At 68.4% G+C, this 45525-nt stretch carries 42 protein-coding genes, 2 tRNA genes and 1 pseudogene; 22 read left to right on the top strand and 23 right to left on the bottom strand.

The features are described 5' to 3' along the window. A partial coding sequence (locus EON91_RS06810) for a ribonuclease HII (protein ID WP_292092775.1) occupies positions 1 to 549 on the top strand: 549 nt, incomplete at its 5' end. A gap of 154 nt (positions 550 to 703) precedes the next feature. Here the strand turns inward: EON91_RS06810 and EON91_RS06805 are convergent. From EON91_RS06805 to pyk, 3 genes are all read right to left on the bottom strand, one after another. After that, positions 704 to 946, bottom strand: a complete 243-nt coding sequence (locus EON91_RS06805; protein WP_292092774.1) for a hypothetical protein — start codon at positions 944 to 946, stop codon at positions 704 to 706. 61 nt (positions 947 to 1007) lie between these two features. Beyond that, positions 1008 to 2048: a DNA adenine methylase gene (locus EON91_RS06800; RefSeq protein ID WP_292092772.1), complete on the bottom strand. Its 1041-nt coding sequence runs from the start codon at positions 2046 to 2048 to the stop codon at positions 1008 to 1010. A gap of 8 nt (positions 2049 to 2056) precedes the next feature. Further along, complete coding sequence (pyk, locus tag EON91_RS06795) at positions 2057 to 3502, bottom strand: pyruvate kinase (RefSeq protein WP_292092770.1); 1446 nt, start codon at positions 3500 to 3502, stop codon at positions 2057 to 2059. Positions 3503 to 3656: 154 nt separating this feature from the next. Here pyk and EON91_RS06790 point away from each other — a divergent pair, with 154 nt between their 5' ends. Then, on the top strand, positions 3657 to 4358 hold the full coding sequence (locus tag EON91_RS06790; RefSeq protein ID WP_292092769.1) for a VIT family protein: 702 nt from the start codon (positions 3657 to 3659) through the stop codon (positions 4356 to 4358). A 4-nt stretch (positions 4359 to 4362) separates the two neighbouring features. Here the strand turns inward: EON91_RS06790 and EON91_RS06785 are convergent. The 7 genes from EON91_RS06785 to EON91_RS06755 form a co-directional block, all read right to left on the bottom strand. Beyond that, a tRNA-Leu gene (locus EON91_RS06785) sits at positions 4363 to 4447 on the bottom strand. A 25-nt stretch (positions 4448 to 4472) separates the two neighbouring features. Continuing rightward, positions 4473 to 5900, bottom strand: coding sequence for a M20/M25/M40 family metallo-hydrolase (locus EON91_RS06780; protein ID WP_292092768.1), 1428 nt, complete (start codon positions 5898 to 5900; stop codon positions 4473 to 4475). A 66-nt stretch (positions 5901 to 5966) separates the two neighbouring features. Continuing rightward, positions 5967 to 6206 (bottom strand): DUF3297 family protein, encoded by a 240-nt coding sequence (locus tag EON91_RS06775; protein ID WP_292092765.1) that lies wholly within the window; start codon positions 6204 to 6206, stop codon positions 5967 to 5969. Between the two features lie 79 nt (positions 6207 to 6285). Then, a complete protein-coding gene (locus EON91_RS06770; protein WP_292092763.1) occupies positions 6286 to 7212 on the bottom strand; it encodes a hypothetical protein in 927 nt (308 codons plus the stop codon). 127 nt (positions 7213 to 7339) lie between these two features. Next, positions 7340 to 7852 (bottom strand): DUF6468 domain-containing protein, encoded by a 513-nt coding sequence (locus EON91_RS06765; RefSeq protein WP_292092762.1) that lies wholly within the window; start codon positions 7850 to 7852, stop codon positions 7340 to 7342. Next, positions 7849 to 8919 carry a flagellar motor switch protein FliM gene (fliM, locus tag EON91_RS06760; RefSeq protein WP_292092759.1) on the bottom strand — a complete coding sequence of 357 codons (1071 nt, stop codon included), beginning with the start codon at positions 8917 to 8919 and terminating at the stop codon, positions 7849 to 7851. The genes EON91_RS06765 and fliM overlap by 4 nt, the downstream gene beginning before the upstream one ends. Position 8920: 1 nt before the next feature. After that, positions 8921 to 9568 (bottom strand): flagellar basal body-associated FliL family protein, encoded by a 648-nt coding sequence (locus EON91_RS06755; RefSeq protein WP_292092758.1) that lies wholly within the window; start codon positions 9566 to 9568, stop codon positions 8921 to 8923. A gap of 181 nt (positions 9569 to 9749) precedes the next feature. Here EON91_RS06755 and flgF point away from each other — a divergent pair, with 181 nt between their 5' ends. From flgF to EON91_RS06720, 7 genes are all read left to right on the top strand, one after another. Further along, the gene (gene flgF / locus EON91_RS06750; RefSeq protein ID WP_292092754.1) at positions 9750 to 10487 is read left to right on the top strand and encodes a flagellar basal-body rod protein FlgF; all 738 of its coding nucleotides are present in this window, start codon (positions 9750 to 9752) and stop codon (positions 10485 to 10487) included. 14 nt (positions 10488 to 10501) lie between these two features. Continuing rightward, positions 10502 to 11290 (top strand): flagellar basal-body rod protein FlgG, encoded by a 789-nt coding sequence (flgG, locus tag EON91_RS06745; protein WP_292092753.1) that lies wholly within the window; start codon positions 10502 to 10504, stop codon positions 11288 to 11290. Positions 11291 to 11293: 3 nt separating this feature from the next. Then, positions 11294 to 12070: a flagellar basal body P-ring formation chaperone FlgA gene (gene flgA / locus EON91_RS06740; RefSeq protein WP_292092751.1), complete on the top strand. Its 777-nt coding sequence runs from the start codon at positions 11294 to 11296 to the stop codon at positions 12068 to 12070. 11 nt (positions 12071 to 12081) lie between these two features. Next, positions 12082 to 12810 carry a flagellar basal body L-ring protein FlgH gene (gene flgH / locus EON91_RS06735; RefSeq protein WP_292092749.1) on the top strand — a complete coding sequence of 243 codons (729 nt, stop codon included), beginning with the start codon at positions 12082 to 12084 and terminating at the stop codon, positions 12808 to 12810. A 77-nt stretch (positions 12811 to 12887) separates the two neighbouring features. Further along, positions 12888 to 13352: a hypothetical protein gene (locus EON91_RS06730; protein ID WP_292092747.1), complete on the top strand. Its 465-nt coding sequence runs from the start codon at positions 12888 to 12890 to the stop codon at positions 13350 to 13352. A 39-nt stretch (positions 13353 to 13391) separates the two neighbouring features. Next, positions 13392 to 13820: a hypothetical protein gene (locus tag EON91_RS06725; RefSeq protein WP_292092745.1), complete on the top strand. Its 429-nt coding sequence runs from the start codon at positions 13392 to 13394 to the stop codon at positions 13818 to 13820. A gap of 13 nt (positions 13821 to 13833) precedes the next feature. Beyond that, complete coding sequence (locus EON91_RS06720; protein ID WP_292092741.1) at positions 13834 to 14334, top strand: hypothetical protein; 501 nt, start codon at positions 13834 to 13836, stop codon at positions 14332 to 14334. Here EON91_RS06720 and EON91_RS06715 read toward each other — a convergent pair. Then, on the bottom strand, positions 14331 to 14678 hold the full coding sequence (locus tag EON91_RS06715; protein WP_292092738.1) for an MmcQ/YjbR family DNA-binding protein: 348 nt from the start codon (positions 14676 to 14678) through the stop codon (positions 14331 to 14333). The genes EON91_RS06720 and EON91_RS06715 overlap by 4 nt on opposite strands. A 2-nt stretch (positions 14679 to 14680) precedes the next feature. Next, positions 14681 to 15343 carry a peptide-methionine (S)-S-oxide reductase MsrA gene (msrA, locus tag EON91_RS06710; RefSeq protein WP_292092736.1) on the bottom strand — a complete coding sequence of 221 codons (663 nt, stop codon included), beginning with the start codon at positions 15341 to 15343 and terminating at the stop codon, positions 14681 to 14683. A 128-nt stretch (positions 15344 to 15471) separates the two neighbouring features. Between msrA and EON91_RS06705 the strand changes: the two genes are divergently transcribed. After that, positions 15472 to 15561: transfer RNA gene (locus EON91_RS06705), tRNA-Ser, on the top strand. 52 nt (positions 15562 to 15613) lie between these two features. On the opposite strand, the gene EON91_RS06700 is transcribed toward EON91_RS06705, so the two are convergent. Continuing rightward, the gene (locus EON91_RS06700; protein WP_292092735.1) at positions 15614 to 15994 is read right to left on the bottom strand and encodes a hypothetical protein; all 381 of its coding nucleotides are present in this window, start codon (positions 15992 to 15994) and stop codon (positions 15614 to 15616) included. A gap of 149 nt (positions 15995 to 16143) precedes the next feature. Between EON91_RS06700 and EON91_RS06695 the strand changes: the two genes are divergently transcribed. The 6 genes from EON91_RS06695 to mnhG are packed head-to-tail and all read left to right on the top strand — an operon-like array spanning position 16144 to position 22135. Continuing rightward, positions 16144 to 19077: a monovalent cation/H+ antiporter subunit A gene (locus EON91_RS06695; RefSeq protein WP_292092733.1), complete on the top strand. Its 2934-nt coding sequence runs from the start codon at positions 16144 to 16146 to the stop codon at positions 19075 to 19077. Further along, positions 19077 to 19418 carry a Na+/H+ antiporter subunit C gene (locus EON91_RS06690; RefSeq protein ID WP_366250169.1) on the top strand — a complete coding sequence of 114 codons (342 nt, stop codon included), beginning with the start codon at positions 19077 to 19079 and terminating at the stop codon, positions 19416 to 19418. Before EON91_RS06695 ends, EON91_RS06690 begins: the two co-directional genes overlap by 1 nt. Beyond that, positions 19415 to 21010: a monovalent cation/H+ antiporter subunit D gene (locus EON91_RS06685; RefSeq protein WP_292092731.1), complete on the top strand. Its 1596-nt coding sequence runs from the start codon at positions 19415 to 19417 to the stop codon at positions 21008 to 21010. The genes EON91_RS06690 and EON91_RS06685 overlap by 4 nt, the downstream gene beginning before the upstream one ends. Beyond that, a complete protein-coding gene (locus tag EON91_RS06680) occupies positions 21007 to 21492 on the top strand; it encodes a Na+/H+ antiporter subunit E (protein ID WP_292092730.1) in 486 nt (161 codons plus the stop codon). Before EON91_RS06685 ends, EON91_RS06680 begins: the two co-directional genes overlap by 4 nt. Beyond that, entirely contained in the window at positions 21489 to 21770 is a 282-nt protein-coding gene (locus EON91_RS06675) for a K+/H+ antiporter subunit F (RefSeq protein WP_292092727.1), read from the top strand. The genes EON91_RS06680 and EON91_RS06675 overlap by 4 nt, the downstream gene beginning before the upstream one ends. Next, complete coding sequence (mnhG, locus tag EON91_RS06670) at positions 21767 to 22135, top strand: monovalent cation/H(+) antiporter subunit G (RefSeq protein ID WP_292092724.1); 369 nt, start codon at positions 21767 to 21769, stop codon at positions 22133 to 22135. The genes EON91_RS06675 and mnhG overlap by 4 nt, the downstream gene beginning before the upstream one ends. 46 nt (positions 22136 to 22181) lie before the next feature. Here the strand turns inward: mnhG and EON91_RS06665 are convergent, their stop codons facing one another. The 6 genes from EON91_RS06665 to EON91_RS06640 all read right to left on the bottom strand — a co-directional run bounded on the left by EON91_RS06665 (position 22182) and on the right by EON91_RS06640 (position 31057). Beyond that, a complete protein-coding gene (locus EON91_RS06665) occupies positions 22182 to 23849 on the bottom strand; it encodes a carboxylesterase family protein (RefSeq protein WP_292092722.1) in 1668 nt (555 codons plus the stop codon). Then, positions 23846 to 25150 (bottom strand): MFS transporter, encoded by a 1305-nt coding sequence (locus EON91_RS06660; protein ID WP_292092720.1) that lies wholly within the window; start codon positions 25148 to 25150, stop codon positions 23846 to 23848. Before EON91_RS06660 ends, EON91_RS06665 begins: the two co-directional genes overlap by 4 nt. A gap of 36 nt (positions 25151 to 25186) precedes the next feature. Further along, a complete protein-coding gene (locus EON91_RS06655) occupies positions 25187 to 26437 on the bottom strand; it encodes a serine hydrolase domain-containing protein (protein WP_292092719.1) in 1251 nt (416 codons plus the stop codon). Continuing rightward, the gene (locus tag EON91_RS06650; RefSeq protein ID WP_292092777.1) at positions 26430 to 27137 is read right to left on the bottom strand and encodes a TetR/AcrR family transcriptional regulator; all 708 of its coding nucleotides are present in this window, start codon (positions 27135 to 27137) and stop codon (positions 26430 to 26432) included. Before EON91_RS06650 ends, EON91_RS06655 begins: the two co-directional genes overlap by 8 nt. 70 nt (positions 27138 to 27207) lie before the next feature. Further along, positions 27208 to 28797 carry an AMP-binding protein gene (locus EON91_RS06645; protein ID WP_292092718.1) on the bottom strand — a complete coding sequence of 530 codons (1590 nt, stop codon included), beginning with the start codon at positions 28795 to 28797 and terminating at the stop codon, positions 27208 to 27210. A gap of 88 nt (positions 28798 to 28885) precedes the next feature. Beyond that, entirely contained in the window at positions 28886 to 31057 is a 2172-nt protein-coding gene (locus EON91_RS06640; protein WP_292092716.1) for a TonB-dependent receptor, read from the bottom strand. Positions 31058 to 31229: 172 nt separating this feature from the next. Here EON91_RS06640 and EON91_RS06635 point away from each other — a divergent pair, with 172 nt between their 5' ends. Continuing rightward, positions 31230 to 32120, top strand: coding sequence for an SDR family NAD(P)-dependent oxidoreductase (locus EON91_RS06635; RefSeq protein WP_292092715.1), 891 nt, complete (start codon positions 31230 to 31232; stop codon positions 32118 to 32120). 26 nt (positions 32121 to 32146) lie between these two features. Here EON91_RS06635 and nagA read toward each other — a convergent pair whose 3' ends face one another. Genes nagA through EON91_RS06620 form a run of 3 tightly spaced genes read right to left on the bottom strand, consistent with a single transcriptional unit; the run spans position 32147 to position 35054 of the window. After that, the gene (gene nagA / locus EON91_RS06630) at positions 32147 to 33283 is read right to left on the bottom strand and encodes an N-acetylglucosamine-6-phosphate deacetylase (protein WP_292092712.1); all 1137 of its coding nucleotides are present in this window, start codon (positions 33281 to 33283) and stop codon (positions 32147 to 32149) included. Beyond that, positions 33283 to 34314, bottom strand: coding sequence for an SIS domain-containing protein (locus EON91_RS06625; RefSeq protein WP_292092711.1), 1032 nt, complete (start codon positions 34312 to 34314; stop codon positions 33283 to 33285). The genes nagA and EON91_RS06625 overlap by 1 nt, the downstream gene beginning before the upstream one ends. Next, positions 34314 to 35054, bottom strand: coding sequence for a GntR family transcriptional regulator (locus EON91_RS06620; RefSeq protein WP_292092709.1), 741 nt, complete (start codon positions 35052 to 35054; stop codon positions 34314 to 34316). The genes EON91_RS06625 and EON91_RS06620 overlap by 1 nt, the downstream gene beginning before the upstream one ends. 254 nt (positions 35055 to 35308) lie before the next feature. Between EON91_RS06620 and EON91_RS06615 the strand changes: the two genes are divergently transcribed. From EON91_RS06615 to EON91_RS06595, 5 genes are all read left to right on the top strand, one after another. After that, positions 35309 to 38065, top strand: coding sequence for a TonB-dependent receptor (locus EON91_RS06615; protein WP_292092707.1), 2757 nt, complete (start codon positions 35309 to 35311; stop codon positions 38063 to 38065). 128 nt (positions 38066 to 38193) lie between these two features. Continuing rightward, a complete protein-coding gene (locus EON91_RS06610) occupies positions 38194 to 40302 on the top strand; it encodes a family 20 glycosylhydrolase (protein ID WP_292092704.1) in 2109 nt (702 codons plus the stop codon). Beyond that, positions 40299 to 42821, top strand: coding sequence for a phosphoenolpyruvate--protein phosphotransferase (ptsP, locus tag EON91_RS06605; RefSeq protein WP_292092701.1), 2523 nt, complete (start codon positions 40299 to 40301; stop codon positions 42819 to 42821). The genes EON91_RS06610 and ptsP overlap by 4 nt, the downstream gene beginning before the upstream one ends. Next, entirely contained in the window at positions 42818 to 44473 is a 1656-nt protein-coding gene (gene nagE, locus EON91_RS06600) for an N-acetylglucosamine-specific PTS transporter subunit IIBC (protein WP_292092700.1), read from the top strand. Before ptsP ends, nagE begins: the two co-directional genes overlap by 4 nt. Positions 44474 to 44533: 60 nt before the next feature. Beyond that, positions 44534 to 44953, top strand: coding sequence for a hypothetical protein (locus EON91_RS06595; protein WP_292092699.1), 420 nt, complete (start codon positions 44534 to 44536; stop codon positions 44951 to 44953). 31 nt (positions 44954 to 44984) lie between these two features. On the opposite strand, the pseudogene EON91_RS06590 reads toward EON91_RS06595, so the two are convergent. Beyond that, positions 44985 to 45525, bottom strand: a pseudogene (locus EON91_RS06590) (peptidase M56); the annotation flags it as partial.

Below are 45525 nucleotides of genomic sequence, written 5' to 3'. Positions count from 1 at the left end.
GACGAGGCGGGACGGGGGCCGTGGGCGGGGCCGGTGTCGGCGGCGGCGGTGATCCTGAACCCCGACGACCTGCCGGACGGGATCGACGATTCCAAGGTGCTGAACCACGCCCGGCGTGAGGCGCTGGAGATCCAGATCAAGGCGCGGGCCGTCGCCTGGGGCGTCGGCTTCGCCTCGGTCGAGGAGATCGGGGAGCTGAACATCCTGCACGCCACCGGCCTGGCCATGTGCCGAGCGATCGAGGCGTTGTCGGTGACGCCGACGGTGGCGCTGGTGGACGGCAACTATCGGTTCAAGCTGCCGTGCGACGTGACGACGGTGGTCGGGGGCGACGGCCTGTCGCTGTCCATCGCGGCGGCGTCGATCCTGGCCAAGACGGCGCGCGACCGGCTGATGATCGAACTGGACGCGACCTATCCCGGCTACGGCTTCGCCAGCCACAAGGGCTATAACGCCCCGGTCCATCAGCAGGCGCTGAAGACCCTGGGGCCGTGCCCGGCGCATCGTCGCGGATGGAGCCCGATCCGGGCGCTGCTGGAAGAAATGTAGCGCCCTTCTCCCCTCGGGGGAGAAGGTGGCTTGCGGAGCAAGACGGATGAGGGGGCTGGTTGTTTTACCCTCGACCTCAAGCCGTCTGCACGTTGACAGAGCCCCCTCATCCGAGCGCCTCCGGCGCCCACCTTCTCCCCCGAGGGGAGAAGGGTTAGAGGGCCAGGGCTGAGCCGGCGATGACGCCCATCAGCATGGCGACCAGGCAGCCGATGGCGATGACCATCCAGCGCGGCACGGCGCGGTCTTCGGCCGGGGGCGCGGTGACGGTGACGGTGCGGTCGGGTGCGGCGCGCCAGGCCAGGGCGTCGAAGGCGTCGACGGGGCGGGCGCCCCATTGCCCGTAATTTGGGCTGGCGCGGTTCAGCGGGCTCTCATAGGGGGCGTACTGTTCCATGCGGCCGTAACGAAACCGTCATGCAGATCGTTCCGCAGGCGTAAGGATCAGGCCGCCCTGGTCATGCGGCATGGGGCAGGGCCGCCGCGCGATCGCCGACCAGGAACAGATATTCGACGTTGCGCAGTCGCCCGATGGTGCCGACCTTCTCGCCCTTCGGATTGTGGATGCCGATCCGGGCGCCGACATAGCGGGGGCGGGGAATCTCCATCACCCGCACCGGGCCGCGCGCCGACAGCATGGCCACCAGTTCGTCGCGGGACAGATAGCCCTCGTCATTGAACGAGACGATCAGGTTCGGCGCCTTCAGCGCCCCGATCACGGCGGCCAGCGCCGGGCCGATGCCGGGGCGGCTGTTGAACGGGCTTTTACGGGTGCGGCAGTCGATCCGCTTGTTCGCCACGCCATAGGTTTCCGGCTTGTCCCACAGGGTCAGGCTTTCCCAGACGTGGTAGTTCGACAGATAGGAATGCTGATTGTACGGCGGGTCCAGATAGACCAGATCGGCCTCGACCTGGGGGGCGATCTCGACCGCGTCGGCGCGGGTGGCGCGGCAGGGGCCGGCGGCGACGCCGGGCAGCAGGTCGGGACTGCGCAGCTCCAGCGGTTTCAGCGCGCGCGGGGCCCACTGCTTCATATAGGCCATCTGGACCCCGGCGGTGGAATCCACCCGGTCGGCGGCCTGCATCAGGGCGACCAGGACCACGGCCTTCAGCTCAGGCTCCAGCCCCATCGCCTCGATTCGCTCGCGCATGGCGTCGATGCGGGCGCCGTTGTCGGGATGGAAGAAGCGGGCCTGCTCGCAATAGGCGGCGGTGAACCAGCCGGCCCGTGGCGTCACCGTGCGCAGCTCGGCCAACACCGCCTCGGCGCGATCCAACCAGCGCTCGCGGTCGGCCTGGACCATGGCGGTGGCCAGGGTGTGGGCATAGGCGTTGTGATCGTTGGACCAGACCTGAAAGCCCATGGCCTTCAGTTCGCGCCCGACGCGGGCCGAGCCGGAAAACAGGTCGCAGACCCGCCCCCCGTCCGGCAACAGGGCGCTTACCGCCCCGGTCAGCGGCCCCAGCATCCCGCGCTTGGAGCCGATGTATTTGATCATTCCCGCCGTCAGGTTTTCCGGGCGCGTTTCGTCGCCCGCGCCGGAGCATGCGCCAGTCGCAGCAGATTCGCAGCCCCCGGCGCGCCGAAAGGCGTTCCGGCCAGGATCAGCACCCGCTGGCCCGGCTCGGCCAGGCCGAATTTCATCGCGCTTTGCACCGCGTCCTCGGTCACGTCCTCCAGCGAGGCCGGCTCCTTGCCCAACCGCGGCTCCAGCCCCCAGACCAGCGACAGGCGGCGCGCGGTGTCGGGATTGGGCGTCAGGGCCAGCACAGGCTGCAACGGCCGCTCGCGCGACATTCGCCGGGCGGTGCCGCCCAAGGTGGTGAAGACGACCATACAGGCGGTCGACTGGGCCTCGGCCGCCTTGCGCGCGGCGGCGACCAGGGCGTCGACGTCGTCGATGTCCATGCCCGCATGGTCGGCGTCCATCAGGCCGGGCCACAGGGGGTCGCGCTCCACCCGCTCGATGATCCGGTTCATGATCTCGACCGTTTCCAGCGGATAGGCGCCGGACGCCGTCTCGGCCGACAGCATCAGGGCGTCGGCGCCTTCGTACACCGCATTGGCCACGTCCGACGCCTCGGCCCGGGTCGGGGCGGGCGAGGCGGTCATGGATTCCAGCATCTGGGTGGCGACGATGGCGGGCACGCCGCGCTGGCGGGCGGCGCGCAGGATCTTCTTCTGCGCGACCGGCACTTCTTCGGGGTCCAGCTCGACGCCCAGGTCGCCACGCGCGACCATCACGCCGTCGCAGTAGTCCAGGATGCTGTCCAGATCGTTCAGGGCCTGCGGTTTCTCGATCTTGGCCAGACAGGCGGCCTTGCCCCCAACCAGGCGTTTCAGCTCGGCCATGTCCTCGGCCTTCTGGACGAAGCTCAGGGCGACCCAGTCGACGCCGATGCGCAGGGCGAAGGCCAGGTCCTCGCGGTCCTTGGGGGTCAGGGCCGAGACCGGGATGACGGCTTCGGGCACGGCGACGCCCTTGCGGTCCGACAGTTTCGAGCCGCTCTCGACCGTGACGTCGGCCCAGTCGTCGGCGCGCTGGCCGACCCGCAGGCGGATGCGCCCGTCGTCGATCAGCAGCGACATGCCGGTGCGCAGCGCCTTGAAGATTTCCGGATGCGGCATCTGCACCCGCGTCTCGTCGCCGGGGGTCGGGTCCAGATCAAAGCGCATCGTGTGGCCCGGCTTGACCGCGATCTCGACGTCCCTGAACCGGCCCAGCCGCAGCTTGGGCCCCTGCAGGTCGGCCAGCACGCCCAGCGGGCGTTGCAGCGCCAGCTCGGCGCCGCGCACGGCCTTCAGCGCTGCGGCGTGGTCTTCGTGCGTGCCGTGGCTGAAGTTCAGGCGGAAGACGTCAACCCCGGCCTGGGCCAGGGCCTTGACCGTGCCGGGCGCCCGGCTGGCGGGACCAAGGGTGGCGACGATGCGCGCGCGCCGGGCTCTGTTCATGGGGCTCTTCTTCGGGCTTCGCCTGGGGCGTCAGGAGCGTTCGACCCCTTGTGCCAACGATCGCGCGCGGGGGTAAGGGCGCAGCGTCCGTCGAAACATGATGTTATGCTAGGGCCTGGCGGCATCGCCCGTCGCAGCTAAGGGCATCGTTCGGATGACCAGGCTCTCTGTCCATCGTGAAAGTCATCTGGTGCAGCGAGTCGGCTGGATGCGCGCCGCCGTGCTGGGCGCCAATGACGGCATCGTCTCGACCGCCAGTCTGGTGGTCGGCGTCGCCGCCGCCGGATCGTCGAAACAGGCCGTTCTGGTCGCCGGGGTGGCGGGTCTGGTGGCCGGGGCCATGTCCATGGCGGCGGGGGAATACGTCTCGGTCAGCTCCCAGTCGGACACCGAAAAGGCAGACCTGGCGCGCGAGACGGCGGAACTGGCCGGCGATCCCGAGGCGGAGCGGCGCGAACTGGCCGGTATCTATGAAAGCCGGGGGCTGGAGCCGGCCCTGGCCCGTCAGGTGGCCGAGCAGATGATGGCCCATGACGCCCTGGGCGCCCATGCCCGTGACGAGCTGGGCATTTCGGAAGTCATGATGGCGCGGCCGATCCAGGCGGCCGTGACCTCGGCCGCGACCTTTGCGGTCGGCGCGGCCCTGCCACTGGTGGCGGTCGTACTGGCCCCTGTGGGCGTCGTCACCCCGGTGGTCGCCGTGACGACATTGGCGGCGCTGGCGCTGCTGGGCCTGGCCGGCGCGCGGACGGGCGGCGCTGCGGCCCTGAGGCCGGTGGTGCGCGTCGTCTTCTGGGGCGCGGTCGCCCTGGCCGTCACCGCGGGGATCGGCGCCCTGTTCGGGGTCGCGGTCTAGATCGTGGTGCGAGCGGCGGGGGTCGAACCCGCATGACCGAGGTCGAGCGATTTTAAGTCGCTTGCGTCTACCAGTTTCGCCACGCTCGCGGCGGCCGGGCCAGGCTGGCCCGGATCAGTGCGTACCCGTATCCGCCGGACGCATCGACCGGAAGTCCACGTCCGAATTGGCGATCAGCCAGATCAGACCGGCCCAGGCGGCGACGTTCTGGGTCATCTGGGCCGGGTCGATCTTGTCCAGGGTGTCGTCGGCGGTGTGGTGCAGGTCGAAATAGCGGCTGCCGTCCTGAGCCAGGGCGAAGACCGGCACGCCCGCAGCCGCCAGCGGGCCGATGTCGACGCCGCCGTACAGCTCCGGCTCGTTCGACGGCAGGACGCCGATCGGGCGCAGCACGCGCGCGGCGGCGCGGGCGAAGTCGCTGTCCTGGGCGCCCGGCGACAGGCGCAGGGCATAGACGCGGTCGGCGCCGAAATCGCTTTCGCCGGCGACGATATGCTGGGCCACCTTGTCGCCCTGGCCGCGCACATAGGCGCCGCCGCCGTTGCCGGTGTTGGTCGGCTGGGCGACCTCTTCGGAGCCATACAGGACCACGCGGATGGTGCGGTCGGCGCCGCCCTGTTCGGCGATGGCCTTGGCCGCCGCGATGGTGATGGCGCCGCCGGCCGCGTCGTCGATGGCGCCGGTGCCCAGATCCCAGCTGTCCATGTGCGAGCCCAGGACGACGATCTCGTTCGGGCGCGTGCGGCCCGGCAGGTCGGCGATGACGTTCTGGGACTTGGTCTCGTAGGTGCGGGCGGTCGAGGACAGGCGCAGGCGCACCGGCTCCTTCATCCCGACCAGGCGGCGGACCTGATCGGCGTCGGGGGCGCTGAGGGCGAACGACGGGATGGTCGGCCGGCCATCGACGTAGCTGGTGGTGCCGGTGTGCGGCATGCGGTGCTCGTCCGAACCGGCCGAACGCATGACGAAGGCGACGGCGCCGCGCTTGGCGGCCTCGGCCGGGCCACGCCCGCGAATGCGCGACAGCGAGCCGTAGCCCGAGCCGTCCTGCATCCGCACCATCTGGCCGCCATCCACGACCGCGATCTTGCCGGCCAGCGAGCCCTCGGGCGCGGCCAGCAGGGCGTCGAAGCCGTCGAACCAGACAATGTCGCCCTCAACCCCGCCCTGCGGCGTGGCGGGCGAGTGGCCCAGGGCGGCGACGATCAGGTTTTGCGGCCGGGCGCCCAGCAGCTGGGCGCTTTCCTGACCGCGATCCCAGCCGACCAGCGGGAATTCCTCGATGTGGACGTTCTGGAAGCCCAGCCGCTTCAGATAGTCGGCGGCCCAGGCGGCGGCGGCCTGTTCCGACGGCGAACCGGCCGGACGGGCGCCGAAGCGGGTCGTGACCTCGGTGACATAGTCCAGCGCGACGTTCGACTGCAGCGCCTTGTCGCGCACCTGTTCGGCGGCGCGGATGGTCGCGGCGTCCTGGGCGAAGGCAGGAACAGAGGCGACCAGACCCAGGGCCAGGGTGGTGACGGCGAACAGACGATTGGACATCGGACGGCTTTCCAGACTCACGGACGAGGCCCGGACCCTAGCGGCTCAGGTCGCCGTCCGAAAGGCTCAGCCGTGCTGGAAGAAGGGCTCGACCGGGCCTTGCAGCTTGACGGTCAGGGCCTTGCCGCGACGATCGACGCGGTTGCCGACGGCCAGACGGACCCAGCCTTCGGACACGCAATATTCCTCGACGTTTGTCTTTTCCTCGCCCTTGAAGCGAATGCCGATGCCGCGCGCCAGCAGTTCGGCGTCGTGGAAGGGGCTGTCGGGATCGACCGAGAGACGATCGGGCAGGGTGTCGGACATGAGGGATCTCGTGAATGGCGCGGGCCGCTGAATAGCGATCCGGAGCCCCGGCGCCAACCTTTGGCGCAGTGACTTGAGGCTACTGGACCGACTGGCGCGGTGACGCCGGGGCGGCGGCAGGCGCTGCTGCCGGCTGATAGGGGCGGGGGCCGGCCTCGGCCGGAGTCTCCGCCGCGCGTGCCGGTGTGGCGGCGGGGCGCTGGGCCGGACGCGTCGCAGGACGGGCGACGGGACGGCGCGCGGGAGTTGTCGCCGCAGGCGTCGGGGCCGCTGCGGGGGATGTGGCGGCGTCGGCGGACGCCGCCTCTGCGGGCGGCGTGGCCGGGGCGGCGGCCGCGGCGGGCGTGGCGGCCGAAGCGGCGGTGCGCACCGCATTGGCCTTGGCCTCGAAGCGGCGGGCCAGCTTTTCGGTCAGTTCGCGCGCGGCGGCGGGCGGCATCTGGGCCATGATGGCGGCCAGCGAGCGCGGGCGCATGGCGTCGGCGACCGGCAGGCGCACACTGTCGTTCAGCGTGTTGAAGACGGCGGCGGCTTCCTTGGGCCGCATGGCGGAGTAGACGGCGACCAGACGGTCGATCTCGGCCTTCTCGCGCTCGTCCACCTGGCCCAGCAGGCCCTGCAGCTCGGCCTTGAGGGTGGTCAGTTGCTGGACCTTGCCGTCCAGCTTCTGTTCGGCGGCGGCCATCAGGGGCAGCATGGTGGCGAAGTCGGCGTCGCGTGCGTCCAGTTCGGTGCGGCGGGCCGACAGGCTCTGGATCAGGCGCAGTTCGGCGGGCGAGATACCGGCCTGCTGGGCCAGTTGGTCCGGCGACAGGGCGCACACCGCCGGCGCGGGTTTGGACGCTGCGGCCGTGGTGGCGGCGGGCTCTGCGTTCGGATCGACCGCTTCCTCGGCCCAGGCGCGGGCGCCCTGGAACAGATCAGGCGCGATGCCCACGGCCCGCGCGGCGACCACGCCGCCGATGGCGACGGCGATCAGGGGCAGAATACGGGGCAGCTTGCTCATGGCGAACTCAGGTCAGGCGTTAAACTTCGCCCCTCAAGCCGTCCGGCGCTGCGCGCCGAACATAGGGGCCACTAAAACCTCCCCTCAAGTCGCCGGCCGCCGCGCGGTCGGCATAGGGGAATTAAAATCAGGCGGCGAACAGGTCTTCGTCCAGGCTACGACGAGCGCGGTTGAGGCTCTGTTTAGCGGCTTGGTTAGCGGCGATGGCCTGCAGCACGGGCGCGACGCGCTCGGCGGTCGCGGGGCGGACGGCCGGACTGCGCGATTCCTCGCCCAGTCGGGCGGCCAGCGTGGCCAGGCGGCGCTCGCGATCGTCCTCGATGAGGGGTTCAGTGACGGGCGCCGGCGCGGCCGCGGCCGGACGCTGGGGTGCGCGGGCCATCAGCGATTCCAGCTCCTGCTTCAGGGCGCGGGCCTTGACGATGCGGTCGTGCAGCAGGTCCGTCTCCTGACCCGAAGCGCGCAGGTTGGCGAGCGCGGACTCGGCGCGCGAGGCGGCGGTGTTCAGCTCCTTCACCGCGCCGGCGAAGGCCAGCTGCCCTTCGCGCAGGGCGGTCAGCTTGCGTTCCAGCCGCACGCCATAGCCCAGGGCGGCGACCAGCAGCAGCATCAGGACGGCGTCCAGGATAATTCCGGTCATCGGCGGTTTCCTCCGGCCAGGCGGGAAGCGGCTTCGATATTGATCGGGGCTTCGATGCGAATAGCGATGTTCTGGCCTTTGCGGCCCATCTTGCCGGTCGTCAGCGGAATGGAGCCGGCGCGGATCGAGACATCGGAATCGGGCGTGGCGTTGAACATCAGGGTGTCGCCGACCTTGAGGTTCAGCACCTGCGACAACGGGGCCTGATGCTCGTCCAGCACGGCGCGGACCTCGGTTCCCGTGGTCCAGAGTTCGGTGGCCAGGTGGCCTTCCCAGATGTTGTCGCGGCCGAATTTCTCGCCCATGAACTGCTGCAGCAGCATCTTCCGGATGGGCTCCAGCGTCGCATAGGGCAGCAGCAGTTCGATGCGCCCGCCGCGATCTTCCATGTCGATCCGCAGCTTGACCAGGATGGCGGCGTTGGCCGGGCGCGCGATGGCGGCGAAGCGGGGGTTGGTCTCCAGCCGGTCCAGGTTGAAATGGACGGGGGTCAGCGGCTCGAAGGCGGCGCGCGCGTCGTTCAGCACGACCTCGATCATCCGCTGCACCAGCACCCGTTCGATGGTGGTGTAGGGCCGGCCCTCGATCCGCAGCGCCGCCGTGCCGCGACGGCCGCCCAGCAGCACGTCGACGATCGAATAGATCAGGTTGGAATCGACCGTCAGCAGGCCGTAATTGTCCAGCTCCTCAGCCCGGAACACGGCCAGGATGGCCGGCAGGGGAATGGAGTTCAGATAGTCGCCGAACCGGATCGAGCTGATCGTGTCCAGGCTGACCTCGACATTGTCCGAGGTGAAGTTGCGCAGGGATGTCGTCATCAGCCGCACCAGGCGGTCGAAGACGATTTCCAGCATCGGCAGGCGCTCGTACGACACCAGCGCCGAGTTGATGATGGCCCGGATGCCGCTGCGTTCCGAACCGTCATCGTCGCCCAGGTCGAAGCCCAGCAGGCTGTCGATCTCGTCCTGGTTCAGGACCCGTTCGGAGCTCGCGCGCTCGGCCCCCGCGTCCGCATCCAGGGCGGCGAAGGGATCGACCGGTTCGTCGTTGACGGCCGGGTCGCTCATTCTACTGCACCAGCATTTCTTCGATCAGCACGGCGTCGACCTTGGCCGGGGCTGCGATCAGATTGACCCGGCGCAGGATCTCGGTGCGCAGCTGATAGCTGCCGGCCGATCCGGCCAGGTCTTCGGGGCGCAGCTCGCGCAGGAAACCCTGGAACATGTCCTGCATCCGCGGCGACTCGCCCTGCAGGCGCGTCGCCAGATCGGCGTCGTGCATCTCCAGCGTCAGCTTCAGCTTCAGGAAGGTGGGGCGGCCGTCGGCCGACTGAATGTTCACCACCATGTCGGGCAGGGTGTAGAAGACCACGCCGTCGGGGCCGTCGCTGATCTTGCCCAGGGCCGGATCGCCCTCGGCCGCCGCGCCGCCGCCATGGCCGCCGCCGCCCTTCTTGTCCGCCTTGCCGTGGTCGCCGCCTTTTTTCTCGGCCTTGCCGTGGTCGCCGGCCTCGGCCTCGGCGGACTTGGGCTTCATCAGCATCATGGCCGCCGCGCCGCCGCCGCCCAGGACGACGACCGCCGCCGGGATGATGATGAACAGCAGGGGAATCTTCTTCTTGGCCGGGGCCTCGCCCTCGGCGGTTTCGCCTTCGGCCACGGCGGGCAGGTTGGCGTCGCCGCCCTTGTCGCCCTTTTTCTTGCCAAGCTTCAGCATGCGCACGGCGCCCCGGATAATCCCTTGTCCGTGATGCGGGCGGTTTGGTTAACGAGGCGTTTACAATCGGCAAATCCTGCCGGGCGGATCGCGCCCTGAAACCGGCCAAAGCCTGATTTTCCGGGATTAACCACGTTGGCACGGTCGTTGCGTGGAGGATGGGCGAAGGAGCTTGCTCACCGTGGAAAACGCCGCCTACATCGGACTGTCCCGCCAGATGACGCTGCGCCGCGAACTCGACATCGTGGCCAACAATATCGCCAATGCGGACACGACCGGCTTCAAGGTCGAACAGCTGCTGGTCGGGACCGAGGTCGGCGAGCGGGCGCGGAACCATGCGGTGCGCCCCTCGGCCAGCTTCGTGCTGGACAAGGGCGTCGGCCGCGACTTCGGCCAGGGCGCGCTGAAACAGACCGGACGGACACTGGACTTCGCGATCGAGGGCGAGGGCGCCTTCTTCAAGGTTCAGGACGGACAGGGCGAGGCCTATACCCGCGACGGCGCCTTCACCATCGACCCGGAAGGCCGGCTGACGACCCAGGCGGGCGACGCGGTTCTGGGCGACGGCGGCGAGATCATTCTGGATCCCGCGCGCGGCCAGGTCGCCGTGGCCGAGGACGGCACGATCAGCCAGGACGGCGAACTGGTCGGGCGTCTGGCGGTCGTGCGTTTCGACAGCCTGTCGGTCCTGCAAAAGGGCGGTGACGGCCTGTACCGCAACGCCTCCAACACCCGGCCGGTCGAGGCGACCGACGTCCAGATCCGCCAGTCCATGCTGGAGGGCTCGAACGTCAATCCACTGCTGGAAATCACCAATCTCATCGAGATCAGCCGCTCGTACGAGCGCATCTCCAAGCTGATCGAGAACAACAACGACCTGTCCCGCCGCTCGGTCGAGCGGCTGGGTCGGGTGTCGTAAGGGAGCACTGACACATGCGCGCGCTCAGAACCGCCGCCTCGGGCATGGCCGCCCAGCAGCTGAACGTGGAGGTCATCTCCAACAACATCGCCAACATGAACACGGTGGGCTTCAAGCGTCAGCGCGCCGAGTTCCAGGACCTGCTGTACCAGAACATCGAACGGATGGGCGCGCAGTCGTCCAGCCAGGGAACGGTCGTCCCCACCGGCATCCAGATCGGCGCCGGCGTGAAGGCGGGCAGCGTCTATCGCATCACCGACCAGGGCACGCCGACCCAGACCAAGAACGCCTATGACCTGGCCATCGACGGCCGTGGCTATTTCCAGATCACCCTGCCGTCGGGCGAGCTGGCCTATACGCGAGCCGGCAATTTCGCGATCAACGGCCAAGGCGAACTGGTCACCGACGACGGCTATCGGGTCGAGCCCGCGATCACCATTCCGCAGGACGCGGTGGACGTCGCCATCTCCAAGTCCGGTCAGGTCCAGGTCATCACCGACGGCCAGACCGAGCCGCAGGTCGTCGGTCAGCTGGAGCTGGCCAGCTTCTTCAACGAGGCGGGGCTGGAAGCCATCGGCGACAATCTGGTGCTGGAGACCGCCGCATCTGGCCCGGCCAACATCGGCGCGCCGGGCGACCCCGGTTTCGGCCAGCTGCTGCAGGGTTACACCGAGTCCTCGAACGTCGACGCGGTCAGCGAAATCTCGGCCCTGATCGTGGCCCAGCGCGCCTACGAGATGAACTCCAAGGTCATCAGCACCGCCGACGAAATGCTGTCCGTCAGCGCCCAGGTGAAGAGCTAAGCCATGCGCCTGATCCGCTCCCTCGCCCTGGTCCCTGCGCTGATCGCCCTGACGGCCGGGCCGGCCTTCGCCGGTGTAGTCACCCTGCGCGACAATCCGGTCGACGACGACGGCCGCATCACCCTGGGCGAACTGTTCGAGGGGGCGGGCGCCGCCGCCGATGTCGTCGTCGCCCGCCGCAGCGGCCCGACCGCCGTGCTGGAGGCCGGCCAGCTTCAGGCCCTGGCCCGCCAGTCCGGCCTGCAGTGGAGCAATCCGTCCGGCCTGCGCCGCATTATGGTGCGCGAGGGCGCCGTCGCCGCCGACAGCCTGGGCCGCCCCGCCGCCTCGGTCGCGGCCCGCCCCGGCGCCACAGCCGAGGTGCTGACCTACGCCCGCAGCCTGGCCGCCGGCGATGTGGTCCAGCCCGAGGATGTGATCTGGTCCACCGTCCAGTCCCACATGGCCCCGGCCGGCGCGCCCCAGGACGCCGATCAGGTCATCGGCCTGTCCGCCCGCCGCGCCCTGCGCGCCGGCGCGCCCGTCGCCTCGCGCGACCTGGCGTCGCCCCAGGTCATCGCCCGCAATGACATGGTCCAGGTCGAGTTCGCTGTGGCTGGCGTCAATCTGACCGTCACCGGCCGGGCCACACGCAACGCCGCCCTGGGCGAGGCGACGCCGATTCTGAACGTCCAGTCCGGCCGCACCATCGACGCCGTCGCTGTCGGCCCCGGCCGCGCCGTCGCCGGCCCCGCCGCCGTCGCCGCCCGCGCCCATCCCACCCAGTTCGCCGCCCGCTGAGGAAACACTCCATGCGTTCCCTGATCCTCGCCGCCCTGACTGTTTCGGCCCTGTCGCTGGGCGCCTGCTCCACCGCCATCGAGACGGTGCGCGGACCGCAATTGGCGCCGATCGGCTATCCGGCCGCCCTGGTGCCGGTGCAGCAGGCCTATCTGCCGTCGCCGGAATCCCGCCCGGCCAGCTCGAACAGCCTGTGGCGCGCGGGCGCCCGGTCCTTCTTCGGCGACCAGCGCGCCCGGGTCATCGGCGACATCCTGACGGTCAACATCGACATCGATGACCGCGCCCAGACCCAGAACTCGACCCAGCGCGCGCGCGCCAACGAAAGCTCTGGCGGCGTCACCAACTTCTTCGGGCTGGAGAACAGCCTGGGCCGCGCCTTCCCCGGCGGGTTCAATCCCCAGAACATGGTCGGACTGGCCGGCGAATCCACCGCCTCGGGCTCCGGCTCGGTGAACCGGTCCGAGAAGGTGTCGCTGACCATCGCCGCCGTCGTCACCGACGTGCTGTCGAACGGCAATCTGGTGATCCAGGGTCGGCAAGAAGTGCGCACCAACCGCGAAGTGCGCGAACTGACCGTCGCCGGAATCGTGCGGCCGGAAGATATCTCCAGCGCCAATACGATCAACCACACCCAGATCGCCGAGGCGCGGATCAGCTATGGCGGGCGCGGCGACATCAGCCGCATGCAATCGACGCCCGCGGCCCAGTCGCTGGTCGAGCGGTTCAGCCCGTTCTGAGGTCAAAAAGCGCCAAGCGGAGCCGTGAACCGTTAACGTCTACCCGCGTTTGCCCACTCAGACGCGAGTGATAATCCATGTTCAAGGCCCTTCTTCCCGCCGCCGCCGCCCTCGGGCTGATCGCCTTCGGCGCCCAGACCCGGTCACAGGGCGTGGCCGATTCGCCCGCCGCCATGGCGTGGCACCTGTCACATGAGGGCGACATGGCGAAGCTGGCCTATGGCATCGAGAATTCGGACCAGCTGGCCCTGATGATGACCTGCGCCCCCGGCGACCGCACGGCCGTCGTCTATGGCGAGGTCCAGCCGCGTTCGGCCAATCTCCAGCGCGCCAGCCTGGGCCCGGTCGAGATCGACCCCCTGAGCGGCGGCGATGCGGTCGAGACACGTATTGGCCTGGGCGATCCGAGCTTGGTGCGGCTGTCCGAGGGGCGTGGCCTGGCGGTTGAGGGCGATGCCGGTGCGTTCGATCTGCCGACCACCCGCGCCGAACAGCGGATGATCCAGGGCTTCCTCGCCTATTGCGGTTCGGCCCACGTCTGATCACATAGACAATCAGGACGCTTCAGCGGGGGCTGGATCATGAACGCATGGATCGGCGCCGTCGCAGCGCTGACGTTACAGGCCGCCGAGCCATCGGACGCCGCCTGGACCTGGACCCTGTATGAGGGGCAGGGGCCACTGGTGCTGGCCAATGAGGTTCCCGACACTCGCCATCTGCGGACGACGCTGGAGTGCGATCCCGGCTCGGGCGTGGCGCGTCTGTCCCTGTATGGTCCGGCCCTGACGGGTATCGCCACGGTGAAATCCGGCCCCGCCTCGGCAACGACCGAGGCCAGTCAGGTGCGCGATGCGACCCGGCTGGCGCTGCGCGTGGACCATCCGGTCTTCGTCGCCTTCGCCGCCAGTGGCGATCTGAACGTCGCGATCGCGGATCAGCAGCGCCCCTTGACCGTGCCGCGCGCCCATCTCACCAAGCTGAGGCGTTTCGCCGAACTGTGCGGCGGATAAGGGGGGAGAAGACATGCGCATCGGTATGACGGTCGCCCTTGCGGCCTTGGCGCTGGGCGCGGCGGCCTGCGGCACGATTCAGCCGGCCACGCTGGGGCATGGAACGACGGCGGCGCCCGCGCCCATGCCCGGCTATGACTGGTTTTTGCATGAAGACGGCGATGCGGCCCGGCTGACCTTCGGGCTGGAGGAAAGCGACGACCTGAAGCTGGGTCTGGACTGCGCGCGCGGCGCCGGTCAGCTGGCGCTCAGCGCCATGGCCCCCAAGGGCGCCAAGGCCGAAATCCATCTGGAGGCGGGCGGCGAGACCGAGCGGTTCAGCGCCGTGGCCGAACCGTCTCAGCTGGACGACGGCCTGTTTCTCAGCGCTGCCGCTGGGACCCAGCACCCGGTGTTCAAGCGTTTCGGTCAGCTGGGCTGGATGGCGCTGTGGCGTGGCGACCAGCGCCAGATGATGGCGGGCCACCCCGGCGCGGACGAGCGGGTGCGCCGCTTCCTGGCCTTCTGCGGCTAGGCCGTCAGGCCAAGCTCGGCCCGCGCCTTCTTCGTCAGTTTCGCTACGATCAGCGCATGGGCGGACCGGATATGGTCCGCCAGTTCGTCGTCCGCCCAGTCGTCGATGCGCGGCAGGTTCACCCATTTCGCCCGCGCCATATAGGGCGCTGGCCGGGCGTGCCCGCTCCCGGTCAGCACCTCATAGGCGATGTCCGACACCTTGAACGACACCCCGCCCGTCGCCCCGACCATGACGAACATCTTGCCGCCGATGCGATAGGCGTCGTGGTCGTCGCCGAACGGATGGTCCAGTGTCGCGCCCGGCAGAGCCAGGCAAACCTTGCCGACGCCCTCGCGGTCCACGATCAGGCCGCCGGATCGGCGCTGACGCCGACGCCCACGGGACAGGTCACGCCCGTGCCGCTGATGCCGCAATAGCCGCCGGGATTCTTGGCCAGATAGCCCTGGTGATAATCCTCGGCGAAATAATACGGCCCCGCGGGCAGGATCTCGGTCGTGACGATCCCGCGCCCGGCCGCCGACAGCGCCGCCTGATAGGCGTCACGTGACGCTTCGGCCTCGGCCTTCTGGTCGTCGTTCAGATAATAGATCGCCGAGCGGTACTGGGTGCCCACGTCATTGCCCTGGCGCATGCCCTGGGTCGGGTCGTGGTTCTCCCAGAAGGCCTTCAACAGATCGCCATAGGTGATTTCGGCGGGATTGAAGACGACCTGCACGGCTTCGGTATGGCCGGTGCGGCCCGAGCAGACCTCCTCGTACGACGGATTGGGCGTGATCCCGCCCGCATAGCCGACCGAGGTGACCCAGACGCCCGGCGCCTGCCAGAACACCCGCTCCACGCCCCAGAAACAGCCCATGCCGAAGATCGCCGTCTGGAACCCCTCCGGATGCGGCCCCTTCAGCGGGCGTCCGTTGACGAAATGCACCTCGTCCGTCCGCACCGGCTGGTCGCGGCCGGGCAGGGCGGTCTCGGCGGTGGGCAGGTCCTTGGCCTTCTCGAACAGCATGGCGCACTCCTTGAAATCGTCGTCCCCTCATATGGGTTATCGCAGAGCGCTTGCCGAGGGGGTCTGACTGTTCTAATCAGCGCCCCTCGCCGGACGGACCTCCGGCGCGTTCACGCCAGACGTGGAACGGACAGGTGGCGGAGTGGTCGATCGCGCACGCTTGGAAAGCGTGTGTACGTGAAAGCGTACCGAGGGTTCGAATCCCTCTCTGTCCGCCACGGGCTAGGGATCGAAGTTTCTGTCTAATTCTTCGCCCGCCCGCCTTCTGCATCAGTCGTCCTGTGGACTGTAGGTGTCGCGGGCGCGGACGGCGATGAGCCCGCCGCCGGACGCCAGGGTTCGGTGAATGCGGTCGGTGTCGGGTTCCTCGCTGCCCATGGCTTTGGCCAGGTCGATGATGCTGTCTGCGCCGAGTGACGCCAAGGCGACTTCGCCGAGCCAGCCAGTGAACTGAACGCGGCCGACACCGTCGATGCCGGCCTCATACAGGCTTGCCGGCGGTTGGGCGTCATCGCCCATATATTCGCCCTCGCGGGGCGCTAGCCAGGCCGACGCGATGTCTTCGGTGCTCAAGCCGACTTCGCGCAGCGAGACCAGCGCCGATATGGCGTCCTGGCGGCTGTCGTAAAAATCGATCGTGACTCTCGGCATGGTGCGCTCCTTCGTCGATCCTCCATTGGAGCCGAGCGCCGAAGGAATGTCGCGAGACGGATCGACGCGGCCATTTGCCCGATGTGTCGCGGCGATCGGTGCTTTACCATCAATGCAATCGTCAATGGTTGAGGATTCGCGGACAACGCATGACGATAGGCCTGCTGCTGGTTCTTCTTGTCGCCTTACCGTTCATCGGCGCTGTCGTGGCGGCGGGATTGCCGCGGCATGCCCGGACCGCCGCCGCTGTCCTGTCCTGGGTGGTGGCCTTTATCTGCGTGGTGTGCCTGGCGTTGCTGTGGCCCCGGTTCCAGGACGGAGAGGTCCTGCAACTCGACATTCCGTGGATCCCGTCGCTGGGCATGAACCTGATGCTGAGGCTGGATGGCCTGTCGTGGCTGTTCAGCGCCCTGGTGCTGGGCATTGGCGCGCTGGTCGTCCTGTACGCCCGTTACTACATGTCGCCGAAGGATCCGGTGCCGCGGTTCTTCTCGTTCTTGCTGGCCTTCATGGGGGCGATGCAGGGCCTGGTGCTGTCGGGCAACCTGATTCAGATGGTCGTGTTCTGGGAGCTGACCAGCCTCTTCTCCTTCCTGCTGATCGGCTACTGGAACCAGAACCCGCTTGCGCGGGAGGGCGCGCGCATGGCTCTGACGATCACGGCGCTGGGCGGTCTGGCGCTGCTGGTCGGCATGGTGCTGCTGGGGCAGATCGCGGGCGGCTATGATCTTCAGACGGTGCTGGATTCGCGGGACCTGATCCTGGCGGATCCCCGGCACACGGTGGCCCTGGGCTTCATCCTGGTGGGCGCGATGACGAAGAGCGCCCAGTTCCCGTTCCATTTCTGGCTGCCGCGCGCCATGGCGGCGCCGACCCCCGTCAGCGCCTACCTGCATTCGGCGACGCTGGTGAAAGCGGGCATCTTCATTCTGATCCGGTTCTGGCCGGTCTTCGCTGAGACGCCCATGTGGCTGGCGGTGGTCGGCGGCGCCGGCATGGTGACACTGCTCGTCGGCGCATGGACCGCCATCTTCCAGCACGATCTGAAGGGTCTGCTGGCCTATTCGACGATCAGCCATCTGGGTTTGATCGTCCTCTTGCTGGGCCTCGGCACCGAGTTGGGCGCGATCGCGGCCATCTTCCACGTGGTCAACCACGCGACCTTCAAGGCGTCGCTGTTCATGGCCGCCGGCATCATCGATCACGAGGCCGGATCGCGCGACATGCGCAAGCTCAGCGGCCTGTTCCGGTTCATGCCGGTGACGGCGGCGTTGGCCATCGTGGCGGCTGCGGCCATGGCCGGGGTGCCGCTGCTGAACGGCTTCCTGTCCAAGGAGATGTTTCTGGCCGAGGCGGTGGCCGGCGCCGGGCGCCATCCGCTGGCGACGGCTCTGCCCATACTCGCGACCCTGGCGAGCGCCTTCAGCGTGCTTTATTCGCTGCGGTTCATCCACGCGACCTTCTTTGGACCGCCGCCCACCGCGCTGGATCGCACACCGCACGAGCCGCCGGTGTGGATGCGCCGACCGGTGGAGATTCTGGTGCTGCTGTGCTTGCTGGTCGGCATGTTCCCGGCCCTGACGGTCGCACCCTTCCTGCGTAGCGCGGCCGTGTCGATCCTCGGCGTCGACCTGCCCTATTACAGCCTGGCGATCTGGCACGGCTTCAACCTGCCGCTGTTGCTGAGTGTCATCGCGTTGGCGGGAGGCGTAGGCCTGTATCTGCTGTTCGGGCGGCGCATAAACGCCAACGGGACGGGCGGGCCGCTGGCGGTGCGCTGGCTCAACGGCGGCTATCTGTTCGAAAAGACGATGACCGGCCTGTTCCGCGGGGCGGAATTAGGCATGACGATGTTGGGCGCGCGGGGCGTGCAGCAGCAATTGCGCGTGATCATCCTGGTCGCGGTCGGGGTCGCCATCATCGCGGGGCTGGGCGCTGACGGACTGGGTCTTGCGGCGCCGGTCCTCGCGGCGCCGTCGTTGATGGACACGGCCTTCGCGCTGATGTGGCTGGTCGGCGGGGCCTGTGCGATCACGGCGGCATGGCAGGCGAAATACCACCGGCTGGCGGCCGTGGTGCTGATGGGCGGAGCAGGCCTGGCCAGTTGCCTGTCCTTCCTGTGGCTGTCCGCGCCCGATCTGGCCATCACCCAGTTGCTGGTCGAGATCGTGACGACGGTGCTGCTGCTGCTGGGCCTGCGTTGGTTACCCAAGCGGCTGGAGTCGATCGTCGTGCCGGATCATCTTCAGCGGCGGTCGCGGATACGCCGCCGGGTCGATCTGATCATCGCCGCCGTGACCGGCCTGGCGCTTTCGGTCGGGGCCTATGCGGTCATGATGCGGCCGGCGATCACCAATGGCGTGTCGCAATTCTACGTCGAGCAGGCCTATGTCCTGGCCGGAGGGCGCAATCTGGTCAATGTGATCCTGGTCGATTTCCGCGCCTTCGACACCTTCGGCGAGATCACGGTGCTGGGCATCGTAGGCCTGACGGTCTTCGTCCTGCTGAGGCGCTTCCGTCCTTACGGCGACAGCCTGCCGGAGCCGACGCAAAAGCGGGTCCAGGCCGCGTCGGATCGCCGGCGCGAGGATCGGTCCGAAGGCGATACCTTGAAGGAGGCGATGCTGGTCCCCCAGGTGGTGATGCGCTGGATGTTCCCCTTCATCATCCTTTTCGCCATGCACCTGTTCCTGCGCGGGCATGATCTGCCCGGTGGCGGCTTCGCGGCGGGGGTCGCCCTGTCGGTGGCCTTCGTGCTGCAATACATGGCCTCGGGCGCGCAATGGGTCGAAGAAAGGCTGGAAATCCGGCCCGCGGCGTGGATCGGGCTGGGTCTGCTGATCGCCACTCTGGCCGGCGTGGGGGCCTGGGTGTTTGGCCATCCGTTCCTGACCTCGGCCTTCCAGTACGCCGACCTGCCGTTGCTGGGGCGGGTCCCGATCGCCAGCGCCGTGGTGTTCGACCTCGGCGTGGTCGTGCTGGTGCTGGGCGCCACGGTGATGATGCTGGTCGCCCTGGCCCACCAGTCGTTGCGCAAGGCCCGACAGGCGGCGAGCGCGGATGCGCCGGAGGACCGGACATGATTGAGATCGTCCTAGCCCTAGCCATCGGTGTGCTGGGCGCGTCCGGCGTCTGGCTTCTGCTGCGGCCGCGCACCTTTCAGGTGATCATTGGCCTGTGCCTGCTGTCCTATGCGGTGAACATCTTCATCTTCGCCATGGGCCGCCTGCGCGTCGACGCCCCGCCCGTCACCGCGTCGGGACTGGAGACGCCCGCCCTCTATGCCGATCCCACGCCGCAGGCCCTGGTCCTGACGGCCATCGTCATCAGCTTCGCTCTGACAGCCCTGTTCCTGGTGGTGGTGCTGGCCGCTCGCGGCGCGACCGGCAGCGACCATGTCGACGGTGAGGAGCCCCGGGGATGACCGACTGGCTTGAACACCTGATCATCGGGCCGATCGTTCTGCCGCTGATAGTCGCGGCGGGGATGCTGCTGATCGACGAGCGGCGGCGTATCGTGAAGGGCGTGCTGAGCCTCGCCGCCATGGCCGTGATCCTGGTCATGGCGCTTCTGTTGATCCACGAAAGCACGACGGGGGCCGTTGACGGCGGCGACGTGGCGCGGGTCTATCGGCTGGGCGACTGGGCCGCGCCGTATGGCATCGTTCTGGTGGCGGACCGGCTTTCCACCCTGATGGTGGCGCTGACGGGTGTGCTGGGCATCTGCGCCCTGGTGTTTTCGTTGGCCCGGTGGGATCGCGCGGGGCCCCGCTTCCATATCCTGTTCCTGCTTCTGGTCATGGGCGTAAACGGGGCGTTGCTAACCGGCGACCTGTTCAATCTGTTCGTCTTCTTCGAGATTATGCTGGCGGCCTCGTATGGGCTCGTCCTTCACGGCTCGGGCGAGACGCGCATCCGGGCAGGGCTGGCGTATATAGCGGTCAATCTGACGGCGTCCCTGCTGTTCCTGATCGGGGTTTCGCTGATCTATGGTCTGACGGGGACGCTGAACATGGCGGACCTGGCGACCAGGATCCCGGACATCGCCGCCGAGGATCGTGGCATGGTTCATATCGGGGCGGCGGTGCTTGCGGTCGCCTTCCTGATCAAGTCCGCGTCCTGGCCTCTGGGCTTCTGGCTGGCGCCCACCTATTCGGCCGCCAGCGCGCCGGCGGCGGCCATGCTGGCCATCCTTTCCAAGGTCGGCGTCTATGTCATCCTGCGGCTCAATGCCCTGATTTTCTCGGCCGAAGCCGGGGCGTCGGCTGGCTTCGGCCTGGAATGGCTGCTGGCGGCCGGACTGGCCACCATGCTGTTCGGCGTGCTGGGCATGCTGGCGACGCGCGATCTGATGCGCGCCGCGGCCTTCGCCGTGATGGTCTCGTCCGGCACCTTGCTGGCCGTCATCGGCGGGGGCGGGATCGCCAGTCTTGGCGCGGCGCTTTACTATCTCGTCGGCTCGACCCTGGCCTGTGCGGCCCTGTTCCTGGTGGCGGAGATCCTCGAGCGCGGCCGGGATCCGGGCGGCGACGCGGGCAAGGCGGTGTTCGAGGATGAATACCGCGATCCGTTCGAGGACACCGAGCGCAACGATCCGGGTCTGGTGATCCCTGCGGCCGTGGCGGCCCTCGGCGGGGCGGTTGTTCTTTGCACCTTGATGATCGCCGGCCTGCCGCCTCTGGCGGGCTTCATCGGCAAGGTGGCCATGATGGGCGCTCTGGTCTCGGCTGACAGCGTCGCGGGCTGGATGATCGTGGGCATGCTGGCGGTATCGAGCCTGGCCGCCGTGATCAGCCTGACGCGTCTCGGCGTCGGCGCCGTGTGGACGCGGGACGAGACCGCGCCCAATCTCGTGGTCGGAGCCGGAGAGTTTGTCGGCATCGCCGGCCTGCTGGGGGCCTGTGTCCTGATGTCGATCTTCGGCGAGACGGTCCTGGCCTATGCCCAGCACACCGCATCCTGGCTGGCGGAGCCGTCCGCCTATGTCGGTGCGGTTCTGACGGGAGAGGGACGATGAGGGCCGTGTTGCCACACCCGTTGCTTTCCATGGGGCTGTTCGTCGCTTCGGTGCTGTTGAGCGACAGCCTGGCGCCGCCTTCGCTGGTGTTGGGCGTGGTGATGGCCCTGGCGGCGCCGCAGGTCATGCGGGCCATGCGCATCGAGCCGGTCAGCGTCCGGGCGCCGCTGGCGATCATCACTCTGGCCGGTCGGGTGGCGGTGGATATCTTGCGCTCCAACCTGGCGGTCGCCCAGATCCTGGCTGGGCGCCGCGCAGATCGAGTGTCGGGCTTCATCCATATCCCGCTGGACCTGAAGGCGCGCTATGGCCTGGCGGTGCTGGCCATCATCATCACCAGCACCCCCGGCACTCTGTGGGTCGAGTATGACCGCGCCCGCGGCCGGCTGCTGATGCACGTGCTGGATCTGGTTGGCGAAGAGACCTGGGTGCGGATCGTGAAGGATCGCTACGAGCGCCTGCTAATGGAGATCTTCGAATGAGCGCGCGCATCCTCGAGGTGGGGCTGACGACGGCGCTCGTCCTGCTGGGACTGGCGCTGGTCTGCGCGGCGTTCCGTATCATCCGGGGCCCGCGCGCCCAGGACCGGATCTTGGGTATGGACACCCTGTATCTGAACGGCATGCTGATCGCCGTCGTGTTCGGCATTCGCAGCGGCAGCGACCTGTATTTTGAAGCCGCTCTGGTCATCGGCATGTTGGGCTTCGCCGCGACGGTCGCCCTGGCCAAATTCCTGATGCGCGGCGAGGTGATTGAATGAGTGTTGCGTCCATGCCCGAATGGGCGGCCACTGTGATCGCCGTCCTCGCCGTGGGTGGCGCTGGTCTTTCCCTGCTGGGCGCGGTGGGCCTGGTGCGGCTGAGCTCGTTCTACGATCGCGTTCATGCCCCGACGCTGGGCGCCACGCTGGGCATGGCGCTGATCCTGGTGGCGTCATGGCTGTATTTCGGCACGGCGCACGGCCGCTGGCTGCCTCGCGAATTACTGATCGCGGTCTTTCTGACCGTGACCACTCCTGTCACCCTGATCCTGCTTGCCCGCGCTGCGTTGTTCCGGGACCGGACGGAGCAATCAGAGCCTCAGGAAAAACCGGTGCCCATGGGCGGGGACCAACCCGGAGGCTGATCGCGGCTCCTTGACCATGGCCACTCGCCCGGGGGGGCGGTCACGATCAGCATTCCGGATTGTTCACGCCGGCCTCCGCCAGGACCGGGGACGTCAGGCCCGTGTTCCAGTTCCAGCCCGAGCCGCCGGCCTTGCGTCCGCAGACGGCGCGTTCGTGAAGCTGGAACATGCCGGTCAGGCCGGCGGCGATACGGGGGGCGCCATCGAACACGATATGTGATCCGGTGGCGTCGTAGACTGGCCAGGACGGTGCGCCGTCGGCGGTGGGGGCGCCGGTACGGGCGAAGCTGGTCCAGTAGCCGCGCATGGCGGCGGACAGGCGCGCCTGATCGGCGGTGTCGGGGATCCTTGGCCAGCGCGGCGGGGTGCGGTCCAGGTTGCCGAACATGAAGGGCAGTTCGGCCGCGTGGAAGGCGTGCAGCCCGGCGTCGTCGGCGGCGGGATAGCCATGGTCGAAGACGTAGAGGAAGGACGCCTGCCCACGCGCGGTCTGGGATCGCACCAGCCGTTCCGATGTCCAGCCGTAAAGCGCGTCCCGCGTGTTCGCCAGAATGCTCTCCCCCATGTCCGAGGCGGGATACAGCGCCAGGAAGTCGTCGGCCAGGTCGCCGTACCGTTCGCGGATCACGCGCTCATAGTCGGCGGCGCCGGCGGGGACGGGCGGCGCCAGCATGCGCAGTGAGCGGATCTCACCGCTGTTGAACCCGGCCAGCACGGGCACGTCCGCCTGCTGTCCCCGGTCGAAGACATCGACCAATTGCGCGGGCAGGACGACGCCATCCACCGCGCCGAAGGCGGCGAATCCGGCCATGGCCGCGCCGTCCGTCAGCGCCTGGGCGTCCATCGTCCGCAAAGCGCGCAGCCCGGGCGCCTGCAGCGGGCGTTGCAGGGCGACACCGGCCTGTTCGGCGGCGGGGGCGCCATAGCGGGCGGCCTTCAGTTCGGGGGTGGAGATCATATAGGCGCTCTGGGCGATCGCCTTGTGGAACAGCCCTTTGGCGAGAGGCGAGGCCATCAGATACAGGACGCTGAGACCACCGGCGGATTCGCCCGCGATGGTGACGTTGTTCGGATCACCGCCAAAGGCCGCGATATTGGCGCGGACCCATTGCAGCGCAGCGACCTGATCCAGCAGGCCATAGTTGCCCGAGATGCCCAGCGGCGATTCCGCGCTCAGTTCCGGGTGGGCCAGATAGCCCAGCACGCCCAGCCGGTAGTTGATCGAGACGACCACCGTCCCCTCGGCCGCCAGCGCCGCGCCGTCATAGAGCTGTTCCTTGCTGGAGCCGGTGACGAGGGCGCCGCCGTGGATCCAGACGATCACGGGCGCGGGGGCTTCGGCTGTGCTCGATGGCGTCCAGATATTCAGGGTCAGGCAATCCTCGCTCGTCGCGCCGATGTCCTGGGAATAGATGGTCACGGCATGGGGCGTGGGCTGCACACAGGCCGCGCCGAAACGGGTCGCGTCGCGCACGCCGGTCCATGAGGCCGCGGGCAGGGGCGGTCGCCAGCGGTTCTGGCCGACCGGCGGGGCCGCGTAGGGAATGCCCCGAAACACCTGCATGCCCGCTTCGACCCGGCCGCGCACCGCGCCGGCCGGGCTGGTGACGACGGGAGAGGCGGCGGCGGCTTGATCGCGCGCCTGGGCCGGGGCGACGGCCAGCAGGCCCGACAGGGCGGCGCACAGGCCGAGGACGGAAGTCGCGCGTTTCATCGGGCCATCTCCGCCGCTTTGTCGCTGCGGCTCAGGACGCGCGCCAGCAGCAGGAACAGACCGATCGCGACGACGTAGACGGGCGTCAGCGCATACAGGGCGATCTGCAGCGAGTTCTCGGGATGGGCGGCGCGGAAGAAGTCGCTGGCCATGCCGACGAAGGTGGGGCCGGCGCCCATGCCGATGAAATTCATCACCAGCAGCAGAAGCGCGCCCGACATCACCCGCTGGTTTGGTCGGACTTCGGCCTGGACCAGGGCCACCGACGACGACAGGTAGAAATAGTTCAGGAACGTGGGCAGGGTCAGGAAGGCCAGCGCCAGCGGCCAGCCGGGAGCCCAGACGAAGGCCAGATAGAAGGGGATGGCCAGCGTCAGCGAGATGGCGGGCAGCATGGCGTAGGCCCGCTTTGACCCGCGCGTGAACCGGTCGATCAGCCAGCCGGACGCGAAGATGCCCGCGCTCATGCCGATGCCGACGACCAAGGCGTACCACAGGGCGACGTCCTGCAGGGTCATGCCCTTTTCCCGCATCAGGAACAGGGTCGCGAAATTTCCCAGGCCGTAGGTGATGATCTGTGTCACACCGCTGCCCAGCGAGGCCAGCACCAGCGCGGGACGCGAGAAGAACATCCGCACCGTGGACCAGAAGCTGGCCTTGGGGACGACCTCGGAGGTGACGGGATCCAGCCCGCCGCGCTTCGGCTCCCGGACAATCAGCATCAGGACCAGCGCCGCGATCACGCCGACGATGCCGATCACGATGAAGGCGGTGCGCCAGCTGAAGGCGGCGGCGACCGAGGCGCCGAAGGCGATGCCGATCGCGGCCCCGATGGGCGGCCCCAGATTATAGATGCCCAGCGCCATCCCCCGGCGGCCGGGCGGAAAGGAATCGGTGATGATGGCGTATGAGGGCGGCACGCCCCCCGCCTCGCCAAAGCCGACCGTCATGCGGGCGACGGCCAACTCACCGTAGTTGCGCGCCAGGCCGCAGGCGACGGTCGCCGCGCTCCAGATTCCGCAGGCGACCGCGACCACGGCGACACGATTGGTCCGGTCCGCCAGCCAGCCGACCGGAATGGCGATGAAGCAATAGAAGAAGGCGAAATACAGCCCGCCCAGCAGGCCCAGCTGGCCGTCGCTGATGTGCAGTGTATCCTGGATCGGCTTGGCCAGGATCGACAGCAGCTGCCGGTCCAGGAAGTTCAGCACATAGATGAACCACAGGGCGCCCAGTGTGACCCAGGCGCCCGTGCCGGGCTTGCTGGACCTGGCGGCGTCCGCGACCGCTGTATCGCTCATGATGGTTTCCTCGGTGAAGCGGCCCTTGGGGGCCGTCTATTTTTCGGGATGGGTAAGAGCCTGATAGACAAGGGTGCGGGCGCGCCCGCGAAACTCGGCGCTGACGGGGTCGGCCATCCGCTGGATCAGGCCGATGAAGATCAGGTCGTTCTGGGGGTCGATCCAGAACCAGGTGCCGCCCCCGCCGCCCCAGCTGAGTGTGCCGCGCCCCTCGCGCGCGCCCAGCGCCTGGGGGTCCAGCACCACGGCGAAGTCCAGGCCAAAGCCGAACGCCGGGTTGAACGGCAGAAGCCGCAGCGGGTTGGACGTCGCCAGCACCGCGTCCGGCACGACGTTCACCCCCATCAGGGCGACGGTTTCGGGCCTCAGGATGCGCGCCCCGTCCAGCTCGCCCCCGTTCAGGATCATCTGGCAGAACCGGGCGTAATCCGCCGCCGTGGACAGCAGGCCCCCGCCGCCGCCCTGGATCCGGGGCGGCCGGGTATAGTCATGGATGGGCATGTCAAAGACGTGCGTCGCCTCCCGCAGTCCGCCCTGACCGTCGTCGGAATAGATGGCCGTCAGCCGGTGCTCATTGTCCGGTCGGGTCTGGAAGCCGGTGTCGACCATCCGCAGCGGGTCAAGGATGCGGGACTGCAGGACATCGCCGAACCTCTGGCCGGTCAGCCGCTCGACGATCACGGCCTGCAGGTCCGTGGCGATGGAATAGAACCACTCGGTCCCCGGCTGAAACATCAGCGGAATCCGGGCGGCGCGGGCGACCAGATCGTCTCCGCTCTCAGCCGACAGGACCGCGTGGTCGCGATACGCCCACTCGACCGGATGCAAGTCGAACAAGCCGTAGCCGAAGCCGGCGGTGTGGCTCATCAGCTCGCGCATCGTGGGCGCGCGTTCGGCGTCCGCGACCACCATTTCACCGGCGGCGTTCAGGCCGTTGTAGACCTTCAGGTCGACGAACTCGGGCAGGAATTTCGTGATCGGGTCGTCCAGGGTCCAGCGCCCCTCCTCGAACAGGATCATCATCGCCACGCCGGTGACCGGCTTGGTCATCGAATAGATGCGGAACAGCGCGTCGCGGGACAGCGGCTCGGGCGCCCCCAGCCGCAGCGCGCCGTGGGTGTTGAAGGCGGCGACCTGACCGTGGCGCATCAGCAGGGTGGAGGCGCCGGCGACGTGGCCGCTGTGGACCATGTCCGCCGTCCAGGCGTCCAGCAGACGGAGGCCTTCCGCGTCGAAGCCCAGCGCCTCGGGGGCGGGGGCGAAGGGAAGGCCGCCGAGGTCAGTCATCGCCGGCTGTCTTTCGCCGCTCGGCCGCCCGGCTCTGGCAGACGCCGTGGAAGCCGTGGGCCATGAAGACGGCCATGCGGGCCTTGATCGCCTCGAAATCATCGGACTGGCACAGGCCGCCGGACAGGTGGTCGATCCGCCCCGTGCGCGCCAGGGTCAGGGTCAGGGCGCCGGTGACGAAATGATAGCCCCAGAAGATGTCCTCCTCGGCGCAGTCGGGCAGGGCCTGTTTCAGCAGGCCGATCAGGCGCAGAACCACGGGGTCATACAGCCGGTCCATAACCTCGGCGCCCCAGGTGGGGGTGTTGTTGATCTGGGCGCTCAGCGCGCCGAAGTGACGCCAGCCCTCGCCCCCGGTCGAATAGGTGTCCAGGTCGGTGTCCAGGAAGGCGCGCAGGGCGCCCTCGACCGTCGGCTTTCCGTTCACCGACGCCTCATAGGCGTCCAGCGCCTGCATCCGGCGCCCGACGGTGATCGGGGCGCGCCGCGCCATGACCTTGTCGAACACCTCCTGCTTGTCAGTGAAATAGTAGTGGACCAGGGATTTGTGCACCCCGACCTTGTCGGCGATGTCCTTGATCGTGACCCCGTGCAGGCCGTGTTGCGAGAACAGATCCTCGGCCGCGTCCAGCAACTGCTCCAGGCTTTCGGCGCGTTGTTCGGCCTTGCGGCGGGGTTTGCGAGCGGGGGTGGCGGGCATGCGCTGGACCTCAGAACGGCCGGGCGCGACCGGGTAACGCGCCGACTCGATGACGGGAACAGCGGTCATCCTATGCGCCCCCGTAGGTCGCGCGAAGCTGCGTCTTGTTGATCTTTCCGGTGGCGGCCAGCGGCATCTGGTCGACCAGAACGATCCGGTCGGGAATCCACCAGTCCGCAACCCGATTCTTCAGTGTCGCCTTCAGTTCGGTGTCGTCGATCGGACTGCCCTGGGCGGGTTCGATGACCATCAGCGGGCGCTCGCCCCATTTCGGGTCCGACCGGCCGATCACCGCGACCAGGCTGACCGAGGGCAGGGCGCCGACGATCTCCTCGATCTCCACCGGATTGATCCATTCGCCGCCCGACTTGATCAGATCCTTGGATCGCCCCGCCAGCGTCAGATTGCCCGCCTCGTCGATGATCGCCAGATCGCCGGTGTCGAACCAGCCGTCGGCGTCCAGCGCCGATTGCTCCGCATCCAGATAGCGCTCGACCACGCTGTGGCCGCGCACCTTCAGATGGCCGACCGTATTACGCTGATCGGGCAGGGGGGCGCCCCCAGCGTCGGTCAGCAGCAGGTCCAGCCCCATGGGCGGACGTCCCGCGCCCCGGGCCGCGCCCGGTTGATCGGTGCGCGGCGAAATGGCGCCCAGCGGCGACAGTTCGGTCATGCCCCAGCTGGTCTGGACGGTGACGCCCAGCCGGCCCTCCATCCGCTGCAACAGGGCGTCGGGGCAGCTTGATCCGCCGATGATGACACGCTGAAGCGATGGAACGTCACCGCCCGTCTCGTCCAGATGATCCAGCAGGCCCAGCCACACCGTCGGCACGCCCACCGCCACGGTGGCGCCGTGCCGGTTAATCAGCTCGGCCAGGGCATGCCCACCCGTGACCCGGCCCGGCAGCACCAGTCCCGCGCCGACCGCCGGGGCGGCGAACGGCAGGCCCCAGGCGTTGGCGTGGAACATCGGCACGGCGACCAGCACCACATCGTCGGCGGTCAGCGCCATGGCGTCGGCCTGCAGCGACCGGATCGTGTGCAGATAGTTCGAGCGGTGGGTATAGGCCACGCCCTTGGGCGCGCCCGTCGTGCCGGAGGTGAAGCACAGACCCGCCAGCGCCGTTTCCTCGAACCGACCCCACGGAACAGCGCGTCCGCGCGTCGCCAGCAGGGTCTCCATATCGACGACGGCGCCGCCCGGCGCGTCCGCTGTTTCGCCGTCCAGCAGGATCAGGCGCTCAAGGCAGGGGCAGGCGGCCAGCAGGGCCTCGGCCATGTCGCGCAGGCCGCCGCCGATGGCCAGAACGCGATCATTCGCCTGGATAATCATGGCCGCCAGCTGTGCGACGGTCAGGCGGGGATTCAGGGTGTGGCAGACGATGCCGGCGCCCATGGCGGCGTACCAGACTTCGACATGGTTCTGGGTGTTCCAGGCCAGGGTGGCGATGCGGTCACCCGGCGCCAGACCCAGGTCCAGCAGCGCGCCCGACAGGCGGTTGGCGCGGTCGCGCAAATCTTCATAGCCGATCAGTCTGTCGGCGCCGTCGGCGCCTGCGGTCACGACCCGCGCCGCGCCGTGCCATTTCGCGCCGTGGTCCAGAAAGCGATCCACGGTGAGCGCATAGTCTTGCATGGGGCCGGGGGGCGAGCCGATCATCCTTGGCGGGGGTCCAGACTGTTACAGGAGCCGGCGGTCCGGCAGGGTGGCGAAGGCGGCGACCCGTTGGCCGCCGCCCCGCTCAGGCTCAGAAGGTCTTGGTCAGGTTCAACCCGTACTGACGCGGCGGACCGGCATAGCGCAGGCCCGAGTTGATCGCGGCGATATAGGTCTGGTCGGTCGCGTTCAGCGCATAGGCCGCCAACGTCCACGTCTCTGTCTTGTAGCTGAGCAGCAGGTTGACCAGGTTGCGGGCCTCCAGCTTGTCGCCCAGGGCCTCGTTGTTGAAGATCGAGGTCCAGGTCTCGCCGATGTGGGCATAGTCGATGCGCGGCGACAGGGTGGCGCCGTTGCCCAGGGTGAAGTCGTACTGCACCCCGATGTTGAAGGTCATCTCCGGCGCATAGCTCTGGGTGTTGCCCTTCAGATTGATGCAGTTGCCGCCGGCCGGGCCGGTTTCGGGGTTGCAGGGAATACGCGGCAGGCGCGGATCGCCGGCGAAGAACTCGCCCAGTTCGGACTGTGAGATCGAGCCGCCGACATCCACGGTCCAGGCGCCGAGGCGGGCCTGGGCCGAGCCTTCGATGCCCATCAGCGTGGTGTCGCCCGCGACGTTCACGATCGAGCTGAACAGCGGCACCGCCGGATCGCTGACCACGACCTGGAAGCCCTCATAGACCATGTAATAGGCGCCCAGCTGGGTGCGCACGCGGCCGCCGAACATCGTCGACTTCCAGCCCAGCTCATAGTCGATGACGTCTTCGGCCCCGAACGAGCTGGCCGGCACATAGAAGTTCGGCGCGTTCAGTCCGCCCATCTTGAAGCCCGTGGCGACGAAGCCATAGACGAAGTTGTTCTCGTCGACCTTGTAGTTCAGGCTCAGCTTGCCGGTCGTCTTCTCGGCGGTGACCTCGTCGTTCTGGACCAGTTGCAGGTTCAGGGCCGGATAGGTCGTATAGACGTCCTTGTTGGTCGAAGTGCTTTCCGACCAGCGCGCGCCCAGCTGCACCTGCAGCCGCTCGGAAATATCGTAGCTGATCTGACCGAAGACGGCCTTGGTCTTCTTGGGCGTCTCGCCAAAGATGTAATAGTCGAACACGCCCTCGGGGAAGCCGACGTGATAGGCCCCCTCGGGGAAGGTCGTGACCGGGAACACCACCTCGTCCTGCTGCCAGAAGGCGCCCAGCAGCCAGGTCAGGCGCTGGTTGTCCGGCGAGACGATGTTGAACTCCTGCGACCAGACCTCTTCCTCGACGCGGTCATAGAAGGTGTTGTTCAGCGCGCTGGTGCCGTCCAGATCGGTCGAGAACTCGCTGATCCCGTCCTGATAGCCGGTGATCGATCGCAGGGTGACGCCGTTGTCCAGCACATAGCTGACGTTCAGCGACACGCGCGCCGTTTCGTCCCGACCCGAGTGCGGGCCGTTGGCGGTGATCTCGAACGGGTCGTTCGTCGACAACGCCGGGTCGGCCGGATAGCCGCCGAAATCCAGATCGTTGTAGTCGCCCTTCAGCAGCACCCGCAGGGCCGGCGTCGGGGTCCACAGGAAGCTGGCGCGCAGGCTCTTCATATCCACGTCGCCGGGATTGCCGCTGTACGGGCCGGTGATGTCGTGGAAGCTGCTGCGCTGCTCGCTGTTGACGGCGAAGCGCGCGGCCAGGGTCTCGCTCAGCGGCAGGTTCACCGCCCCCTGAAGCTTCAGATTGTCGTAGTTGCCGACCTGACCCATCACATAGCCGTTCACGCCCGAGAAGTCGGGGTTGCGGGAGTTGATGAAGACCGCGCCGCCCGTGGCGTTGGTGCCGGCGAAGGTGCCCTGCGGACCGCGCAGCAGCTCGACCCCGCCGATGTCATAATAGGGCTCGGTCTGGAAATAGCCGGGGAAGACCGGAACGCCGTCGCGATAGGTGGTCACGCCCACGCCGATGGCGGTGGTGGGCTCGGACTTGCCGATGCCACGGACGTTGAAATAGTTGCCCTGACCAAAGTTCTGCACCGTTGTGGACGGGGCCACGAACTGCAGTTGCTCCAGCGAGAAGACGCCGCGGTCGGACAGGCTTTCGCCCGTCAGGACCGTCGCGGCGACGGCCGTCGTCTGCAGGTTGCTGGTCCGGCGCTCGGCCGTCACGACGACCTCTTCCAGGGTCGAGGCGGGCTCGTTGGCCTGGGTCGCCCGGTCGGCGGGCGCCTCCTGGGCCTGGGCGGCTCCGGCCCACAGCAGCACGGCGGCAGATGTCGTTATCCAGAGCTTGGCGCCCATGGTCATTCCTCCCTCGGTTCCCTCGGCGTTCTGACGACGCCATGACCCCACGCTTTCACCGATCGATGTCGCTGTCAACATTCACTAGCCGGCGAGTGAATGTTGACCTTCTGGCCAGTTTGTCGTCACTTCGCCGCCGCGAGCGCGGGCTCGCCAATACGGGGAAACGACGATGACGACGATCAATCTGACCGGACGAACGGCGATCGTGACCGGCGCTGGCGGCGGTCTGGGCCGCTCGCATGCGCTGGCGCTGGCGCGCCATGGCGCACGCGTCGTCGTCAACGACATGTCGCCGACGGGCGCAGAGGCCGTGGCCGGGGAAATCCGTCAGGCCGGAGGCGAAGCGGTCGCCAGCGTCTGCAGCGTCATCGATCGCGCCGCAGTGGAGGCGATGATCGCTGAGACGGTCGCGCGCTGGGGCTCGATCGATATCGTCGTCAACAACGCCGGCATCCTGCGGGACCGCACCTTCGCCAAGATGGATCTGGACGACTTCGCGGCCGTCATCGACGTGCACCTGATGGGGTCGGTCAATGTGACCAAGGCGGCCTGGCCCCACATGCGCGAGCAGGACTATGGCCGGATCGTCTTCACGACCTCGTCGTCCGGCCTGTACGGCAATTTCGGCCAGTCCAACTATTCCGCCGCCAAGATGGCCCTGGTCGGCCTGATGCAGACGCTGGCGCTGGAAGGCGAAAAATCAAACATCCGGGTCAACTGCCTGGCCCCCAGCGCCGCCACCCGGATGACCGAGGGCCTGTATTCCGAAGAGGCGCTGAAGGGCCTGTCGTCCGATCTGGTCAGCCCCGGCGTCGTCGCTCTGGTGGCCGAGGACGCGCCGACGCGGGTCGTCCTGCTGGCGGGTTCAGGCGCGTTCGAACAGGCCCATGTGACCATGACGCGCGGTGTCTATCTGGGCGCCGCCCCGGACGCGGCCGAGCAGATCCAGGCCAGTTGGGTTCAGATCACGGATCGCACGGGCGAGACTGTCCCGGCGTCCGGCGCGGCCCAGTACCAGCACGAGATCAATCACCCCGATCGCGCGCCCGAAGCGGCCTGACATCTGCGATTGACGGCGCGCCCGGATCAGGCCGACGGCGCGCCGCCGATCCAGCTGGCCGTTACCCCCAGCGCCTGGTCCAGCAGCACCAGATCGGCGGCCAGGCCCGGCGCGATGGCCCCGCGCTGATCCGCCATGTTCAGGAAGGCGGCCGGGCTGGATGAGGCCATGGCGACGGCCCGGGGCAGGTCGAGGTTCAGCAGATCGATCGCGTTGCGGACGGCCCCGATCATGTCCAGATCCGACCCGGCCAGGACCCCGACCTCGTCATGGCAGGCGCCGTCGCGCACCGTGATGCGGCGCCCTTGTAGGATGAAGTGGTCGCTGTCGGCGCCGACGCTGGGCATGGCGTCGGTGACCAGCATGAAGCGGTCCAGCGGGCGACAGCGCAGGGCCAGTTTCAGCGTGACCGGATCGACGTGGTGGCCGTCGACGATGATGCCGGCCCAGGCGTCCTGATTCTCCAGCGCGGCGCCGACGACGCCCGGCGCCCTGTTCTGAAGAGGCGACATGGCGTTGAACAGGTGGGTTACACCGCTGATCCCGGCGGCGAAGGCGGCGCGCATGGTGGCGTAGTCGGCGTCGGTGTGGCCGGCCGCGACACGGGCGCCAGCGGCGACCAGTTTTCCGATCATCTCGGGCGTCGTCTTTTCGGGCGCCAGGGTGATCAGGGTGCGGCCGCGCTTCAGCCGGGTCAGGCGCGCGATCTGGGCGTCTTCCAGCACGCGGAATTTGTCGGCGTTGTGAATGCCCTTGCGGCGGACGTTCAGGAACGGCCCTTCGATATGGATGCCCAGCACGCCGGGCACACCCGACCTGATGGCGGCCTCGACCGCATCGATGGCGCGATCGATAACCTCCAGATCGTCGCTGATCAGGGTCGGCAGGAAGCCGGTCGTACCGAAGCGTCGATGCGCGGCGCCGATGGCGGCGATGGCCTCTACGCTGGGAACGTCGTTGAACAGCACCCCGCCGCCGCCGTTGACCTGGGTGTCGATGAAGCCGGGGACCAGCGTGCCGCCGTCCAGATCGACGATCCGGCCTTCAGGCGTCGAACCGCGCGGCGGCAGGGCCGCGATCCTGCCGCCGTCGATGACCACGTCGATGTCGTCCCGCAGTCCGGCGGGCGTCAGGACGCGTCCGTTGGTCAGGGTCGTGGCCATCAGACGGTCTCGGTCACCTTGTTGAGATAGGGCGGATGGTCGGGATCGAACCCGCGCGCCACCGACAGCTGCGCCGCCAGGGCATAGAAGCTCTGGATCAGCAGGATCGGCTCCAGCGCCGGATGCCCCGCCGTCGACGGCAGGGACACGACCCGCGCATCCTCTGCCCGCCCCGACAGGAACACCTGCGCCCCGCGTGCGGCGAAGGCGGCGGCCAGATCCTGGGCGTCGTCGCGGGTGATGTCGGATTGCGCCAGCATCAGAACGGGGAAGCCGGACTTCACCAGCGCCATCGGGCCGTGCCGGACCTCGGCGGTGCTGAACGCCTCGGCGTGCAGGCCGCAGGTCTCCTTCAGCTTCAACGCCGCCTCGCGGGCGATGCCGAAACCGGGCCCGCGCCCGACGACATAAAGGTTGGTCGCCGCCTGCAGCACGGGCAGGGCGGCGGTCCAGTCCTGACGCCAAGCGGCCTCAAGCTGATCGGGCAGGGCGGTCAGGCCGGCGCGCAGGGCGTCGTCCTGGGTCCATTCGGCGACCAGATGGGCGACGGCGGTCAGGCTGGCGATAAAGCTCTTGGTCGCCGCGACCGACAGTTCGGGGCCCGCGCGCAGGGGGATGGTCAGATCGGCTACGTCCGACAGGGGTGAACCCTCGACATTGACCATCGCGATGACATAGGCGCCGCCCGCCTTTGCGGCCGAAGCGGCGGCGACCAGATCGGGACTCTTGCCCGACTGGGATATGGCGAAACAGACCCCGCCCGGAATGCGCGGCGTGCGGCCATAGACCGAGCTGACGGCCAGCGGCGCTGGGCTGGTCAGGACGCCCGTCTCCGATTCGATCAGATAGCGGGCGAAAACACCCGCATTGTCCGAACTGCCCCGGCCGCAGATCAAGGCGGCGGTCGGCGTGTGGGCTCGAAGATAGTCGGCGGCCCGGGCGACGACCTCGGCGTTGTCGCGCAGCTGGGCGGCGACCACGGCGGGCGCCTGGGCCGCCTCGGCGAACATCTTCGTCTCTTCGGCGCGCATCAGGCGGGACCGTCGTTCAGTTCGGCGACGAAGTCATAGGCGTCGCCGCGATAATAGGACTGGGTGACCTCGACCGCCTGTCCGGCATGGAAGGCGCGGCGTTCGATCAGCAGGCCGGCCGCCCCGGCCGTGGTGCCCAGCAGTTCGGCCTGTTCGGCGTTGAACAACACGGCGCGCAGGCGTTGCAGCGCGCGATTGGGGCGATAGCCGGTGTCGGCCAGGGCGCGATACAGCGAGGCGCCGACCGCATCCAGACCGGGCAGGCAGGCGGCTGGAATGGTCGAATACTCCAGCGCCATCGGCAGCCCGTCGGCATAGCGAATCCGGCTGAAACGATAGACGGGGGTGCCGGGGCTGAGGCCTAAGGTCAGCGATTCCTCGGGCGTCACGGCGCCTTCGCTGCGGTTCAGCCATGAACTGGTCGCCTTGCGTCCGCGCGCGGCCATGTCTTCGGAAAAGGACGTCAGTTTGGAGAAGCTCTTCTCCACCCGCGCGGCGACGAAGGTGCCGGCGCCCTGACGGCGCGTCAGCAGGCCCTCGGCCACCAGACCGTCGAACGCCTTGCGCACCGTGATGCGCGACACCGCCAGGTCGGAAGCCAGGTCGCGTTCAGGCGGCAGGGCCTCGTCGGGCTTCAGGGCATGACGCTCGATCGCCTCGCGCACGGCATGCTGCAGCTGTTGATACAGCGGCGCCGGACGCTGGGCGTCCAGCGGGCCTATGGCTTCCAGAAACGACATCCCGCCCCGTCCAAATCAACCAACCCGTTAATCACCCCATCTGATCGCAAGTCATGCGACCAATCAAGGACCAATATGATAAAAGAATAGGCCCAATTGACGTTTTGGTCTTGCGTGACGTGATTGTTTGATGAAAGTCTCGTGTCAACGGCAGCGAAATGAAGCCTTCGTCGTCGAGAGATGGACCGTATTGGTCTTAAATTGGGCTTTTCTGGATCTGCGGGGGCAGGTCCAATAAGGGGAGAACGGGCGTCATGAGTCTTCGTCATGTCTTGCTTGCCGGAACCGTCAGCGCCCTGGCGCTGGCCGCCGGCGCCGCCGCCGCCCAGGACACGGGGCAAACCACCACCACCGTCGATGAAGTGATCGTCACCGGCATTCGCGCGTCGCTGCAGCAATCGCTGGAGACCAAGCGCAACGCCGACGCCATCATCGACGTCGTCACGGCCGAGGATGTGGGCAAATTCCCCAGCTCCAACGTGGCCGAAGCCATCACCATCATTCCGGGCGTCACCATCGACCGGGCCTTCGGCCAGGGTGAGAAGGTCTCGATCCTGGGCACCGATCCGGCGCTGAACCGCACCCTGCTGAACGGCCAGACGGTCGCCTCGGCCGACTGGTTCATTCTCGATCAGCCGGGCCGGACCTTCAACTACGCCTTGCTGGCGCCGCAGATCGTCGGCCGGGTCGAGGTGTTCAAATCGCCCGAGGCCCGCATCGACGAGGGCAGCATCGGCGGCACCGTCGATATCCTGACCCGCCGTCCGCTGGATCTGACCGGCGGCCTGACCCTGTCGGGCGCGGCGACCTATCTTTACAATGATCGCTCGGAAGAGGCCGATCCCCAGTTTTCGGCCCTGGCCGGCTGGCGTAACGCGGATCGCACCTTCGGCGCCCTGGTTTCAGTCCAGCATGCCAAGGACGGCCTGCGCCGCGACGGCCTGGAAGCGTATGGCACCATCCCGGCCAGCTATTACGCCGGCGGCAATCCGGAAAATCCGGGCGGCAACTCCATCCTGAACGGCAACTGCACCGGCGCCTGCGCCGCGACCTTGCTGGCCAATCCGAATGCGCGCGGGCTGAACTCGTTCGGCACCCACTTCTTCGAGCAGGACCGCGAGCGCGACACCTATACCGTCGCCCTGCAGTGGCGCCCGGTCGCGCAACTGGACCTGAATTTCGACTGGCTGCACGTCGAGGCGACCTACAACAACACCAACCAGTCGCTGTTCGCCTTCCAGGGCAACACCTGGAACAGCCTGGGCGCACTGACCGACATCGAGATCGAGGACGGCGTTATCAAATACGCCGCCTTCAACAATGCGCTGAGCGTGCTGGATGTCCAGTATCGCGAAGCCGCCCTGACGACCGATTCCTATCACCTGGACGGCAAGTGGCAGGGCGAAGGGTGGGATCTGTCGGGCGACATCGGCTACAGCAAGGCCGATGGCGGCACCCAGCGTCAGCTGTTCGGCGAGTTCCTGAACTGGGCCGACTATGAGGTCGATTTCCGCGGCGCGCCCGGCTCGCCCGGTGTCCTGACCTATACCGATCCGGCCAATAACGACGTCCTGTCCAACCCCGCGAAATTCTCGTTCGACGGCGGCTGGGGCGGCGGCGATCCCTCGACGGGACCGACCGGCTATAACGCGGGCTGGGGCGGCAACATCGTCTCCAAGCCGACCACGGACAAGGAAACCTACGGTCAGGTCGATTTCGGTCTGGATCGCGACGGCTTCTTCGACCGGCTGCAGTTCGGCTACAAATACCGCAAGCACGAAACCGACCAGCGCATGTCGGGCGTCACCGTTTCGATCTACGGTGATCCGGACAGCGCCGCCATGTTCAATCCCAGCCAGGTGCCCGGCAACTATCTGGACGGCTTCGACGGCGTAAACGGCCAGATGACCGGCCGCTTCCGCATCGATGGAAACGCCCTGGCGAACTATATCGAAAGCGGCGGTTACCTGCGTCCGTGGCAGGCCGCGCCGACGCCGACCGTGTTCGGCAACGCCGAGTTCACGGCCCAAAACTGGAACGTCCAGGAGACGATCAACGCCTTCTACGGTCAGGCGAATTTCGAGAACGATCGTATCCGCGGCAACGTCGGCCTGCGCTACGTCCGGACCGAGTCGGACAGCGGCGGCTACGTCTGCGTCAACCAGACGGCCAGCGGATGCGGCACGACCGAGGCCGACTGGGCCTGGGACGTGACGAGCAAGGAGTATGACGACTTCCTGCCCAGCGTGAACATCGCCCTGAACATGTCGGACGACGTCATCGTCCGTCTGGCCGCGGCGCGGGTCATCGCCCGTCCGAACTACGCCGACATGTCCAACTACTTCTGGCTGTCGGACCAGATCCTGAACGGCGGCGGCGGCAACCCCGATCTCGACCCCTATGTGTCGACCAACTTCAACGCTGCGGCCGAGTGGTATTTCGGTGAAAACGCCATCCTGTCGGGTGAGGTCTTCGTCAAGGACATCTCGAACTACATCCTGCAAAAGACCGCGCCCGAGCAGCATTTCAATCAGGCCCAGAACGCCGTCACCACCTATCAGATCAGCCGGCCGACCAACGCCGGTTCGGCCCTTCTGAAGGGGCTGTCGGTCGCCTATCAGCAGACCTATGCCTACGGGTTCGGCCTGCTGGCCAACTACACCCTGGTCGACGGCGAGGCGGACAACGGTCAGGACCTGCCGTTCAATTCCAAGCACCAGGTCAACCTCAGCCCTTTCTATGAGAACGGCCCGTTCTCGGCCCGCATGACCTACACCTGGCGGTCCGAGTATTTCACCGGCCTGGATCGCGGCGACGCCATGTATGTGCGCGAAGTGGACACCCTGGACGCCACGGCGGGCTACGCCTTCAACGACCGGGTCAGCCTGACCGTGTCGGGCCAGAACCTGCTGGACAGCGAATACTATTCGTACGCCAACACCGTGGCCCTGCCGCGCGGCGTCTATCGTACGGGTCGCAAGCTGATGGCGACCCTGGCGGTCGAGTTCTAGCACCGGTTCTGCGAGGACGGTCGTCGGCCGTCCTCGCGCAAGGCCTATCGCCAAGGCCTCCTCCTGAGGCCAGACTGGCGCGGGGCGTCTGACGTCCCGCGCGCCTTTTTTCCAGATGCGAGACTGCGATGACCCTGATCGCGCGATCGGCGACGGCGTTCGCCCTGATCTTCACTCTGGCGGGGGCGTCGTCCGCCCTGGCGCAGGCTGACGCGGGCCCGGTCATCCCCCGACCCCAGTCCGTGACGGCGGCCGCCGGCGATTTCCGGATCACCACAGGGACCACGATCCTGATCCCGCGCGGCGACGCCGAGGCGGCGCGGGCGGCCTCGCATTTCGCCGACCTGATGCGGCGCACACGTGGTCTTGAGCTGACGGTTCGTGAGGGCGGTCAGGGTTCCGGCGCGATCGTCTTCCGCCGTGCGTCCGACATGGCGGCCGACGCCTACGATCTGACGGTCTCGCCGCGTGGCGCGGTGGTGACGGCGGCCGATTTCGGCGGCTTCCTGTATGGCGGGATCAGCCTGTGGCAGCTGGCCACGGCGACCGAAGGGCAGGGGCCCGCCTCGATCCGCAGCGTCGCCATTCAGGACGCGCCCCGGTTCGGCTGGCGCGGCCTGATGCTGGACTCGGCCCGCCACTATCAGTCGCCCGAGTTCATCAAGGGCTTCATCGACTGGATGGCCCTGCACAAGCTGAACGTCTTCCACTGGCATCTGACCGATGACCAGGCCTGGCGGTTGGAGATCAAGCGCCATCCGCGCCTGACCGAGGTCGGGGCCTGGCGCGTGCCCGCGGGCGCGGCGGCCCAGGGGGACATCGACCCCGCCACCGGTCGCCCGCGCCTGTATGGCGGCTTCTATTCCCAGGACACGGTGCGCGACATCGTCGCCTATGCGGCCGCGCGCAACATCGTCGTGGTGCCCGAGGTGGACGTGCCCGGCCACGCCAGCGCGGCTATCGCCGCCTATCCCGAACTGGGCGTGACCGATGCGCCGGGCGCCGTCGTTCCGGCCGTGCCCGCCGACTGGGGCGTCTATCCGACCCTGTTCAATGTCGAGGACAGCACCCTGACCTTCTTCGAACAGGTGTTCGACGAGGTGATGGATCTTTTCCCCGGCGAATACATCCACATCGGCGGCGACGAGGCGGTCAAGGATCAGTGGAAGGCCTCGCCCCGCACCCAGGAACGCATGCGCGAACTGGGTCTGGCCGACGAGCATGAGCTGCAGAGCTGGTTCATCGAACGGCTTGAGAAACACCTGAACGCCAACGGCCGTCGCCTGATCGGCTGGGACGAGATTCTGGAGGGGGGCCTGGCGCCCAACGCCACGGTCATGTCGTGGCGCGGCGTGGACGGCGCCATCGAGGCGGCGCGGCTGGGCCACGACGCGGTGATGACACCGGGGCCGACCCTGTATTTCGACTATCGCCAGAGCCCGACCGACGGCGCGCCGGGGCGCGGCGTGGTCTCGTCGCTTGAGGATGTTTACCGGTTCGATCCGACGCCGGACGCCCTGACGCCGGATCAGACCAAGCGGGTGATCGGCGTCCAGGCCAATATCTTCACCGAACATATGCGCACCGAGGACCGGGTCGAGTATCAGGCCTTCCCGCGCGTCTCCGCCCTGGCCGAGGTGGCCTGGACGGGCCACGACCGGATGGACTGGACCGACTTCCAGACCCGGCTGCAGCCGCAACTGGCGCGCTATCGCACCCTGGGCATCGACTATGCGACCAGCGGACTGGAACCCGCGCCCGCCATGCCTGCCGACGGCCAGCGCCGTTTCGACCATCAGATGAAGATGTGCAGCGAGGGTCTGGTCCTGTCGCTGATCGACGACGCACCGATCCAGGGCGAACGGCCCGCCTTCATGATGGACATCATGAACCCCTGCTGGATCTATCAGTCAGCCGACCTGACGGGCGGTCAACGCATCGAAATCGCGGTCGGCCAGGTGCCCTTCAACTTCCAGATCGGCGCCGACCGCAACAACATCCGCCTGCTGACGCCGCACACGCCCGAGGGCGAGCTTCAGGTGCGGATCGACGGGTGCGAGGGCGAGCCGGTGCTGTCGCTGCCGCTGGCGGTCGCCGCCGCCGATCATGGCGTGACGGTGCTGAGCGGCGACCTGCCCGCGCGGGCCGGAACGCATGACCTGTGCCTGCGCTTCGCCCAGCCCGGCCTCGACCCGATGTGGGGCGTCGACTGGGTGCGCGTCGGAGGCGACCGGTGAGCGAGCGTATCGTTCTGGCGCCCATGGCCGGCTGGCTGACGCCGCTGGCCCAGGTTCCGGATCAGGCCTTCGCCGGCGCCATGGTCGGCGAGGGCGTGGCCATCGACCCGACCGACACCGTGGTGCGCGCGCCCTTCGACGGCGTGATCGCGGGGCTGCCCGCCAGCCGCCACGCGGTGACCATCCGGTCCGACGACGGCGTCGAGGTGCTGATCCATGTGGGGCTTGAGACGGTCGCCCTGAACGGCCGGGGCTTCACCGCCCATGTGGCCGAGGGCGCGCGCGTGGCGGCGGGCGACCCGCTGCTGACGCTGGATCTCGACCTCATCGCCGACGGCGCCGCAAGCCTGATGACGCCGGTCGTCATCGTCGGCGGCGGCGCGGCCGTCCGCCCCCTGTCGCCGGGCCGCACGGTCGCGGCAGGCGAGGCGATCCTGAGCGTCGCGGTCGCCGCCGCTGCTATAACGCAGGCCTCTTCGCAGACCCTGACCCGGCTGGTCCGCGCGCCCTTGCCGCATGGCCTGCACGCTCGGCCGGCGGCCCGCATCGCCGCCTGCGCCAAGGGGTTCGACGCGCGCGTGTCCCTGTATCTGGGCACGCGTCAGGCGGACGCGACCAGCCTGGTCGGCATGATGGGGCTGGGCGTCGGCGACGGCGACGAGCTGCGCCTGGTCGCGGCAGGCCCGCAGGCCGTTCAGGCGCTGGACGCGTTGGAGGCGCTGATCACGGGCGGTCTGGAAGAGGCCCACGCCGCCGCCACGCCCGACGCCCTCGCGCCGACGCCGAACCCGGCCCCCGAACCGGGCGAGGACGGCGAACTGATCCTGTCGGGCGTCACCGCCTCGCCCGGTTTGGTCATGGGGCAGGCCGTGCGGCTGCGTCAGGCCGAGATCGCCGTGCCGCGCGACGGTAACGGTGCGGCGGCCGAGACGGCGTCCCTGCACGCGGCGCTTGAGATGGTGCGCGCCGCCCTTGCTCGCGCCGGCTCCAGCGGACCGGCCCAGAGCCGCGCCGTCATGGCCGCGCATCTGGCCTTCCTCGACGACCCGGCGCTGATCGCCGCCGCCGAACAGGCGATCGCCGAAGGGCGCGGTGCGGGCTTCGCCTGGCGCCAGGCCACGCGCGCCGCCGCCGACCTGTTCCGCACCATGGGCGACCCGCGCATGGCCGAACGCGCCGACGACCTGCTGGATCTGGAACGTCAGGTGCTGGTCGAATTGACCGGCGACGCGCCGACCGCGCCGCCTGCTCTGGGACCGGGCTCGGTCATCGTCGCCGACGATCTTCTGCCCTCGCAACTGATGGCGCTGGAGGCGGCCAAGGTCGCGGGTCTGTGCACGGCGCGGGGCGGACCGACCTCGCACGTCGCCATCCTGGCCGCCGCCATGGGCGTGCCGGCGCTGGTCGCCGTGGGGCAGGGGCTGGATCGGGTTCAGGACGGGGCGCTGGTGGTGCTGGACGCCGATGGCCGCCGTCTGGTCGCCCATCCGTCCGCCGCCCGCCAGGCCGCGGCCCAGAGCGCCGCCGCCGCCCTGTCGCGCCGCCGCGCCGACGCCCGGGCCCAGGCCATGGACGTCTGTCACACCGCCGACGGCGTGCGGATCGAGGTCTTCGCCAACCTGGGCAACGCCGCCGAGGCCGCGCCGGCGGTTCAGGGCGGGGCCGAAGGCTGCGGTCTGTTACGCACCGAATTCCTGTTCCTGGAGCGCGAAACCGCGCCGACCGAGGACGAGCAACTGGTTCAGTATCAGGCCATCGCCGACGCCCTGGACGGCCGCCCGCTGATCATCCGCACCCTGGACGCCGGCGGCGACAAGCCCTTGCCCTATCTGCCGATGCCGCATGAGGACAATCCGGCGCTGGGCCTGCGCGGGGTGCGCTCGGGCCTGCATCGGCCCGACATCCTGCTGACCCAGCTGCGCGCCATCTGCCGCGTACGGTCCAGGGGGACGGTCGCGGTCATGCTGCCGATGATCGCAGCGGTCGCCGAGGTGCGTCAGGTCCGCGCCCTGCTGGACGCCGCCGCCGCCGAGACCGGCCGTCCCGCGCCCCTGCTGGGCGTGATGATCGAGACGCCCGCCGCCGCCATGACGGTGGACCGTCTGGCGCCCGCCATCGACTTCATCTCCATCGGCACCAACGACCTGACCCAATACGCCCTGGCCATGGATCGCCAGAACCCGGCGCTGGCGGCCCAGTTGGACAGCCTGCATCCCGCCGTCCTGCGCCTGATCGCCCAGGCGGCCGAGGGCGCGGCGCCGCTGAAATGGATCGGCGTGTGCGGCGGGCTGGCCGCCGACCCGCTGGCCGCGCCGATCCTGATCGGACTGGGCGTGCGCGAACTGTCGGCCACGCCGTCGATGGTGGCCGAGATAAAGGCCGTGGTCCGTAGCCTGACCCTGGCCGATTGCAGCCGTCTGGCCGCCGAGGCTCTGGGTCAGGACGGGCCCGAGGCGGTGCGCGCCCTGACCGCCGAACGCCTGGCCGCCCTTAAATCCCGCGTGGGAGCGATCGCATGAAGATCGGATTGTCCAGCCTGCAGCCGCTGGGCCGCGCCCTGATGCTGCCCATCGCGGTCCTGCCGGTCGCCGGCCTGCTGCTGCGGCTGGGCCAGCCGGACCTGCTGGACATCGCCTTCGTGTCCGCCGCCGGTCAGGCGGTGTTCGCCAACCTGGGCCTGCTGTTCGCGGTCGGCGTAGCGGTCGGCCTGGCGCGCGACAACAACGGCGCGGCCGGTCTGGCGGGCGTGGTCGGCTATCTGATCACGCTTGAGGCGTCCAAGGTGCTGCTGACTGTCCCGCCAGAGGCGCTGGTCGGCCTGACCGGCGACGCCGCCGACGCGGCGGCCAAGGCGTTCAAGGATCAGGCGATGACGCGGCTGGGGGTGCCCATCGGCATCGTCTCCGGCCTGATTGCGGGGGATTTCTACAACCGCTTCTCGACCCTGAAGCTGCCGGAATATCTGGCCTTCTTCGGCGGGCGGCGGTTCGTGCCGATCGCCTCGGGTCTGGCGGCGCTGGCGCTGGCGGCGGCAGTCGGCCTGTCGTTCACCGCCATCGACCATTTCATCGACGTGTTCAGCCGCGGGGTCGTCGGTTCGGGCGAAATCGGCCTGTTCATCTATGGCCTGCTGAACCGCCTGCTGATCATCACCGGCCTGCATCACATCCTGAACAACGTGGCCTGGTTCATCGTCGGCGATTTCAACGGTGCGACCGGCGACCTGAACCGGTTCTTCGCGGGCGATCCCGACGCGGGCGCCTTCATGAGCGGCTTCTTCCCGGTCATGATGTTCGGCCTGCCCGCCGCCTGTCTGGCCATGTACCACGCCGCCCGGCCCGAGCGGCGCAAGGCGGTCGGCGGCATGCTGGCCTCGCTGGCCCTGACCGCATTCCTGACGGGGGTGACCGAGCCGATCGAGTTCACCTTCATGTTCCTGGCGCCGGTGCTTTACGCCATCCATGCCGTGTTGACCGGCGTGGCCATGGTGGTGATGGACCTGCTGGGGGTGCATCTGGGCTTCACCTTCTCGGCGGGCCTGTTCGACTATGTGCTGAACTTCGGCAAGTCGACGCGGCCATGGCTGCTGCTGCCGGTCGGCCTGGTCTATTTCGGTCTCTACTACGGCCTGTTCCGCCTGTTCATCCGCGTGCTGGACCTGAAGACGCCGGGCCGCGAGGATGATCCGGTCGAGACTGTGACCCTCGCCACAGGCCCCGCCTCGACCCGGGGCGAGGCGTTCGTTCACGCGCTGGGCGGGGCGGCCAATCTGAAGGCTGTCGCCGCCTGCACCACCCGCTTGCGCCTGACGATCGGCGACCGCGCGGCCGTGAACGAGCCCGCGCTCAAGGCGCTGGGTGCGCGGGGCATGATCGCGCCCGGTCCCGACTCGCTACAGGTCGTTCTGGGGCCCATCGCCGATGCCGTGGCGCAGGAGATTCGCGACGCCCTGTCGGCTGCGCCGATCGCCGCGACGCCAGCCGCGCCAGACCTGTCGCAGGCCGCACTTGCAGCCCTGGGCGGCCACGGAAATATCGAGACCGTCGTCCATCGCGCGCGACGGCTGTGCGTCACGCTGAAGTCTGATCTGGTGGACGAGGCGGCGCTGGCGGCGGCCACCCGGGGCTTTGTCCGGACAAGCGAGCGTCGGCTGCAGATACTCGCCGACTGACCGCGCGATTGTCAGGGCGCGCGGTAACTGACACACCGCGTTTCTGACATGGAGCGGCGCATGATCCCCGATGACTCTGATCACGATCACGACCCGGACGGCGGCGGGTTCGATGTCGATGACTGGGCGCGGCTGACGCCCTTTATCGGCGCCGTGGCGACGCTGGACGATGTGCAGGCCGGGCGGGCGGTGTTCGCTCTGGGCGATACGGACGATCCGCGAACCATCGACATGGATCTGCCACAGCCGCTGATCTGGTGGGAGGATGACGGCGAGCAGGCCGCCATCGCCGTTCAGGCTGAATCCCACGTCAGTTCGGACGGCGAAACCATGGAGGTGCTTGGCCTGATCCTGCCTGATGGCGGGTCGGCGGTGGCGCTGCTGGATGATGTCGATCTGGTCGACGATACCGATCCGACCTGGCGCGCCCTGGTCGAGGCGGCGGTTGATCCGTCAGACGCGCACGACGACCGCCCCTGACGGGCGGCCGTCTGAAATCCGTGCAGTTTGATCAGGCGGCCTTGCGGACCATGCTGTCGGCGGCGCGATCCATCTCATCCGCCTTGCCCGGCAGGGTCCGGCTCAGCTCGATCAGCGCCTCGTCCGTGACGACGTGGCCGCGCGCGCGGTTCTTCTCGATCTGTTCGGCGCGGTAGGCCGGATCGCGCAGGCGCACGGCTTCCTGGCGCAACTGACGTGCGCCGCGACGCATGTCCTCCGCGCCGCGGGTCATGTCGATGCGGGCACGGGCCATGGCGCGTTCGCTTTCGACGCGGGCGCGTTCACCCGCGCGCTGAGCCTCCTCGGCCGCCTTGCGGATGGCGTCGGTGTCGATGCGCGCGTGGGCGCGGGCCAGTGCGACATGCTCGTCCCGCAGGGCGGCCGCGGCGGCGCGGTGCGCCTCTCGTCCGGCGGCCTCTGCGCTTCGCTGGGCCAGCGCGGCCTGGCGTTCAGCCCTGCGGGCTTCGCGCTCGGCGGCGTTTGCTTGGCGCATGGCCTGGTCTGCCTGCCGCTGTGCGGCGGCCGCCGCACAGCGGCAGGCAGACCAGGCC

This window comes from Brevundimonas sp. (assembly GCF_004210735.1).
Classification (GTDB): domain Bacteria; phylum Pseudomonadota; class Alphaproteobacteria; order Caulobacterales; family Caulobacteraceae; genus Brevundimonas.
This window is presented reverse-complemented; position numbering and strand designations above follow the sequence as displayed.

What these genes read in the sequence shown, in the direction of transcription:
- EON91_RS06595 (WP_292092699.1), top strand. Translation starts at nt 44,534, where the DNA reads ATGATCCCCGATGACTCTGATCACGATCACGACCCGGACGGCGGCGGG.
- EON91_RS06775 (WP_292092765.1), bottom strand. Translation starts at nt 6,206, where the DNA reads ATGTCCGACACCCTGCCCGATCGTCTCTCGGTCGATCCCGACAGCCCC.
- EON91_RS06680 (WP_292092730.1), top strand. Translation starts at nt 21,007, where the DNA reads ATGAGGGCCGTGTTGCCACACCCGTTGCTTTCCATGGGGCTGTTCGTC.
- msrA (WP_292092736.1), bottom strand. Translation starts at nt 15,343, where the DNA reads ATGCTGTTCGAGAAGGCCAAGGACCTGCCCACCGCCGAGACCGCCCTG.
- EON91_RS06650 (WP_292092777.1), bottom strand. Translation starts at nt 27,137, where the DNA reads ATGCCCGCCACCCCCGCTCGCAAACCCCGCCGCAAGGCCGAACAACGC.
- pyk (WP_292092770.1), bottom strand. Translation starts at nt 3,502, where the DNA reads ATGAACAGAGCCCGGCGCGCGCGCATCGTCGCCACCCTTGGTCCCGCC.
- EON91_RS06790 (WP_292092769.1), top strand. Translation starts at nt 3,657, where the DNA reads ATGACCAGGCTCTCTGTCCATCGTGAAAGTCATCTGGTGCAGCGAGTC.
- flgG (WP_292092753.1), top strand. Translation starts at nt 10,502, where the DNA reads ATGCGCGCGCTCAGAACCGCCGCCTCGGGCATGGCCGCCCAGCAGCTG.
- flgH (WP_292092749.1), top strand. Translation starts at nt 12,082, where the DNA reads ATGCGTTCCCTGATCCTCGCCGCCCTGACTGTTTCGGCCCTGTCGCTG.
- flgA (WP_292092751.1), top strand. Translation starts at nt 11,294, where the DNA reads ATGCGCCTGATCCGCTCCCTCGCCCTGGTCCCTGCGCTGATCGCCCTG.
- EON91_RS06655 (WP_292092719.1), bottom strand. Translation starts at nt 26,437, where the DNA reads ATGACTGACCTCGGCGGCCTTCCCTTCGCCCCCGCCCCCGAGGCGCTG.
- EON91_RS06755 (WP_292092758.1), bottom strand. Translation starts at nt 9,568, where the DNA reads ATGCTGAAGCTTGGCAAGAAAAAGGGCGACAAGGGCGGCGACGCCAAC.
- EON91_RS06620 (WP_292092709.1), bottom strand. Translation starts at nt 35,054, where the DNA reads ATGTCGTTTCTGGAAGCCATAGGCCCGCTGGACGCCCAGCGTCCGGCG.
- nagE (WP_292092700.1), top strand. Translation starts at nt 42,818, where the DNA reads ATGAAGATCGGATTGTCCAGCCTGCAGCCGCTGGGCCGCGCCCTGATG.
- EON91_RS06640 (WP_292092716.1), bottom strand. Translation starts at nt 31,057, where the DNA reads ATGGGCGCCAAGCTCTGGATAACGACATCTGCCGCCGTGCTGCTGTGG.
- EON91_RS06685 (WP_292092731.1), top strand. Translation starts at nt 19,415, where the DNA reads ATGACCGACTGGCTTGAACACCTGATCATCGGGCCGATCGTTCTGCCG.
- EON91_RS06645 (WP_292092718.1), bottom strand. Translation starts at nt 28,797, where the DNA reads ATGATCGGCTCGCCCCCCGGCCCCATGCAAGACTATGCGCTCACCGTG.
- EON91_RS06615 (WP_292092707.1), top strand. Translation starts at nt 35,309, where the DNA reads ATGAGTCTTCGTCATGTCTTGCTTGCCGGAACCGTCAGCGCCCTGGCG.
- EON91_RS06720 (WP_292092741.1), top strand. Translation starts at nt 13,834, where the DNA reads ATGCGCATCGGTATGACGGTCGCCCTTGCGGCCTTGGCGCTGGGCGCG.
- EON91_RS06635 (WP_292092715.1), top strand. Translation starts at nt 31,230, where the DNA reads ATGACGACGATCAATCTGACCGGACGAACGGCGATCGTGACCGGCGCT.
- EON91_RS06665 (WP_292092722.1), bottom strand. Translation starts at nt 23,849, where the DNA reads ATGAAACGCGCGACTTCCGTCCTCGGCCTGTGCGCCGCCCTGTCGGGC.
- EON91_RS06765 (WP_292092762.1), bottom strand. Translation starts at nt 7,852, where the DNA reads ATGACCGGAATTATCCTGGACGCCGTCCTGATGCTGCTGCTGGTCGCC.
- EON91_RS06660 (WP_292092720.1), bottom strand. Translation starts at nt 25,150, where the DNA reads ATGAGCGATACAGCGGTCGCGGACGCCGCCAGGTCCAGCAAGCCCGGC.
- EON91_RS06730 (WP_292092747.1), top strand. Translation starts at nt 12,888, where the DNA reads ATGTTCAAGGCCCTTCTTCCCGCCGCCGCCGCCCTCGGGCTGATCGCC.
- EON91_RS06610 (WP_292092704.1), top strand. Translation starts at nt 38,194, where the DNA reads ATGACCCTGATCGCGCGATCGGCGACGGCGTTCGCCCTGATCTTCACT.
- fliM (WP_292092759.1), bottom strand. Translation starts at nt 8,919, where the DNA reads ATGAGCGACCCGGCCGTCAACGACGAACCGGTCGATCCCTTCGCCGCC.
- EON91_RS06675 (WP_292092727.1), top strand. Translation starts at nt 21,489, where the DNA reads ATGAGCGCGCGCATCCTCGAGGTGGGGCTGACGACGGCGCTCGTCCTG.
- EON91_RS06700 (WP_292092735.1), bottom strand. Translation starts at nt 15,994, where the DNA reads ATGCCGAGAGTCACGATCGATTTTTACGACAGCCGCCAGGACGCCATA.
- EON91_RS06805 (WP_292092774.1), bottom strand. Translation starts at nt 946, where the DNA reads ATGGAACAGTACGCCCCCTATGAGAGCCCGCTGAACCGCGCCAGCCCA.
- EON91_RS06625 (WP_292092711.1), bottom strand. Translation starts at nt 34,314, where the DNA reads ATGCGCGCCGAAGAGACGAAGATGTTCGCCGAGGCGGCCCAGGCGCCC.
- EON91_RS06695 (WP_292092733.1), top strand. Translation starts at nt 16,144, where the DNA reads ATGACGATAGGCCTGCTGCTGGTTCTTCTTGTCGCCTTACCGTTCATC.
- EON91_RS06725 (WP_292092745.1), top strand. Translation starts at nt 13,392, where the DNA reads ATGAACGCATGGATCGGCGCCGTCGCAGCGCTGACGTTACAGGCCGCC.
- EON91_RS06800 (WP_292092772.1), bottom strand. Translation starts at nt 2,048, where the DNA reads ATGATCAAATACATCGGCTCCAAGCGCGGGATGCTGGGGCCGCTGACC.
- mnhG (WP_292092724.1), top strand. Translation starts at nt 21,767, where the DNA reads ATGAGTGTTGCGTCCATGCCCGAATGGGCGGCCACTGTGATCGCCGTC.
- nagA (WP_292092712.1), bottom strand. Translation starts at nt 33,283, where the DNA reads ATGGCCACGACCCTGACCAACGGACGCGTCCTGACGCCCGCCGGACTG.
- EON91_RS06780 (WP_292092768.1), bottom strand. Translation starts at nt 5,900, where the DNA reads ATGTCCAATCGTCTGTTCGCCGTCACCACCCTGGCCCTGGGTCTGGTC.
- EON91_RS06770 (WP_292092763.1), bottom strand. Translation starts at nt 7,212, where the DNA reads ATGAGCAAGCTGCCCCGTATTCTGCCCCTGATCGCCGTCGCCATCGGC.